Source organism: Phormidium sp. CCY1219 (genome assembly GCF_055795085.1).
Map to the genome: position 1 here is coordinate 1 of NZ_JAYFEQ010000594.1, position 55,702 is coordinate 55,702.

The window sequence follows — 55,702 nt, forward strand, 5'->3', positions numbered from 1 at the left end:
AATTCATTTTTCATTCATTGACTCTAGGAGGCGGAGCCTCGGGGAGGCGTTCCCAGGCTGAGCCTGGGAACGAGTTAAGGGGTTGGTTAAAGTGCGATTTAAGCGACTTTGAGTTGACGGATGGGAAGTTCAATTACAAACTCAGTGCCTTGTTCCGGTTCGGACAAACAATGAAGTTTTCCCCCATGTTTGTCCACAATAATTTGATGGCTGATTGCCAATCCCAGACCCGTACCTTTGCCCATTGGTTTGGTAGTAAAGAAGGGGTCGAACAGACGAGATTTAACGTCCGGAGGGATACCGCAACCGTTATCGGAAATCGAAATTGCCACGGTGTTCTTGTCAATTGTGGCGCTGCGAATGCGAATGACAGGAAGTGGAGAATGGGGATGAGAGATGGGAGAAGTGAAATCCCGTTTGTGCATTTCCAAGGCATCGATCGCATTAACCAGCAGATTCATAAACACCTGATTGAGTTTGCTGGCGTAGCATTCCACCGGCGGCAATTCGCCATAGTCTTTAATCAATTTAATTTCCGGGCGATTCGGTTTTGCTTTCAGGCGATTTTGCACAATCAGTAAAGTGCTATCAATACCTTCATGGATATCCACACTTTTCATCTGAGATTCATCGAGGCGAGAGAAATTTCGCAAGCTGCGAACGATTTCGCGGATGCGTTGGGTGCCGACTTTCATAGAAGCGAGCAAATTGGGCAAATCTTCGATGATAAAATATAAGTCGTTTTCTTCTGCATGAGCGGAAATCGTGGGAGGTGGGACGGGAATTTCATGGCGATATAACAGGAGGTGTTCGATGAGCTGTTTGATGTATTCGTCTGCATGGGTTAAGTTCCCATGAATGAAGTTAACCGGATTGTTGATTTCGTGGGCAACCCCAGCCACCATCATTCCCAAGCTGGTCATTTTTTCGCTTTGCACCAATTGGGTTTGTGCGGTTTGCAACTCGTGTAAGGTGGTTTCCAAGTGTTGGGTTTTTTGTTGTAGGGATGTAATTAAATCGGTTTTTTCGGCTTGGGTTTGTCGCATCTGCTCTTCGACTTGTTTGCGTTCGGTAATTTCATAGCGAATCGATAAATACTGATAGGGTTTTCCCCGGTCATCTAAAAAGGGCACGATGGTGGTATCGACCCAATAGTAACTGCCATTTTTGGCTTTATTTTTGATTTCCCCTTTCCAAATTTTACCGCGACTGATGGTAGCCCACATCTGCTGGAAAAAGGATTTGGGATGATAGCCAGAGTTGAGGATGCGATGGTTTTTTCCGAGTAATTCCGAGCGAGAGTATTGGGAAATTTCGCAAAATTTGTCGTTGATGTGGGTGATGTTACCTTGGCGATCGGTGACGGCGACGATAGCGGCGCGATCGAGGGCAAATTGAATGTCAGAGAGTTGTTTGAGGGAGTGGCGCAGTTCGGTTTCCATCCGCACGCGCTGGGAAACATCTTCGACAATTCCGAGGGCTAATTGAGGTTCGCCGCGATGGTTGGGAATCATGGAGGCGGTGAGTCTTCCCCAAATTGGCGTGCCATCTTTGCGAATGTAGCGAGTTTCGCTTTGGAAGGAGTTTCGCACGCCGCTGACCATTTCTTGGAAGCGCGATCGCTCGGCGTTTAAATCTTCGGGATGGGTTAATTCATCAAAGCTTAATTGCTGTAGTTCTTGTTCGTTATAGCCGAACATTTCTTGTAAGACGCGGTTGCTTTTGAGGATTTTGCGATCGCCGGGAGTGGCGATCGCCATTCCAATGGCGGCGGTTTCAAAGATGCTGCGATACAGTCGTTCGTTTTCGCAGATGACTTCGGTTTGCTGTTGCTTAAATACGGTAATATCCCGGGCGATCGCCTGAATCGAGTTTTGTTGCGCGAGGGGCGTCGCTTTCCAGGAAAGCCATTTATACGCGCCATCTTTGCATCGACAGCGGTTTTCAAAGGAAATAGAAGTGACGCGATCGGCTAATTTTTGCCATTCCGCAATACTCCACGCCCAGTCTTCCGGATGAATCAATTGGATTAACGGCGTCGCGAGCAGTTCTTCTCGCGTGTACCCTAAGATAATTTCCCAGTTCCCATCCATCCATTTCAGATAGCCATCGAACCCCACTTCCGCACTCAATGTAGGGCTAAAATTTTCTCCTGCTACATGGAGTGGGAATGGAAAATTCTCTTTGCCATTTAAACCTACATTATTTTCGGATTGAAATAAAAACATACTCCCCCATTTCCTTGAATCAGCGATAAGTTAAGTATTTGTTCTTAGGCAAATTGACCGGGCGATCGCTGCTGATGAAAGCAGCTTCTGTGTCAGTTGGTGCTCTCCTTTCCCCCAACTTGCCTTATTTGGAGCGACCCACTGTTTTAGCACCCTTATTTGTCGGCGAGAAATTTTCGCATCCTGCGATCGGATGCCTTTGTTGTGTCGAAATTTACCAACTTATCTGGTAAACTTTTTCTGGAAATAAACCTTGCTTATTTAATTTAATGTATTTCCCCAATCCTCTACTCCTCGGTTTTTTTAACTTTTTCTTAATTTTTTAGCTGTTTCTATGGAGTCGGGGGGTAGCGGTTGGACCAGAGGTCATTTCATAGCTCAGAAAAGCAGTTTTGCCAGAGATGAAAGGGTGAAGCCGGGATAAATAGTGCGGATTCTATATAAACTCTGACGGCAATAAAATAATAAGCGTTGGGTGGAGAGGATTTGCGGAGGATAAAATATAAAAATTGGGTTGGATTTGCATGATAACAGGCGAGAAATTTTCCCCAAGGGGTGGCGATGGATCCGGATAAATCTGCAACGGCGATCGCTCCTCCCCTGGAGTGGGAGGTGGCCCAGTTATGAGAGGGTCTCCTTCCAAGAGGTCGCCTGTTGAGAAATGGGAATTTCGATCGCAAATTCTGCCCCTTGTCCCGGTTCGGAAATGCATTCGATTTTGCCTTGATGTTTTTCCACAATAATTTGATAGCAAACCGACAGTCCCAACCCCGTACCTTTCCCCACCGGTTTAGTGGTAAAAAATGGGTCGAAAAGCCGTTCTTTAACTTGTGGATTCATGCCCGCCCCATTGTCCGCAATTCGGATAACCACGGTATTTTCGTCGATTGATTCCGTGCGAATGCGAATGGTCATTTGGGGTTGGTCATTGGTCATTTGTCCTGGGTCATTTGTCATTGGTGGTTGGTCATTTGGGCATGACTGGGAACCCGTGAAGGAGGACGAATGACCATTGACAAAGGACGAATGACCATTGACAAAGGACGAATGACCATTGACAAAGGACGAATGACTATTGACCGAGGAATCCAAGGCATCGATCGCATTGTTGAGCAGATTGAGAAAGACCTGATTGAGTTGACCGGGATAGCATTCCACTTTAGGTAAATGGCCAAATTCGGTAATAATTTGAATGGCGTTGCGATCGCCGGTGGCGTTGAGACGTCCTTGTAAAATCAGCAAGGTACTTTCAATGCCCTCGTGAATATCGACCCGTTTCATTTCCGCTTCATCCAGGCGGGAAAAGGTTCGCAAACTTCGCACGATTTCGCGGATGCGATCGGTGCCGACTTTCATAGATTTGAGAATTTTTGCCAGGTCTTCGCGGAGAAAATCCAACTCGATATCTTCAGATTTTTGAGCGATAGTCGGTTCGCTGTTGCCATAGAGTTGCTGATAAACTTCTAGCAAACTCAGTAAATCTTTCATGTAATCGCTGACATACCCTAAATTGCCGGAAATAAAATTAACCGGATTGTTAATTTCATGGGCGACGCCGGCCACCATTTGGCCCAAACTGGACATTTTTTCCGATTGAATGAGTTTAGTTTGGGTGCGCTGGAGTTCGGCGAGGGTAGTTTCGAGTTGCTGATTTTTTTGGCGCAATTCTAAGGAAGTGGCATGTAGGGTTTCCACGGTTTGTCGCAGGCGAGTTTCGGCATAGACGCGATCGCTGATATCTCGAGCCACGCCAATTACCCCGATAATATAACCTTGACGCGATCGAAAGACGCTTTTTGTGGTTAAATAAGTCCGGGTTTCCGGTTTGGTTTGCGCTTTGCTGGGCAAGGGTTGGATAACTTCTTCCAGAATTTGGGTTTCGCCTTCAAACATAATGCGGCGGTCATTTTTCATCAGTTGATTGGCGGTTTCTGGCGAAAACAATGCCCGGTCATCTTTGCCGATAATCTCTTCTACGGACTTGCCGATAATGCGAGCGCCTGCGGAATTCATGGTCAGATAGCAGCCTTGCAGGTCTTTTAAAAATATCGGGTCGTCAGTGCCTTCGGTAATTGCAGATAAGAGGTTATAACTTTCGAGCAGTTCTTCTTCGGCGCGTTTGCGTTCGGTAATGTCGCGCACGAATAAAATAAACATTCGGCGTTGAGAGAGGGTGAATTCGCCGATTGCCAATTCGATAGGAAAGGTGGTACCGTTTTTGCGCTGTCCGACGATTTGAGAAGCGTTTTCCCCGGAAGCGGATTGGCGACGATCGAGAGAAAGGTTCAGGTAGGTTTCCAGGTCTTGTTGCGGAAACCAAGGCATCAGAAGGGTGAGGTTTTGTCCGCTTGCGTCGCAGAGTTGATAGCCAAAAAGTTGTAATGCGGTGGTATTGAGCCAGTGAATTCTACCGCGATCGCCGATAGTGATAATGGCATCCGGGGCATTGTCTAAAATAGCGCGATGTTGTTGTTCGTTGTCTTCGAGTTGCTGAATGAGTTTGTGGGTGAGGCGAAAGAATAAAATTGCGCCGATGAATACTACCCAAATGGCAACTCCGACAAACAGAAAGGAGATTTTGAGGAAGGGGGCGCGAATTTCTGCCAGGTCGATTTTCGCCACCACGCCCCAGTTTAATCGGGGGATGGGTTCGTAGGCGGCGAGGACCGCCACGCCGCGATAGTCGAGTCCCACGAAGGTACCCGATCGCCCGGAGAGCGATCGGCGCAGAGATTTAGCGAGGGTAGCATCCCAGGAGAGGGAGGGCAGTGGGGAGGATCCATCGCGGCGATGGGAGAGCAACACCTCGATGCGATCGCCTTGTCGTTCCACCACCATTAATTCTTTGGTTTTGTCGGATCCTTCGCGATGCTGGTAGGCGTCGGTGAGGGTTTGTAAGGTGGTTTCGCGAGTGCCGTTATTGTTGTAAATTGCTTCGACAATTCGCGCTTGGGTTTTCGCTTGTTCCACCAGTCGCGATCGCTGCTGTTCTAAAGTGGTGCGATAAAGCACATAGAGGGTAACGCCGGCGATCGCCATCGCGATCGCGGTGACGTTAACCGTCAGCATCACCAGTCGCTGTCGGCGATCGATGGAATTGCTGTGATTGGCTTTTTGTTCGGTTGCTCTAGCACCCAAAATCCACATGTTGCTTTTAGCCCCTTGTGTTCGTTATGCCGGGGTCTTCCCAGGATGGTGACACTGTTGGTGGTGTATCTAGTTTAGACCCGCTGTGGCTTATCTGTGCGCGCACCCTAGTGATTTAACTGTCAATTAACAGGCAATTTTTCAGCCACATGGCAGATGAAATTTAAGATTTAATTCTTTCAGGTTAACCTATCTTTTCCCTCGGCGATCGCGGTGTCTGGGGATTCCATCTTTTAATCGTTTAGCTAATTCAAATCCTTGACGTTTTGCGGCAATTATGATAATAAATATTGCATGTATTTCTCATAGGCATTAACTCGTTCCCAGACGGTCGCCTGGGAACGCCCCACCCCTGCGCCTCCCCCTCAATACAGGTGCAAAATAATTCGCACACGAACTTATACTTTGTGTATTGTCAATCGCCGCTCACGTGAACCACCACTTCCCGCCCGTGACCCCGGGCGCGATGTTCCCAGAGATAAATGCCCTGCCAGGTGCCCAAAACTAGCTTCCCGCGATCGATGGGGATATGTTCGGAGGTATGGGTCAGGGCGCTGCGAATATGTGCGGGCATATCGTCGGGACCTTCGGTACTGTGCAGGTAGCGGCGGTTTTCCGGCACTAAATCGGCAAAGAAGTTTTCCAAGTCGCGCAGCACATCTGGATCGGCATTTTCTTGAATTAACAAACTAGCAGAGGTATGGCGGACAAAAATCGTACATAGCCCCGTCTGCACTCCGGATTGTGCCACTACATCTTGCACTTTGTTGGTGAATCTACAGAGCGATTTTCCGTTGCTGTTTAGTTTGAGGACTTGTTGGTGATGAGTCATGGCAAAGGTAAACTGTTCAATTAGCACTATCGAACGACAATCTAAACGGGAATGGGGGTTAAAAATAATCCACAACCGCCCGGGCGATCGCTTCGGTACCATCCTTGGCGATCGGATCCGAGTGACGCGGGGGGCGTAAAGGTTCGGCTAAAAAATCCCAATTCCCCTGGAAAAATTCCCGTTCGGTGATAATTCTATGGTAAGCGCTATTTTGAATTCCTTCCAGTAAAATCGGCGATTCTGCAAATCCTTCCCGGGTGAGGGAGATGATGGGCACTTGCAGGCGACAAGCTTCGGAAAAGGTACTAAATCCCGGTTTGGAGACCACTGCGCGACATAAGGGCATAAAATCCACGGGACGAATCGGTTTGAATTCGGCGGGAGGGAAGGGAGAGTGCATGAAGCGATCGCGCACTTTAATGACATTCGGTAAATTCGGGGCGTTTCCATCAAAGGTAATAAACTGCCAATCAGGAAATCGGGTGACATTCTGATAGGGAATTTGGTCTAACCCCAATCCGCCAAAGGTTAGCATCACCGTTTTTTCCCGAGGTGCGGTTATCCTCCAAATCTCTCGCAGTGTTTCCAAATCATATCGCGGGGTTCCGCCGGTTAATCCGGTATCGGTTTGCACCGGAAAAGCGCTCATCGGTTCGTTAAAAGGCAGGCGAAATAAGCGATCGCACTGACTGAAACACGCCCCAATCCAATCTGCCATCTCCGCAAATTCTCCGCCCCACGGACGATAAATAAAATCCCAGCCAAAATTGCCGATCGCCCAACAAGGAATCCCTGCCGTTTTCGCAATCGGTGCTGCTAGGGGCGGAATATCCGCTAACATCAACCCCACGCGATTCAACTGAATAAAACTCACCTCGCCGGCAATTATTCCATTTTGTCGCTGACGAATTTCTTTGAGTTTTTCTAATGTAGCTTCCCGGTTCATCTTCAAGCTATCCGATTGAATCACCCCCACATCAAATGCCCGAGGACGGAGGATAAACTCACCGAGAATGTAGCTTTCTAACAACCAGCGCGGTGCAGTTGTCACCAAAATTAGCAATATTTCTGGATTGAGTTTTTGAATTTCTGCCGCTACCGATGCAGCACGTACCGCATGACCAAATCCATGATTGGTAATGGCAATATAAATCGCAGGTCGAGACATTCTAGTTATGTTCCTCTGTGGTAATAAAGCTGGCAAATCAGGGCATGTACGGCTGAAATAGGGAAGGGATATTACGGGGGGAAGCGTTCCCAGGCGATTCCTGGGAACGAGGGCGAGGAAGCCACTGAGGCGATCGCTGCGATTTCCGATTCAATTCACCTCACCTTGCATGGCATGGAAAAGCATTTTTCGCCTCAATTTAATACTTCTGACAAAAGTCGGTAATTGCTTCCACTAGCTGCTCGATTTCCGATTCTAAGGTAAAGTAATGAACGCAAGCGCGAACGCAGTCGGGACTAAGAATTGTTCTGACCATGATGCGATATTCTTTTTCTAAAAACTTCACCAATTGCGCGTGAGTTGCCCCGGCGTCGCGCAGAGTTTTATCGAGCTTAAAAGAAACTAAACCGGCTTCTGGAGGAGCAGTTCGCAGGCAGTTTATTTGCCGGATGCCGTTGAGTTTTTGCCAAAGAAACTTGCTCAGTTCCAGGATGCGCTGGTAGCGTTCTTCGATGGTGCCCCATTGGTGATGAATGGCGATCGCCTCTCTTAATCCCGCATATAATGGATAGGCAGAAGTTGCCACTTCAAATCGTCGTCCATCGGGTTTAAACCCGGTGACTTCGGCGGCGGAATTGGTTACAATCCCGCGCCACCCAATAAAAGAGGGTTGTAAACTCGCCGCAGCGTCGGGACTCACGTACAATCCGCCCAATCCTTCCGGTCCGCACCACCATTTATGACCGGTAAAGGCATAAAAATCAACCCCGCTTTCGATGAGGTTTAATGGTAAAACGCCTACCGATTGGGCCGCATCTACCAGGACCAGGGGTTTGCGGGAATGAGTGGCTTGTTTGCCCCACTTGCGGCACAGTTTCATAATTTCCGTGAGGGGCAACACTTGACCGGTATTCCACAGAATATGACTGAGGACAATTAACCGCGTATTGGAGTGTAAATGTTGGGCGAGGAGTTCGAGGGGATTGCCTTGGTTTAAGGTTTTCATTAAGGGAAATGTGGAGACCTCTAGACGAAAACGCCGCGCAATTTCCCCCACTACAGCGACAATTCCGGGATGTTCGCAGTCGGTGATTAAAACATGGTCGCCGGCTTGCCAGTTGAGACCCCACAGGGGAATGTTGCACCCCACGGTTACGTTTTCGGTGAGGGTGATGGTTTCTGAGGGAACTGTAAGTTCGGAGGCGATCGCTTTGCGGATTTTTGGCATCTCTTCTTCAAAAATCCACGCCTGGGTTTCGCCACTAAATGGTCCGATTTCCTGAATATACTCATACGCGCGATGAATGGCTGACAATGCCACCTTTGGCATTGGTCCTTGTCCCCCATAGTTGAAATATGTTTTGTTCGCGAGTGCTTGAAATTGCTCTCGATATTGTTCTAGCACTGTTTTTTCCATCAAATTTTACCGGATAAAACCCCGTTCTTAATTTTGCCACAAAACTGGGGGGAGTTTATCCCCCGATGTTGGGTTGACACATTTTTACAATTGTGCCAGCCTGAATGCCTAGGTGGCGATCGCCTCATTCTGTGTCCTCCACCTGCACTGCACATTCCCCAAAGATAAAATTCACCGCCGCCAACAGTGACTCTAACTCGGAAATGGTATAGATTTTCCGATTTTGGCTAAATCGGTTTTCCTGGAGTTTTCCAAACTGCCAAGCTTGCCCGTTAGAAACGATACCAAATAGGGTTTTTTCTGCATTCTTATTCAGTTTTTGCATAGCCACCATTTCTGCCAAGCATTGACCCCAGCCGGCAATAAAATCATCTTTTTTCGCTTTTACCGTCACCAAAAAGGGTTTTTCAAACACCTCTTTTCCCAAAGGAGAGCGTTTCGCCAGCAGATAATCCGGCATTCCGCAGAGATTTTCATCATAGACAATGGTTTTGTGACTCCACAAGGTAAATTTTTCTCTATAATTCCGATACACTTCTTTTAAATTTGGAAAAATAATTGTTTCGCATACTGCATATTCCGATTCATAAAAAGCCAATTCGCGCCAATTAATTTCCAGGTCTTATCCAAAGGAGTTTCTGAGGTTGAATTCTGCTTTGACAACCAACTCATCGGGTTGGGAAGTGATTTGATAAGCTTGCAAAACTTCGCCAATCGTTTGATAAGCAGTAAAAGGCATAATCGGGGGTCATTGGTCGATGGTCATTGGTCATTGTTTAGAGGAGTTTTTTTGAGTTAATGAAGTAGTGGAACAATCAGTTAGCGGTTTGGGGAATGATGCAGACAAGAGATTTTATCGAGAAGGTGAGGGAGGATTGGAATGCTGCCAGTGGGTAGCGTTTCGGGGGATGTTTTCCAGGGCGATTTGTAAGTTGGCAATTTTTACTGGTTTAGTCAGATAGTCATCCATTCCCGCTTCCAGACATTTAGCGCGATCGCCTTCCATTGCGCCGGCAGTCATAGCAATAATCCAAGGGCGCTGGTGCGGTTCCCACTGCTGACAAATGCGGCGGGTGGCTTCCAACCCATCCAGGATAGGCATTTGCACATCCATCAGTACCACATCATACCCCTGACGGTGCAACGCTTCCAACACTTCCTCGCCGTGATTCGCCACATCGGCGTGATACCCCATGCGCTTGAGAATTTGCAATGCCACTTTTTGATTGATCCGGTTATCCTCAGCCACTAAAATCCGCAGGGGCAATCGTTGGGCAAGCTGGGAGTCGATTTGTTGCTGTGGCGGGGCGGTTTTGGCGGCGACGCGGGTAGGTTGTTTTGCCACCACAGGGATCAGCACCTCGTAGAGTTGCGCCGGTTTGATCGGTTTGCTAACACAGGCGGCGAAATGAAGCCGATCGCCCTCCATCGGCGATCCCATCGAAGTCAGCAGAATCAACGGTAATTTATCCGCATCGCGATAGTTTCGCAACTCTTGCGCCAGAGTGACGCCATCCATATGAGGCATTTGCATGTCCAAAATCGCCACATCGAAGGCTTCTCCCTGGCGCAGCAAGGCGATCGCCTCCGCCCCAGAACTGACATCCACCGACAGCATGCCCCATTTCTGAGTTTGCAGGCGCAAAATCTGTCGATTCGTGGCATTATCGTCCACAATCAACAGCCGCTTGTCCGCTAACTGGGGCTGCACTCCCTTATCCGACACCTTTGGTGGGCTAGGGGCACTCGCCGCCACAATAGTGAAATAAAAGGTCGAACCCACATTTACTTCGCTTTCCACCCACATTCTGCCCCCCATCAGTTCGCTGAGGCGCTTGCTAATCGCCAATCCCAGACCGGTGCCCCCATATTGACGAGTGGTGGAGGCATCCACTTGGGAAAACGAGCGAAACAGTCGATTTAATTTATCCGAGGGAATTCCAATGCCAGTATCTTTCACCGCCACAGTAATTTCATAATAGGTCGGCGATCGCTCCCCTTCGGAGGAGTCTTTTCCCTGAGCGGAATGGGGGCGATCGAACAAACTGCCCAGGGGAGAGGAGTTCCCCATTTCCTCGGCACTCACCGAAACCACCACTTCCCCAGTGTCGGTAAATTTCACCGCATTACTCAGCAAATTGACCAGAATTTGGCGCAGGCGAGTGCCATCGCTGACAATGCATTCCGGGGTAGTTTCCGCCATCAAATAGGCGACATCCAAACCTTTTTCCCCAGCTTTGGGAGCCATAAGACCCAGAGAATCCTCGATCGCCTCGCGCAGGTCAAACCGATGAAATTCCAGATTTAACTTCCCCGCTTCTATCTTGGAAAAATCCAAAATATCGTTAATAATCCTGAGCAAAGCATCGCCACTGTTGCGAATCGTTTCGACAAAATCGCGTTGCTGCGGGGTCAGTTCCGTATCCAGGAGCAAACTGGTCATACCGATGGTGGCATTCATCGGGGTGCGGATTTCGTGGCTCATATTGGCCAAAAACTCGGACTTGAGGCGGGTGGCGGATTGAGCTTCGCGCAGGGCGGAGTCGAGGAAGGCATTGTTTTTTTCCAGTTGTGCTGCCAGACGCGCGGTTTCTGCCTGAGAGTTCATTAGTTGTTTGATGTAGCCGCGAATCTGTTTGACCGCTGGATGGAAGATAAATAGCGCTTCACACAGCAAGACGAGCAAGGTGATCCCCAACAAGGACCACTCGATCGCTTGGAGTCGTTCTACCCGCGCTTTGGCTTCGCGGTCGTATTGAAAGACAATGGCATCCATCCCCTGGAGAAATTGGGCTTCAGAGGCGAGAATTTGTTCCACCAAGGGGTCGAGTTTGCCGTTGGGGGGCGCGGCGGGGTTTTCGGAAAATAAGGCGATCGCCTGCCAAGCTGCGGTTTGCATGGTGCTGTAGTGAGGGGCGATTTCGGCAAACATTTCCCGGACGCGATCGCTATTTTCACCGGGTAAACCCAACTGGGGGTCTCCATGCAGCAACCCTTGATGAGAGTTCGTCCACAGGGTGACAACTTGCTGCAATTCTTCCAGGCGCGCTTGGCGTTCCTGGGGATTGTCCGCTGTTTGCAGGGCTAATGCGGCTTTACTGAGTTTTTGGCTGAGCATCCGCTGTCTGCCGGCGATATTGATGGTGCGCGAATCGCTAGACTGGAGTTGCAGCGATCGCTGAATTAACCCTTGACCGCCAATGGAGAGAATGGCTACCGCACTGAGCGCTGCAATATAAAGAACGCTTAGGCGACGAATTGGAGATTTCGGAGTGTCTGGAGAACGCATAAGGTCTGCAGCCTGTTACCTGTTGGACGAACGAATCAAAGTCTGTTTTACTTCTATTTTGCTAGATGCTGCTTTTTAATGGCTTCGGTTTACATAAACTTTATTTAGGCATTTTTCATCGAAGTCTTGTACTTTTACTTAAAATTTAAGAAACCTACCGATTCTTTGTTCGCCGACAACCGGGGGCGGCGCTAACCCAGGGAAGAGGGGATATCGATGGCAGGTGAAGTATTCTTAGGTTTCCCCGGTTCCCCTCTTGGCAACCAAGGCGATCGCAATCCGCCGCAAAGCGCGCTTTGCGGAAGCGGAACCGGGAATCCGTCCCAGATTATTGCTATTGTAAAAACATGCTGTTAACTGACGACCTACTCTTTGATTATCAACGCTGCGATCGCCTGTCTTTTCTGAATGTCTATGGCGATTGGCGCGATCGCGATCGTCCCAGTGACTTTGTGCTGAAACTCAAACAAGACAGCCAGCACTACCGAAACAGCGTACTGGCGCACACCGATTATGAAACGCCGCGTTATCCCTCGGGAGATTGGGTGGCGGGTGCTAAAGCTACCCTGGAGTTAATGCGACAGGGCGCGGAACGGATTTACCAAGGAGTGCTCTACGCTGAAGATTCGCAGGGGGTCACCCTACTGAGTCGCCCTCATTTATTAATCAAGCAACCGGGACCTTCGGCGTTTGGCGAGTGGCATTACTCGGTGATGGAGATTCGCTTCAGCAAACGCCCGAAAGCCGAACATCAAGTTATGGTGGCGTTTCACACCTATGTTTTGGCACAGGTACAGGAAGTTTGGCCGCACCAAGGGTGGGTGGTGACGCGGGAGAAGGGCTTCTCTGCGGTGAATTTGGCAAAATATGGGCGATTGATGCGGGGGATAATGGGGCAATGTCTGGAGATGTTGGAGAAGCGCCAAGAACCGGAGGTGTTTATTGCTCGTCATCCTTGCGGGTTATGCGAGTGGTATAGCAGTTGTTATGCGATCGCGGAGTCGAACCATCACCTGTCTCTGCTACCGGGGGTGACTCCCACGCGCTATCGCCAATTGCAACAGCTTGATGTGACCACAGTGGAAGCCCTGGCTGATGCTGACCCGGAGAAACTGGCGATCGCCCTGGAAGCCGCGTGCAACAATCAGTATGCCCCGGAGGTGGTGGCTACGCAACTGATTTTACAGGCGCAAGCCACTTTGGGCGATCGGGCGATTCCCAAACCGGGACAAGTGCCGATCGCCCCTCATCTTTTGCCGGTGTCTCCGATCGAGCTTTATTTTGATATCGAAGCAGAACCAGAATTGGATGTGGATTTTCTGTTTGGCGTGTTGGCGATCGACCGCCGCAATCTGTGCAATGGCACGGAACCTCGCCAAACATTTTATCCGTTTTTTGCCGAAACTCCCGCCGAGGAAGAGCGCATCTGGAATGAGTTTTTGAGTTTAATTTGGAGTTATCCGATCGCGCCGATTTTTCATTTTTGCGATTACGAGTTTCAGACCTTGAAAAAATTGGCGAAACGCTATCGCACTCCCGCCCAACGCTGGCGACCGATTTTAAAGCGGTTTGTTGATATTCATAAGTTGGCGACGCGATCGGCGATCGCGCCGGTGGAAAATTATGCCCTCAAATCTTTGGCCCGCTGGTTGGGATTTGATTGGCGCGAATCTCTCGCCTCTGGCGCACAATGCGTCCTCTGGTACGATCGCTGGTTGGAAACCGGCGATCGGCGTTACCTAGAGGCAATTTTATCCTATAACGAAGATGACTGTCGCGCTACCTACGTGGTCAAAGATTGGCTGGTCAACTTTTCTCAAACCCACTCTCAACCCCATTGAAAAGCAAACGATTAAAATCGCGTCTATGCTTTTCTTCTATCCGCCGACTCGGACTTAGTTTTTTACCTCTATTCCGGCGGCGGACTTTCTATCAATTCTCATGCCCACACCTGGTAAAGTTATGACTATAAAAGGTAGCTCTTGGGCGCGGCAATTCTTCTGCATCGCCCTCTTTTCTACCCTCTGTATCGGATGCAATCCCACCCCTCAATCCGCACCGAAAACCAATCCGGTTTCCACTCCAACTCCCGCACCGACAACCTTCTCGAACTCCCGCATCGAGTATTTAGGACAAGTCAAATTTCCCACGGGTTTGGAATTTGAAAACACCCAAATTGGCGGACTTTCTGGCATTACCTACGATCCGGAACGAAATCTTTACTATGCCATATCCGACGATCGCGCCTTAACCGGTCCGGCGCGCTTTTATACCCTAACCATCGATTTAGATCCGTTACAAGTCACCCCCACCGCCGTGACGGTTTTACTCTCGCAAGACAATACCCCCTTTGCTTCCTATCGTCTCGACCCCGAGGGGATTGCCCTCAGCAAACGGGACAGTTTTTTTATCTCCTCCGAAGGGGATGTTAACCGGAATATCCCGCCGTTTATTAAGGAATTTAATCGCGAGGGAAAGGCGATTAATACCTTGCCAATTCCCGATAAGTTCCTCCCGGGAGAACGCCAAGGAATTCGCAATAATCTGGCTTTTGAAAGCTTGACTTTAACCCGAAGCGATCGGTTGCTCTACACGGCAACAGAAAGCGCTCTGGTACAAGATGGAGCGGAAGCGAATCCCGAGGCTGGCAGTCCCATTCGGATTTTACAATATAATCTCATTGAAGGCAAGCCAGTCGGGGAATTTTTATATATGACCGAACCGGTGCTGAATCCGCCGAAGACGCCGGAGGCATTCAGCATCAATGGGGTAGTGGAATTGTTGGCGGTAGATGAAACAAAATTGCTAAGTTTGGAACGGGGATTTACGGAAGAGATTGGCAATCGGATTTTGTTGTATGAGGTAGACTTGTCAGAGGCAACGGATATTCGCCAAATTGAGAGTCTGGGCGATCGCGATTTGAATGGGATACAATTGGCAGAAAAGAAATTGCTGTTGGATTTACAAGACTTGCCAATTGCGTTGGATAATATTGAGGGAATGACCTGGGGGCCGGATTTAGCCGATGGGCGGCGATCGCTGATTTTAATTAGCGATAATAATTTTAACCCTTTGCAAGTGACGCAGGTTTTGGCCTTTGCGATCGCGCCGCCGAAGTAAAGCGCTTTATGCTGGGTTATGCCCACCCGAGAGTTTGAGATTACAATTCCACCTCTTCATAAATTTCGGCTACGGTCATCTCTAACCCCACGGCGGCAAATTGTATGGTATCTGCAGGACCGAAAATTTCCCGAGTCCAATCGCCGCGATCGCCGCGTCGATAAATCTCCACTTTCATCTCAGTTTGCGACACCAACACATACTCTTGCAAACTGTCAAGTTGGCGATAATTGTTCCATTTTTCGTGGCGATCGACTCGTTCCGTATTCGGAGAAAGCACTTCCACAATCGAACAAGGACGAGTTTTAAAGTATTTTTCTCGGTCTTGCAGGTCGCAGGTAACCGACACATCGGGATAGTAAAATAAATCCAACGATTCGATTTTGACCTTCATATTGCCGGAAAATACCCGACAACCGCTACCGCGCAAGTGGGTTCGCAGTCGGGTTAAAAGATTCACGGAAATCAAGTCGTGGGCTTCACTCCCGCCCGACATGGCATAGACTTGACCGGCAATGTACTCATGGCGGAGATTGCTGTGCTGTTCCAGATTGAGATAGTCCTCAACGCTGAGATAGGATTGTAGGGGTTGAATGGACATGGCGGTTCTCCCAAACGGCGAGCAACGGTTCTGACTCGATTGTGCCTGGTCTGCAAGGGAATCGCCATACCCCCGAGGGAAGGCTTCTCGTTCCCTCGGATTTCTCGGAGATTGCCAAGGAGCAACCCGCAAATCCGACCCGAAAAAATTTTTTTTGAAAAAGGGGTTGACAAATCAAAAAAATCGCGTAATTATAGAGAAGGCTCAGACAAGGGACTGTAGTTCAACTGGTCAGAGCACCGCCCTGTCACGGCGGAAGTTGCGGGTTCGAATCCCGTCAGTCCCGTTAAAAGCATAATATCTATCGATGTAGAGACGCGCTCCGGCGAGTCTCTACATTATTATTTGGGGCACAATTGAACCAACCCCCACCGACCCATCGGCGGGGTGGAGTTCATTGCTTGCACCCCCACATGCAAAGTGGCTGTGGGAATGTCAAAATACGATAACCCAAAAAAAAGAGAGAGATAATAGTGACTGTTCGAGTTCGGATAGCGCCAAGTCCTACGGGAAACCTACATATCGGAACAGCCAGAACGGCTGTATTTAACTGGCTATTTGCCCGACACAACGGGGGTCAGTTCATTTTGCGAATCGAAGACACGGATCTGGAGCGATCGCGCCAGGAGTTCACCGACAACATCCTGGATGGACTCACCTGGCTCGGTTTGAATTGGGATGCAGGACCAGTCTACCAGTCCAAGCGTCTGGATCTGTACCAAAACACGGTCAAAACCTTAATCGAAAAGGGGTTAGCCTATCGCTGCTACACTACCCCAGAAGAACTAGAAGAAATGCGCGCCGCCCAAAAAGCCCGAGGGGAAGCGCCGCGCTATGACAACCGTCATCGGAATCTAACCACCGATGAAATCGCCAAATTTGAAGCCGAAGGACGACCCTCGGTGATTCGCTTCAAAATCGACGACGATCGCGAAATCACCTGGAATGACCTGGTGCGCGGTTCGGTCACCTGGCGCGGAAGCGACCTCGGAGGCGATATGGTCATCGCTCGAGGGGCTAGTGGTGTAGGCATCGGTCAGCCCCTTTACAATCTCGCCGTGGTGGTGGATGACATCGATTTGCGAATCACCCACGTTATCCGAGGCGAAGACCATATCGCCAACACTGCCAAACAAATCTTGCTCTACGAAGCATTAGAGGCAGAGATTCCGGAATTCGCCCATACTCCGTTAATCTTGGATTCTTCCGGCAAAAAACTCTCCAAACGAGAAAACGTGACCGGGATTTCGGAATTTAAAGCAATGGGGTTTACTCCAGAAGCGCTGGTTAACTACATGACCTTGCTCGGGTGGTCCGCGCCGGATAACCAAGAAATGTTTACCCTGGAAGAAGCGGCGGACAAGTTTAGCTTCGATCGGGTGAATAAAGCGGGTGCAAAATTTGATTGGGATAAGCTCGATTGGCTCAACAGTCAATATATCCACGAGATGCCTGCCGATCGCCTCACCGATCGCCTGATTCCGTTTTGGCAAGAAGCGGGATACGAATTCGACCCCCAAGGCGATCGCGCCTGGTTAGAGCAATTGAGCGCTTTAATCGGTCCGAGTTTGACCCGGTTAACCGATGCGGTGGAGATGAGCCGTCTGTTCTTTGTCCCGACAGTGGATCTGAGCGCTGAAGGAAAAGAACAACTGGAGCGCGAGGGAGCCACAGCAGTGCTGCAGGCGATCCTCGATGCCCTCCAAAGTCAGGAAACCCTGACCCCATCCGACGCTCAAGAGATTATCAAACGGGTCACCAAAGAGCAAAAGGTGAAAAAAGGTCTGGTGATGCGATCGCTGCGGGCAGGGTTAACCGGCGAAGTACATGGGCCTGACCTGATACAATCTTGGGTGTTACTCAATCAGCGGGAGCTGGATAAAGCCCGCCTGCAAAAAGTCTTATCGGTTGATGTAGAAGAGGGTAGTACCTTGACTGAAAAACCTGCACCGGAAACACCCAAAGACGAGGTGGCGGCACAAACGCCTGCCCCAGGACAACCTCCCGAAGTCCCGGCTCCATCTGGGCCTAAAGCCCCCAATGCCGATGTGGCGGCTGAACCGAGCGTCCCCGCACCCCCTGCGGCGGCGATGACCACGGAAACTCCGCCCCCGAAGGACAAGAACGAGCAATTCGAGCGGATCAAGGCACAGGTTGTGGAAATCTTGTCTTATTTACCGGATTACGTCACCAATTTTGTCAAAGAATACCAAAAACCCCTGATCACAATTGGTCTGCTGTTGGCAACCTTGGTTTCTCTGAGGGTCTTGGTGGCGGTTTTGGATGTACTCAATGGCATTCCATTGGTACAGCCAACGTTTGAAATTATTGGTTTGGCATACGCGGGTTGGTTTATTTACCGCTATTTACTCAGTGCCTCTACTCGCGAAGAGTTATCGGTCAAAATTGAGGAAATCAAACAACAAGTGGCGGGACAAAATCCCCCAAACTCGTAAGCCAGGGTAAGTTTATTTGCGGAGGGGAATTCGGCTATTCGGCTAGCAGTCCCCTCCGTTTTTATTGGGCGTTGGTTGTCTATATTTTTACACTTAAATTGCATAAACTATTGATGATTTGTAAGCAACAGCCGGCGTGGGTTTAAACCCACGCCTAATAGCGCAAGTCGGTTAAAACCGACTGAAATGCGTTTACTGTAAGGTTTCGACTCGGTTAAAAACTGACTTGAGCTATGAGGCGGGGATTAAAATACCCGCCGGATCGTGGGGTGTAAAAAAGCTAATGGAGGGTCGGCACTGCCTAGCCTAAAACTGCAAAGTATGCAATTTAGATGAAAAACAGGCGAGAGAGAAGGAAAAGGCGAGGGTAGGGCTTGACAGAATGACTAAAGTGTGTATAAGGTTCCGAATCTGAGCCAATCGCAGTTAGGTGAGTCGAAGCTGCATCCCAGTGATAGAGGGGGTTTTGGGCAGGCGATCGCGGATTGAGTTGCACCGATCGCGCGGCTTATGTTAAATTTGATTAAGATTCTTAATCCGGAGCGCGAAATCTGCATCGAACCCCCGAGAGCCAAAGGCAGGGGCGTGGCAGAAAACCACCGGGCTTGAATGTGATAAGAAAAACAGCCGTTGCGCGATCGCTGCAACTTAAACTAGCGCTGAATCAATATGTCCAAATCCATATCTAGAGGCTACTGCCAATGAAATCTACTTGGAGAATAATCTTACTTTGGGCTTTGCCCGCCTTAGTCATTGGCTTTTTTGTCTGGCAGGGAATTTTTTCTTCCTCAAGCATGAACATGGGGAACAACACCGCCAGTACCCGAATGAGCTATGGTCGATTTTTGGAATACCTCAACGCCGGACGAGTGACCCAAGTCGATCTCTACGAAGGGGGACAAACGGCGATCGTGGAAGCCGTAGATCCCGAACTGGACAACCGGGTACAGCGCTTGCGAGTGGAACTCCCGGGCAACACGCCGGAACTGATTACCCGCCTGCGAGACGCCAATATCAGCTTCGACTCGCACCCAGTTCGCAATGATGGCGCGATCTGGGGATTGTTGGGCAACTTAATCTTCCCAGTCCTCTTACTGGCGGGATTATTCTTCTTGTTCCGCAGATCCAGCAACGTTCCCGGCGGTCCGGGACAAGCGATGAACTTTGGCAAGTCGAAAGCGCGCTTTCAAATGGAAGCCAAAACCGGGGTCATGTTTGATGACGTGGCCGGCATTGAAGAAGCCAAAGAAGAACTGCAAGAAGTGGTCACCTTCCTGAAAAAACCGGAACGCTTCACCGCAGTAGGTGCCCGAATTCCGAAAGGCGTGCTGTTAATCGGCCCTCCCGGAACCGGGAAAACCTTGCTCGCCAAGGCGATCTCCGGGGAAGCCGGGGTCCCGTTCTTCAGCATCTCCGGTTCGGAATTTGTGGAAATGTTCGTGGGTGTCGGGGCCTCTCGGGTGCGCGACTTGTTCAAAAAAGCCAAAGAAAACGCCCCTTGCATCATCTTTATCGATGAAATCGACGCGGTGGGTCGTCAGCGCGGCGCGGGTATCGGCGGCGGTAACGACGAACGGGAACAAACCCTCAACCAGTTGCTCACCGAAATGGACGGGTTTGAAGGCAATACCGGCATTATCATCATCGCCGCGACTAACCGCCCCGACGTACTGGATCAGGCTCTCTTGCGTCCGGGCCGTTTCGATCGCCAAGTGGGCGTGGATGCACCGGATATCAAGGGTCGCTTGGAAATTCTCGATGTCCATGCCCGCAATAAAAAACTGGCCAATGAAATCTCCCTGGAAGCGATCGCCCGTCGCACTCCCGGTTTTACTGGCGCAGATTTAGCTAACTTGCTCAACGAAGCGGCCATTTTAACCGCCCGTCGGCGCAAGGAAGCTATCACCATGCTCGAAATTGACGATGCGATCGACCGAGTAATCGCCGGCATGGAAGGCACTCCCCTCGTCGATAGCAAGAGCAAACGCTTAATTGCCTATCACGAAATCGGCCATGCGATCGTCGGTACCTTGGTCAAAGAACACGATCCAGTACAAAAAGTAACCTTGGTTCCGCGCGGACAAGCTCAGGGTCTAACCTGGTTTACCCCAGATGAAGATCAAACCCTGGTCTCTAAATCTCAATTAATGGCCCGGATCATGGGCGCATTAGGAGGTCGCGCGGCGGAAGAAGAAATCTTTGGCGATGCAGAAGTAACCACCGGTGCGGGAGGCGACTTACAACAGGTGAGTTCTCTGGCCCGTCAAATGGTAACTCGCTTCGGCATGTCCGATTTAGGTCCGCTTTCCCTGGATACCCAGCAAGGAGAAGTGTTCTTGGGTCGCGACTTGATGACGCGATCGGAATACTCTGAAGAAATCGCCTCTTTAATCGATGCTCAAGTCCGCACGATTGTCGATCGCTGTCACGAACAAGCTAAACGGATGATTCGCGAAAATCGCATGGCGATCGACCGTTTGGTAGATATCTTAATCGAACGGGAAAGCATTAACGGGGACGAGTTCCGGCAAATTGTTGCCGAGTACACGGAAGTTCCGGAAAAAGAACAGTTCGTGCCCATCCTCTAATCTCCACCGGACTTTGATTGGCAGGTTTCTACCTGCCATCACCCTCCCTTCGCCCGCCTCTGCGGGCTAATTTTTTGCCCGCTTTCTCCCAAACCCACATCTCAAACGCGCGGCGCAAAAACCCTCCTAAAGACGCGATTTATCGCGTCTCTACAAGAAGTGGGCAAATTGCATCACCCGGTGGCGGGGGTCACGTACCTTCAAGGGTCTGTGCGCGCTCATTTTTTGCCCAATTCACTGGGGGGCGGGGTAGTTTCTTCGGTGGGCACTAACCCTTGCACCACTAACACGCAACAGTGCGCGTTATGGATGACATGATTGCTCACGCTTCCCAATAACATTTCCCGCATTCCTTTGCGCCCTCGGCGTCCGACTACAATTAAATCTGCTCCCCAACTCACGGCTTCTTGGCAGATTAATGACCCCGGATCCCCAACTTTGCGATCGTACTCGGTGGCAATTCCTCGGGCGGCGGCTTTGTCGGCGCAGGTTCGCAAGTATTCTTGCGCTTGTTCGTTTTGCGCGTCAATTCTTTGTCGCTGCACTTCGGGAATGGTTCTGCCGGTGGAGGGCACTAACCCCATTCCGGTTCCCACTACTGGAGGCACGTTGGCGGTGGCTTCGATTTCTACGGTGTGGAACACCATCATTTGGGCACTCTCTTTTTGCGCCAGATCCACGGCTCGATCGAGGACGAGATCGGCTAGGGGCGATCGGTCGATCGCAACTAAAATTTTATGATAAGTCATGGGTTCTATTCCTCTATCTTTTCTCCGGCGCGATCGCAAACCCGACTTGACTACAGTTCGTTGTTACGATCGGCACTACTTTTAGCCTATCAATCTTGTTCGCTTCCTGACATCTACACAAAGAGCGATCGCCTCGCCTAAATCCCGCCCAATTTTCCCCCCCCCGGGCTACCCCCAAACTACCCGCTTTTCAATTCCGCCGTTAACCCTCTCCCAATCCTCATGTGTGGACGATTTAGCTTCTATCAATCTCCCGAAACTGTCGCCGAATTATTCCAATTGGCGCATGTTCCTCAATTCCCCCCGCGATACAATATTGCGCCCACTCAATCCGCCCCCACCATCCGCCACCCACGTGACTCGTCACAGCGCCAGTTTCATCTGTTGCGCTGGGGTCTGATTCCCCCTTGGGCAAAGGATGCAAAAATGGGCGCAAAATTGATTAACGCCCGGGCGGAAACCGTTACGGAAAAACCTTCGTTTCGCTCGGCGTTTCAACACCGCCGCTGCTTGGTTCTCGCTGATGGGTTTTATGAATGGCAGCCCCAACCCCACGGCAAACAACCGTTTTATTTTCAACTGAAAAATGACCGGGCGTTTGCTTTTGCTGGTTTGTGGGAACGCTGGATTTCTCCCACTGGGGAGGCGATCGCTTCTTGTACCATTTTGACCACCCAGGCAAACCAACTCTTGCACCCCATCCACCCCCGAATGCCTGTGATTCTTCCCCAAAACGCTTACGATCGCTGGTTGACCCATTCTACCCCGGTCTCTCAATTACTCCCGCTTCTGCGCCCCTATCCCACCGATGAACTCCTCGGTTATCCGGTGACTCCGCTGGTGAATAATCCAAAAATCGATAGTGCCGAATGCATCCAATCCCTACAGCAGTGAATTGGCAAAAAAAACCGCAATATGTTACCCTAAATTCCCAGAGAAATAAGCCCTAAAAAAACATCGCGCCTTTATCGATAACTCTCACCCGAATCGCGCAATGACTGCTTTCGATTACCCACCCCTAACGGCAATCTACGAGCAAATTCACTACCCCGATTTTTCCCAATTACTTGAAGGAATCGAGGAATGGAATCAGGCGGCTACAATCGTTACTGCGGATTCTCTTCCCCACCACCCGGGGAAAATTATCGTCACCACTCGCCACGCCCTAGGGTTAAGTTGGTTGTTTTCTCAGTTGAAAGAGCGGACAATTTTTCCGGAGTTAATTGCCCCGGAAACCTTTTATTTCACCCTGGCAAAAGCGGTGTTAAATTATCAATATCATCGACTGAGCGAGGCGCAAAAATGTCAGTTCAAAGGAAAAGAAAAAGCGGCGATCGCGGCTATTTTAGGGGACAATTTGGCGGAAGTGGCGCTTCCCAATAGCGGGATAAATGTTAATTGCGCTGCGGGAGATGACGCGACGCCGCAAGGATTGCTGCAATCGGCGATCGCGGCGGCGAACCACATGTGGCTCAATTCGGCGGTGGAACTGTTTGTTTACGGTACCCTAATGCGGGGAGAATGCAATCATTTCTTAATGGAAAAGGCACAGTTTCTCGCAACGGATGCGATCGCCAATGCAGAGTTATTCCATCTCGGTCCTTATCCTATGTTCGTCTCGGGCAATGGGGTGGTTTATGGAGAACGCTATCGGGTTGCGATCGCGGCAATTCCGACCCTAGACCGTCTGGAAGAACATCCGGACTATTATCGACGCCGCTGGGCGACTTTAACTAGCGGGAAGCGGGCGTTGGTTTATGAAGGATTTCCGCAATATGTGGAAGGCTATCCGCGTATAGTTGGAGGCAATTGGAAAGGGCGATCGTGAATTCTAATTTCTATAATTTGACAGGTAAACGAATAGGAGGAATTTGTCTATGACTGGGCAATTGCGCCACTATCGACTGTTTGCTTATGGCTCTAATTTGTACCCCCAGCGCTTGCGATCGCGACTGCGCCATTGGAACGGGCGCTTTCAACTGGCAGCATTACCCAATCACGAACTGCGGTTTAACAAGCGATCGCTCAAGTATGTGGCGGCGGCAAATGTCGTGCCTCATCCCACCCGCCAAGTGCGGGGAATTTTGATAGAGGTGAATGATGCTGATTTGCAGGCGATGGATAAGTGCGAGGGCTATCCAGTATATTACGATCGCATCTGGACTGGATTTCGTCTGGCGGATGGCTCTCACGTGGAGGGCTATGTTTACCGCGCAACCCCGGAATGGGTGGAAGAAGGAAAACGTCCGATCCGTGAGTATCTCGACTACGTGACGCGCGGCGCAAGTGCTTGCGGTTTGCCGCCAGATTATATCCGGGCGATCTCCCAGTTGGGCAGTACGCACTTCGCCTGAATTTTGTATAAAGCCCAAAAAGGAACTCAGCGCCGTCTGTAAAATCTATGACGGCGCGGTTTCGTCGGCGTACCCACTTTATCTCACTTAATGTAATTCGGATTGACTCGTGGGATGTTACGGTTAAATGGGGTGGGGAGAGACTACCCTGCCAGAGAATGCAAACCAGTATCACTGGCAAAGCAGAAGCCACCCGCAACCGATTCCCATGCAGGGTGGAAGGAATTAAAACTCGCGCAGAACCGAGCAATCCATCATACTCTGAAATTGGCAATCTTTGATGATAATGTGACGCTTTGCATCTAGGGCGATCGCGCCTTCTTTGCGTAACTTACCCAGGATCCGGGTCACGGTAACGCGACTGGTACCGATCGCGCTGGCAATTTCCTGATGAGTCAAGCGAACCATCAAGCGAGTTCCTTCATTGACGGATTGACCCATTTCCTGTTTCAATAACATTAACAACTGCACGATCCGATCTTCTACCCGTCGCTGTCCGGCGATCGCTAACATGGCTTCCACCTGACGCAGACGCCTCATCAGTTGGGGAAACATTTCCTCGGCTAAATGGGGGGTAGTTTCTACTTCGCGCAACGAAAACCACATCAGGTGGACGTGGGATAGCGCCTTTGCCTGATACGTCTGCATGCAACTAAACGAGGGACTAAAACACATCGATGGCCCGACCCAGCCGAGAAGCCCATCTTCTCCGGTGGGATAAAGGGTACTCAATTGCACCAACCCCTGGGCCACTTGCCAAATCCCCGGCCCTAACATGGGAATCTTTTCCCCTTTGGCATAAAAATGCAACGCCTTCTCTTGATAAATCTGCCACTTATCCATCTCCTGGATTTCCTGCATCTGTGCGGTGGGTGCTTTTTGCTTTGATGATTGCATGAGAACGTCCCTTTAATGAGAATAATTTGCAGTAAAGAGTCCGTGGCTTCCCCCATGTGGTAAGGGTTTTTTTACTCTTCGCCGAGAAAAGCCGTTTTAATCTTTCAGTTCATCTTACTCCAGATGCAAATAATTGTCATCTAGCTTGCGAAAATCTTTACAAAACTTTACAAATATCAGGCGAGAGAAGAGGGAACGGCTGAAATGCCCGTGGGATATCGCCGCCAAAAGCACTACCTGTAGGGTAGGCAGCGAGTTGCCCACCCTACCCGTGGGGTATGTTGCGGTTGTCCTGAATCTATCTACTTATAACCTATTGACAATTCATTATAAATAACAGATAGATGTTTGAATCGAGTTTATCAAATTGCAGATAAGGAGTTGAAAATGCTAGAGAGATATCGCCGAGTTTGAAGTAAGACTGTTGCGAGAGTGGATTGTAGGGAGTGAATGCCCGAAAATCTAGAGGCTGGCTACTGCGATCGCGTTTTTCTATTTTAAGTGAGATAACGCAAAGTATCTAAGCGGAGGTATTAGGGAGATAAATAAAATCCCAGAAAACAGCATTAAGGCGGATTCTGGTAAATATAAAAAACGTCAACCGTCACCATAAGAAGCCATGACGGCGCGGGTTCGTCGGTGCGGCAGCAATACTCACTTAGCGAGAGATAGATGGTCTCATGGGATGTTACGGTGACGTTGGGTGGGGAGAGACTACCTTGCCAGAGAATACAAGCCAGTGCCACTGGCAAAGCAGAAGCCACCCGAAATCGGTTCCCACGCGGGGTGGAAGGGATTAAAACTCGCGCAGAACCGAACACTCCATCATACTCTGAAATTGGCAATCTTTGATGATAATGTGACGCTTTGCATCCACGGCGATCGCGCCTTCTTTGCGTAACTTGCCCAGCATCCGGGTCACGGTAACGCGACTGGTACCGATCGCGCTGGCAATTTCCTGATGAGTCAAACGAACCATCAAGCGAGTTCCTTCATGGATGGATTCGCCGATTTCCTGTTTCAACAGCATTAACAACTGCACCAACCGATCTTCTACTCGTCGCTGTCCGGCGATCGCTAACATAGCTTCCACCTGACGCAGACGCCGCATCAGTTGGGGGAACATGTCCCGGGCTAAATGGGGGGTAGTTTCCACTTCGCGGACCGAAAACCACATCAAGTGGACGTCGGATAGCGCCTTTGCCTGATAAGTCTGCATACAGCTAAACGACAGACTAAAACACATAGATGGCCCGACCCAGCCCAAAAGTCCCTCTTCTCCGCTGGGATAAAGCGTACTTAGTTGCACCAATCCTTGGGCTACTTGCCAAATCCCTTGGGCTAAGATGGGAATGTTTTCCCCTTTAGCATAAAAATGCAACGCCTTCTCTTCATTAAGCTGATGGAGATTGGCTTCGAGAACTGTGTTGAACGTTGGGGGCATACTTTTACCTACCAGTCAAGAACACTGGTTACAAACTTTACCTTTACTTTAAACACTTAAGGTAAAGACGAGGTAATCATTTGATTACGTCTATCCTAAGATTTGCTTTAATTTTGCCGATCCGGAGGGTTTCCGCTTAAATTGTTTGTTGTTAATTGTTAATTTTGAATGACAAATAAAGAACCGAGACTGCGAGATTCTCAATTCTTGATGCCAAAGGTTTGTTTTGGCGGAAGTATTTTCCGTGGGAGAACGAAAACCCTTATTCTTCCACCACCGGGATAGGATGGAGCAATTCGGCGCGAAAAGCGGTGCGGGTTTCCGCTTTCATGTATTTCTGATGCAAAGGCTGCCAATTCAACCAAAACTCGTATCGCGTTTCCCCCAGTTTTTCCGCCAGGGTAGGCAGTTGCTTGGCGAGGTTCGACTGGAAGACATCGGTGAGAGTTTCGGCTAACACGACACTATCTTGCATATTCCCCAAGATATCTTGAATCGATTTCATATCATCCACATATTCTGCAAATGCCGAACCATAGAACTCAGTAAACAAGTTCATTTGATAGCGAACCCGCTTCACTTGCTTGCGGAGGTCGTGCAACACTTCTCCTTGCTTGGCGAATTTTTTTTCCACAGCTTCAGGGCTGAGATTTTCGATTTCCATTTTGCCGTCTTTCCAATTAACGCCAATCGTCCACCCGGGGTGAAGAAAAAGGGTGCTGACTTCGGGCAAGAGTAAATCGGGTAGAACCTCTTGGATGGGAAACTGAGCCATTGCTTCATAGCGAGGATTTTCCAGCCACGCGCTCAACTTTTCTTTAAACGATAGATATCGGTTTTCTTTTAAAGTTGAGCTAACCACGCGGAAGGCATGACGACGTTCTTCGGCTAAGAGTTCTAAAGCCTTTTTGAGGGTTGCCTTTTCTTTTTTGGGTAAAGCGGGTTGGTAGCGAGTTTCGATCGCCTCGAGCAGCACATCGAGGTCGCGCAGCATTCCGAGACTGCGAGAGATTTTGCCAATTTGTTTTTCCCGGGCGGCTTTGGGCAGATGTAAAGCTGGTGCAAACCCTTTCACTGCCGATCGCAGACGTCGCATTCCGACTCGCATTTGATGGAGTGCTTCTGGATCGCGGTCTTCGAGAACATCTTGTTCGTATTTAATGGTTTTCTCGAAATGCTTTTGAACGGCAATTGTCGCCCAATATCCTAGGGTGTTAGTTGGCATGGCTTTTTCAAGTTTCATCGAGAAGGCACCCTCCTAGCACTGAGTGGAACGATAAAATGCTGCCCCTGCGCTTACAGCATTTGGATGAACGATAGCTTATTGTACCACAACCCCCTTTTGAGGAAACTGTACCTCTCGCGGCAACCGTTAGAGAAAGAAAAGAAAAATTATTGCTTCACAAATTCGGCATGTTCTCGCCAGGGTGGGGTGGTGATATCCAGGGGTTTGCACACCCATAAATCGTATTGAATCGAGGTTTGGCCGGTTTGGCGATGTTTGAGAAAAGGCTTGCCCGTCCAAATTTGGCAGCTACAGAGCTGTTTGGGTTCTTGGATAATAAATCCGCCGTCAGTGGGTTGGATTTCGAAGAATTCGATATGCCAATGGGCTGGTTCTACTGCGACATATTCGCAACTGCTACGGTTAAGAGTGTCCAGGTCCGGGGTGTAGGGTTTGATGGCGGTGGGGAGGTAATCGATATCGAGCAGATAGGAGTTAAAACCGAGTTGGCGCGCTTGTTCGACCACCTGATGCCAATCGTGAATGGGGGTTAACTCGCCATCGCGCGGGGTACGATCGGCGAAGCAGTAACCGCCCAACAACCAGAGGAGTTGGGAGAGGATATTTTCGAGCCGATCGCGATCGCGATCGAGCAAATCCACATCTTCTGGGAGCAGGATTCGCCCGGGAACCACCCACCAATATTCCCAAGAGGTTTCTGCGTCAAAGGGAATCAAGCGTTTGACCACGCCGGGAATGCGATCGCGCAGTTGAACTTGTTTGATTTGCTCCGGCGAGGCGTGCTGGAGGCTGGGAATGGGGAAGCTGAGGTGTTTATAAAGGGGGTGCCTCGGCGCGATCGCCTCTTCGGGGGAAATAAACGAATTGATATCTAAATTTAGGGGGTCGGTGTAAAACATGATTCATTTCCTTTACTCTCGACAAGGTATAATTCCTACCTTTAAGCATAAATCTCCAGGTCTGCATCCGCCTAGTTTTGACATCTTTAATTAAGCTTTTCTTTGGGATCGCGCCGTAGCGATCGCGCCGAGGCGAAGGTATCGTTTTTATTTTAGTTTGCATTTGTCATCCGATTAGCTGGGCAATGCCTGGTTTGCAACTTTGCACTTTTGTAAGCAAATTTTTTATAAACTAAATTCATACTGTGAGAATTGTTCCAGAAATCACCTCCAAGGAAAAATGCAAATTAGATGTAAAAGCGGGGGAGCCAGGGAGGCGATCGCGCAGATTGGGGGAGGCGTGCCCCTGGGGGGGGGAGAAAAGCCAGCCGGCGAGTGCATCCACCATCAAAAAACCGCCAAAAACATTGAGCCTGCCTACCACTGCGGGTTCGATGCCAACAAAGCGGTTGCTGCCTTGGCATCCAGGGGCTTAGAGAAAAAATACCCTTGACCGTACTCGCATTTGAGCGCCCGCAGGCCCGCCAATTGTTCCGGGGTTTCCACCCCTTCTGCCACCACATCCATTCCCAGATTGTGAGCCAAATCCACGCAAGTGCGGACGATTTCGAGACTTTCCGACTCCATACTCATGCGCGAGACAAACGACTTATCGATTTTCAGGGTATCGATGGGCAAGCGCTGCAAGCGACTTAAAGACGAGTAACCGGTGCCAAAATCGTCGATGCATAACTGAATCTGTTGCTCTTTGAGCTGCAAGAGCAAAGCCGTTGCGGATTCAGCCGCCGCCATAATTGCCGTTTCGGTGATTTCGAGCTTCAAAGTCTCCCCCGGAATACCGCTTTGTTGGAGAATACCATCGATATGCTCGAGCAATCCCGGATGAGCGAATTGAACCCCGGCGAGATTGACGCTCATGGTTAACAGCGTGGAAGCGGAAGACAAAGGAGCGTCTTCCCAGGGGAGTGGGGAATTGGCGATCGCCCCCGAGGGCAATTGGGCGTGCCACTGACGCAGTTGGCGGGCGGCTTCTTCCAGTACCCAGGCACCCATCGGCACGATCAAGCCAGTACCTTCGGCGATGGGAATAAATTCTCCTGGACAGACCAAACCTCGGGTGGGGTGTCGCCAGCGAATCAGGGCTTCAAAACCGGAGATTTGCCCGGTGCTGAGCTTGACGATGGGCTGATAATACAGTTGCAATTCTTCCCGTTTCAGGGCGCGACGCAAATCGGTTTCCAGTTGCAACATCGCCAATGCGCCGGCATGCATGTCCGGTTCGAATAACGCGGTGCGACCGCCGCCCATTGCTTTGGCGTGGTACATGGCGGTATCGGCGGCGCGCAGGTAGTCTTCGGGTTGGTTGAGGGTATTGGTTGCGGAGTAATCCCACAGGCGATCGCCATGCTCATCCGGTGGAGAAGGGGAAGCGCTGGCGTTGCTGCTGCCTACTGCTACGCCGATACTGGCGGTGGAGAACATTTCATGGCCGTTGATTTCAAACGGCAAAGTCAGTTCTTTATGAATTTTATCCGCCACTGCGGTGGCATCGGCGATCTGGTGAATATTGTCGATCAGGATGGCAAATTCATCGGTACCCACCCGCGCCAGGGTATCTTTTGGTCCGAGACAGGTGCCGAGGCGTCGGGCGGTGGCGCTGAGCAGGCGATCGGCCACCAAATGGCCGAAACTGTATTTCACGATCCCGAAGCGATCGAGGTCCAGGAACAGGACTGCAAATAAATAGTTGGCTCGTCGTTTGGCATGGCGCAGCGATCGCCCCAAACAGTTGAGAAACCAGGCTTTATTCGGCAGTCCGGTGAGGGGATCGTAGAATGCATTGTACAGCAGTTGCTCTTCGGCTTGCTTGCGTTCGGTGATATCATGTAACACGGATAAATGCAAGCCGGGGATAAAGTTAGCGGTGGCGGAATATTCCACATCTCGCATTGTCCCGTCAGAGCGCAGGATTTTGAGTTCTCCGGTGGCGCGACTTTGGGCGTAAAAGTTGGATAAGGCTTGTTCTAGGTCGCAGGGAGACTCGATAAACTCTACAATCGAGCGACCGATGAGTTCCTGGTTGGATAAGCCCAACAAGGTGCAGGCGGCGGGATTGACGGAGACGAACTGGCGATCGTCGTTAAAGATGGCCATCGCGTCGAGGGCGCTCTCGAATAGGGCGCGCAGTTGTCGTTCGCTAGCGCGCAGGGCCACTTCTGCCACCGAGCGCGATCGCCGTCCTGCGGCTTCGCGCAGTTCTCGCTCGATCGCCGGCACTAAGCGCGCCAATTGGTTTTTCATAATATAATCGTGGGCGCCGGCTTTCATGGCGGCGATCGCGGCATCTTCGCCAATTTGTCCGGAGACGATGATAAACGGACAGTCCAGCCCGCGTTCCAATGCGATTTCTAAGGCGTGTGGGGCGCTGAATTGCGGCAAGGCATAATCGGCCAAAATTAAGTCCCAATGTTGGCGATCGAGCGCGGCTTTCATCTCCGAGGCGGTTTCCACTCGTTCGCAGGTTAGCTCATACCCGCCGCGTTTGAGTTCGCGCAGTAGCAACATTGCATCATCCACGTTGTCTTCTACGAGCACGACGCTCAAGCGTAGGCTCATCTTCCTTATCCCTCCATCCCAGAATGTTTTGATGTGGCCAGGTACGGTTAAACCCCCGATCGGGGCTGGGATTTTCCACATCCCTTAGCCAGTGTGAATTGTATTGCCTCAATTTGAGCCTGCTGAAGAATGGGGATTTCTAAATCCTGGCGCGGTACTTGTGTTTGAGAGTTGAACTGCATAGCTTGCGCAAAGGGCGATCGCTGCTGGGTAACTCAATTTTAAGGCATTCCATCGGAAAAAATACCTTGCAGATGGTAATTCCTCAGAGGGGCGTTTCCCCGCAAGGGGCGTTTAACGGGTGAAAATAGGGGTCTGAAAAAGGGAGGGGAGAAGTCACTCGCGCCCAATGCAAGCTCAGTCCCGATGACAATGACTCCTTTAAAACAGACCCTTGCCAGCAGGATGCGGTATGACATCGTTTCCCATCTAGTGTCCGGGGAATGGTTCGATTGCGCCAATGGGGTGTTACCCCTCAATGGGTTGCGGACGTTATTCTGGATTTTCTGAGTTTTCCCACCCCACCTGCACCGGTGGGATTTCGTTCCAAACCAACCAATATCGCCCTAACTGATGAACCGCTTGGACGAATTGCCCGAAATCCACTGGTTTGCAGACGTAGCTATTGGCTCCCAGTCGATAGCTGTCGATCAGGTCTTGGTCTTCGTTGGAGGTGGTGAGAACCACCACGGGGAGTAGGGCGGTGCGCGGATCGGAGCGCATCCGGCGCAAGACTTCCAAACCATCTAATCTCGGCAGTTTCAAGTCGAGTAATATCAAGTGGGGGGCGATCGCCGGATCTCTGCCTGCATAAGTCCCGACGCCAAACAGATAATCCAACGCTTCCACCCCATCATTCACCACCACGACTTCGTGAGCTTGATCGATCTTGTTCAAGGCCATCTGAGTGAGTACCTGTTCGTCAGGATTGTCTTCCACTAGCAGGATAACTTTGCGAGTCATGGCTTTCTCCTGTAAAGGATATGGGGCGGGTTGGGCGTTAGATGCAACTCCCCAACATGTTACGATTTTATTGTAGATGTATAGTGGAGAAAACCTGCTTTTTTTCAGGTAAACTTAACAATATCAAAATCGGGGGTGAAAGGTTAAAACAAATGGAAGCGTTGCGTCAAGGAGCCAGAGGATCGTTAGGAAAAAGCTACCCCCACAATCCTCCCTTAAATCCTCGAACCCTCAATCGGTACAAATGCGCCGGATATTAAGTTTTACTTCAGGGTTTTTTAGCGCTGCTTACCTGGGGCGGCTGTAGGGTAAAATAGAAGGTAGAACCGCCACCGACCTGGGAGTTCGCCCAGACTTCACCGCCGTGGCGATGCACGATTCGCGCCACAGTGGCTAACCCAATGCCGGTTCCTTCAAAGTCAGAGCTTTTATGCAGGCGTTGAAAGGGGGTAAAGAGTTTATCGGTGTAGGTCATATCGAACCCCGCCCCATTGTCGCCCACGAAATAAATCGGCAGGGTTGCGCTCTCGAATTCCTGGTTTTGCAAGAGTCGCTCTAATATGAAATCGGGCAGGGATGAAGGGTCTGTCACGCCAAAGGTAATCCGCGCGTTGGGAGTTTTGCTGGTAAATTTCCAGGCATTGCCTAGTAAGTTGTCTAGCAGCACTTGCAGCAAGTGAGGGTCTCCTTCGGCGACAATTTCCGAGGGAATCTCAACCCCTACGCAGCGATCGCCGTCACTCTGTTGCTTCTCGGCGAGGATGCTGCGGGCAATCTCTGCCAGATTTACCCGCTTTCTTTGCATCTGGGTGCGACTCACCCGGGACAAACTCAGCAAAGCGTCAATTAATTGACCCATTTTTTGGGTGCCGGCGCAAACCCGATGCAAATAATCTTTCCCCAATTCATCTAGGGCGGAATCGTAATCTTCTAATAATGCTTGGGAAAAGCCATTGATAATTCGCAGGGGTGCGCGCAAATCGTGGGAAACGGAATAGCAAAAGGCTTCGAGTTCTTGATTGGCAGCTTGCAGTGCGGCGGTGCGCTCTTGCACTCGCTGCTCTAGCATGGCATTGAGTTGGCACATTTCGGCTTCAATGTGCTTGCGCCAGGTGACGTCTTCGATGGTGACTAATGCATAAGGAGATTTGCCGGAAGCATCGCGCAGCAAACAGGCTCTTAAAATCGCCCAGAGTGTTTCGCCATTTTTTTTCACATACCGTTTTTGAATGGTGTAGGAGGGAATTTCTCCGGCAAAAATTAGCCGCGAAAGCTGTCTTTGGGTTTCTACATCGTCGGGGTGGGTAATCTGGGAAACGGTGGTGGCATTGAGTTCGGATTCGCAATAGCCAAGCATGTGACAGAGCATGGAATTGACTTTTAAGAATTCTCCGCTTTCGCCAATTAGTGCCATCCCCAGTCGCGCTTCTTCAAAAATTTTGCGAAATCGGGCTTCGCTTTGGCGCAGTTCGTTTTCTGCCCGGATGCGATCGCTGATTTCATGTTCAAAAATTGCCAGTCTCGCTACATTGCCGAGGCGATCGAAAATTGGATAGAGATAGGAGTCGAAATATCGACCGTAGCGACTATCTTCAAATCGGGTAGGTTGGCCGGTTTCCACCACTCGTTCTACATGCAGGCGGCGCGATGCTGCCACTGAGGGGGGGAGAGAATCGTAAACGCATTTTCCCATCAGTTCGTCTACGGATTTGCCCAGTCTTTTGGCGGCGGTTTGGTTGGCAGCTAATACGATTCCGCTCGGATAGATGAGCAATAAGGATTCGGTGGTGGCATTGAGCAGTGCCCAGGCGGTTTCTTTGCTTTGTCGCAGGGCTTCTTCGCTGCGTTTGAGGGGGGTAATATCGCGAAAAATGGCCAGGGTGCCGACGATGTTTCCTCCACCGTCGGCGATCGCATCTACTTGCAACCAGGTGGGAATAATTGCCCCGCCGCGCGTGCGGATGTCCACTTCTCCATGCCAGGATTGACCGCTTTTTAGGGTTTCGATCGCGGTGGTTGCTTTGTCTGAATCGGCGATCGCCACTTGGAACCCACCTGCCGCATTCAGTTCTTCTAGGGTATATTCAAATAAGTGGCGAAAGGCGGGGTTTTGGTAAATATAAGTGTGGGTAGCATCGGCGATCGCGATCGCGTCGCTGGCACTTTCTACGGCTTTGGCAATCCGCAATATTGTTTCTTCGCTGCGCTTGCGATCGCTGATGTCGCGCACGATGGCTTGGATTCTCCCGTCTTCTACTTTTTTAGCACTCACTTCGATGGGCAAGCAGGTGCCATCGCCTCGCATCCGGTGTCCTTCTACCAGAACCGGAATCCCTCGTTTCAGTTCCGCTAAAGGCAGGGATTCGGTGACTAAATCGGCGGCAGAGATGAGCTGGCTAATCTTTTTTTGTAACAGCTCTTCGCGACTCATTTCTAATAGTTCGCACCCTCGAGAATTGATTTCTGTGAGATGCCCGCGCTCGTCAAAGACTAAAATCCCGTCTGAGGCTTGTTCTAGCAACATTTGGTAGTGTCTTTCGCTGCGCTTTTTGGCTTCGATGGCTTGCTGGCGCGGGGTCATGTTTTCCAGCATGGCTAATGCATAAATCGGCTGCCCTTTTCGATTCCAAATCGCGCAAATGGTGAGTTTTATCCAAAGGGTTTGTTTGCTTTGGTTGACGTAGGGTTTTTCGATTTGAAAGTACGGAATTTCTCGGGTAAATAGCTGTTGCAGCGGTTGCCAATCTGCGGCGATATCATCGGGATGGCTGAGTGCGGACATCGGTTTTCCGAGCAAGTCTGCTTCGCGAGCATCGAGCATTTGGCAGAACATGGGATTGACTTTGATGAGTTGATAGTTTAAGTCGGCGATCGCCATGCCCAGCGGGCCTTGCTCGAATATGGTTCGGAAGCGCTCTTCACTGTCTTGCAGCGCTTTTTCGGCTTGCTTGCGATCGGTAATATCCCGACAAGTGTAGATCAGGGTACCATTGTTAATCGCTACCCGCTTGACGTTGATTAATAAGTTGTGTGCTTTGCCTTGTTTATCGGTGATTTTCCATTCTAAATTGGAAAGTTGTTTGAACTCGATCGAGCAAATATTACCTGACTGCATCACCCATTCAAAAAACCCCTTACCAAAAAAATCATTGATGTGTTTTGTCCTTTCTAGGTGATAGCCGCGCCCCTGAAATATATTCTCTACGTTGGGGCAAATATAGGTAAGTTCCCCCCGGGAATCGCTGATGAAAACGCCATCGGAAATATTGCTCAGGGTAATCCGATGAAGTTCTTCCGACTCGCGCAAGGCTCTCTCGGCGCGGATGCGATCGCTAATGTCTCTCACTATTGAGATTAAGTTTCCTTCGTCACTTTTGACCGTGCGAGCTTCAAAATAATAACAGCGATCGTTCAGATCGATTTGGTACTCAAAGCACTGGGGGGCTTCGGTTTTCACCGCGCGATCGATACTCTGCATTACTTGCCCTGCCAATTTTGCCGGCAAAACCTCCGTCACCTTTTTCCCTAAAAACTCCCTCGGAGGCACTAAGGTTTCAAAATTAGGGGCGGGAATATAGTCGAGATAAGTGCCATTTTGGTCATGGGAAAATATCGCATCGGGAATCGCTTTTAAAATGGCTTGGTTTACCGCTTCACTGTGGCGCAGGGATGCTTCGGTTTGCTTGAGCTGGGTCACTTCCACCACCATCATCCCAATCCCGCGCACTCGATTTATCCGATCCTGAATGGGGAAAAAAGATGCCACCCAATGTCGGATATTTCCCGGCGAATTGAGCATTTCGCTGCTAAATTCCGTTTGGCATACTGGCGTTCCCTTTTCGATGATGTCCCGTAATAGCGGTTCGATGCGCGGGGCAATTTGGGGTAAAATTTCTCTGTAGGTTTTGCCCACATGGGTGGTGACGGAAAACCCCTGTATGTCAGCTAGGGTTTCGTTAATTTGCACGAAACGCAAGCTTGTGTCTAAAATGGCTAAGCCGGCAGGGGCAGAGGTAAAAAAGGCATTCAGATGTTCTTGCAGGGAGGTAAATTGCCGTTTGAGTCTTTTTTGTGCGGTGATGTCTTTGGCAACGGCATAGATATATCCATCCTGATTGCGCGATATTTTCCAGGATAGCCAACGATAAAGCCCATTTTTATGGGAAAACCGATTCTCTATCTGGTACGTTTTCCCCGCTTGGCAGTTTCGATCGAGAATCCGGGTGGTGTGGATATCCTCGGGATGGATAAAGTCACTCCAAGGTCGCGATCGCATCTCTTGTGCTGTCCATCCAAGATGCTGTTCCCAGTTTTGACTGACTTTCTCGCAATATCCCGACGGTCCTCTGATGCAAAACAATTCCGAGGACAAGTTCATCAAGCGCTGCATTTCTTCTCCAGAGATTTCCTCTGTAGAAGGGTTGGATGTTGTTAATTCGTTCATGGGAGTCGCGATCGCCTGTTTCTGGTTCCATCGGTCCTCTCTCCCCCAATCCTAAAACCCCATCTGTTTGATTTGCGCTTCATTCCGGAGTTTTTTTATCATTCCGTCACAACCTTTGTCGTGAATCGGGTTCAATGAGGTTTTGCCTACTTTTTTGTCCGTGGAGCAGATGCTGCCACCCTCGGGGGAAATGAACCGCCAACCAACCCATACTATCCCTTTTCCCCGAAACATTTTTGTAAAGCCGGACACACTTTTACCGCGATCGCTGTGGTTAAAATACTATAAAGGATAATTATTATCTCAATGGCTCGACAATTTCCATCTCGTGCAGGCTAAAATAAATAGCCGACTGTTGCTACAGCAGGCTACCATCGTGATTTAACTAACTTCCGCCATGTTTCTCTGGTTCTCGCCAAACGCTTTCCCGTTTCATGCTTGAAAATTTATAACGCGATCGGCAGGCAGTTTAAGTCCTGAAGGAGGATTGGAATGCGCGATCGCCTCCTCGATCGTTCCCTGTGAATATTTTAACTTGGGAATCTCTTGAGTCTTGACAGGTGCAACCGAATCTTTACCATGAGAATAGTCAATCCCCCGATACTTGTACTGAATGCTTTTTTGGGGAATTTCCATATGTCTCGGATAAGCGATTTGCCAATTCACACCCCGATAATTCCCGGTGAGTTCCCCCTCAACCCCATCCCATACAGGGACAATGGTTTCGTAACTTCTACCGCGATAAAATAATTGGTTTTTATGGGTCATTGGTCGTTTGTTACGGGTCATTTGTCGTTTGTCATTGGTCAATGGTCATTGATGATTAGAAATTCGGGAGGTTGTCTTCCGGGGTTTCTTTGGATAAATTGACTTCCGATGCTAAGCGAGTGAGCATGGAATCCTGACGATGTTTCTGCTGCTGACGATTCCGCCGAATCAGCATCCGCGCTTGTTGGTGCATACTCATATCCGTTCCTCCAGTTCAGAATTTGCCTAAAATTTCTGTAAAATTCGTTACTAAATGCATGATAACCGGAGAAGATGCATTTGTGGGTTAAGGATGGGTAAGGATTGAGTTAAACTTGCCCAGGTGTTGGCTGGCGTAAAAATTCGAGATAAACAAACTGCAATGTTGCGGTTGCAGATAGATTGACGGGCGAGGGGATGCCGGGGAGGAAAGGTGGTTTTTTGGGGATTTCGGGCATTGTATAAAATTACCGAAAGCCGATCGCGAGGGGTACGGCAATGCCGTACCCCTATGTTTGAGCAATAATAAACAGACCAGAGGGCATGAGATAGGTGTAGCCCCGATTGTATCCCAGGGCGATCGCTCAACTCAACGCTGTTTCATTAACAGCGGGCGGACCACGGAATAACCGATGGCAAATGCACCGACCACAATCAGAATCACGGCGATCGCCAACCACAAGCCATTGGTATCGGACGATCGCATCTTCCTCGAACCGGTACGCGGACGAGTTTCTCGCTGTTCGGTAAACAACGGTTGCGAACCGCCTGCATTGCGATCGAGTTCGTCGATCGCAAACGGGGAACCCGAGGCCCCCGGTCCTGGACCGCGATCGCTGGCGCGGGGGGGCGCTGGTTTGGCTCCTTGGGGTTCTGCTGGCAGGTTGGCATGAGCGGAAGCTACCTGCGGACCGGCGGATTTCATCGGTTCCCAGGAGTCTACCACCTTCTGCAAATGAATTGCCGAATGCACCACATTTTCAATTTCTTGGCGCATTTGTTGATTTTGCTTAACTAACTGCTGATTTTGAGTATTGAGCGAGTCAAGCATTTCCTGGGCCGCTTGTAATTCGGCAACCACTTCTCGATACAGAGAAATCGGCACCGACGGAGAATAGGATTGACTGGAACTCGGGGGGGTTGGTGGGGTTGGCGGCGCGTTGCCGGGAGTTGTAGTATTTCGCATAGTGGCTTAGTGGTAAATCATCGAAGGACTCAATGCGATCGCAAGTGTTTTCCTGCTCGCGACGATCTTCTCTATGCCTCAGATTACAGCAAGCTCAACCCCGATTCGTCAAGAAATCCCCACAAATTTCTCCGGCAAATGCTACTGCCAACTGACAAATTGTCGGTTGTTTATTCTTGATTGTCTATCAGTTGCCGTGGCTAGTTTGCCCCCGGGTCTGGTAAATCCGTGAAATTTTGACCCCCACTGAAGCCAAAAACGAGAAACTCCCGGCGTCGCAGCAAACAGCTTCCCTGTGAAAATCCCTCTCGACTACTTCACAGATTACTTTTTTGTCGCGGGAGTTTATAAAAAAAATATAAAGAAACGCCAGGGGTTCGGATTTTTTCAGAGAAAATAGAGTTCTACTTCCTCTCAGTTGACCCCGAATTCTCTCCCTTTCCGGAAGATAGTCCGCTGACCATTTCCTCAGATTTAACGTTCACTTTACATCAGATGTTGCATACCACTACCCTAGAAAAATTCACCACCAACCATCTGTCGGAACTAGAAATTGTACTGACTTGCAGCAGTCCTCAGCCCGAGTCAGAAAAAACAGAAAAGCTGAAACGTATGTTAGAAAAGTCGGTGTATTGGCCGGCTCTATTAAACTTAGCCAATCGCCATCGGGTCACGCCCCTGGTGTATGCCGGTTTCAACCCGCTAAAGGAGCGAATTCCGCCGAAAATTTTCCAGCAGTTGCACCTAGATTTTCGCCTAAACAGCCGACGCAGTTTATTGTTGAGTGGGGAACTGATAAACCTGCTGAAGTTGTTTGAAAAAGAAGGAATTGTTGGAGTTCCTTTCAAAGGAGCGGTTTTGGGAGCTTCAGCTTATGGGAATTGTTCCTTGCGTCAGTTTACCGATATCGACCTGTTAATTCGCGAAAAAGATATCGAGAAAGCGAAAGCGGTGTTGTTGGCCCAGGGATATGGGATGAAAATCGAGCGGATCGAACTGACTGCGGAACAGGAGGAGAAATTTTTGCGATCGCGGGATATTTATCATTTCGTTCGCGAAGCCGCTTATCCGTTCGTTCATCGGCGAAAAAAATTGGTGGTGGAACTTCATTGGGGAATTATGCCGAAATATTTTAGTTTTCCCCTGGAAACCGAAGCCTTTTGGAATACACTGCAAACTGTGACGATTTCCGGTCAAGAGGTGCCCTGTCTTTCCCCAGAAACCACCCTTTTTGTTCTGGTGGGACATGGGACGAAAGACTGTTGGGGGCAATTGGCTAGAATTGCCGACATTGCATACTTGATTCACAGCCACCCCGAGCTTGATTGGGACCGAATTCAAGAACAAGCGCGGTGTCAGAGAGTGCAGAGAATGCTCGGATTGGGGTTAAAGCTGGCGTCGGAATTATTAGGAATTGATTTACCCGAAAATATTCAAGAGAAACTGAACCGCGACCCCAGCTTGAAATCCCTCGTCCCTTGGGTTTATCAACAATTGTTCGACCCGCAATTCAGTTCCGAACCCGATGGCACCCAGACCCGATTTCACCTGCAAGTTAGAGAACATTTTGCCGATCGCCTGAATTATTTTGTCCAACTTGCAACCACCCCAACCACATCAGACTGGTTGTTGTTACCGTTAGCTGAGTTTCCCCGATTTCCCTATTATTTTCTGCGCCCCTACCGACTGGTGCGCGAACAAATTATGAAAGTTATGCCAAAACAGAGCCATTAATCTAGCCAAATCGCTGTTCGATGAAACCCGGGAGAATTGCGATCGCTTTAAATTGTTGAAAGCGGGGTTTTATGGGAAAAACCAGATATGCTCTCGGGGCGGGTTTCCGGTGACAAGCAACCGCGCGGCGATCGCGTCCATTTGACCCCGCTGTGATTTTTCTCCATTTCATTTTTTTTGCTTTATAAGCGCAATAATTAAAGCAACGCCCGCTTGATTCAAAGCAGGGGGGTAAATGCTCTCAGATATCCTTTTATCATCTGGGTTTTAGCAGAGTTTATCCGGATAGAGTTTCCTGCCGTAAAATTGCTGCATTTGAAACACAAAAACTCAAAATAGTAAGTGACAAAAATCCCATTGTAGGCTGAAGGATACATCCACTCGAAAAAAACGGCTAAATCCCTTGACAAGGGGAAAAAATAAGGTTAATTTAGGGTTAAGTTTGGTGAAAGACCTTGGATATATCTGGCTAAAATCCACCCAAACCGTTACCGAGGCATTGTAGTTTTCCCTGCTTTGCCGTAATCTACTGTTGTAGAACACAGGTAAAATTGAGGTCGGGTTTTGTCAGAATAGTAAAGTCGTAAGGGTTAAGTGGCTCGATTGGCCCACAGTTTAAAGCAAAACTCAATTTTGACTCATGCAGTAAATGGCTGGAAAATAAGCAATCGATGTCACCCATACTTTGCCGATAGATAAGGTCGAGCGATCGCCAAACGGATATCGTTTCTAGATATAGCCAAACGACAATGAACGTAGCGCAAAAATACAGAGTCAACAGTCCTAAAGTGGTTCACGAAACCATTGATGGAGAAGTGGTAGTGGTCAACTTAGACAAAGGGGACTACTATAGTTTTCTGGCAACCGGAGCCGAAATTTGGGAAAGTCTGATCCAAGGAACACCCAGCAATTTAGTGGTAGCAGAAATCCTAAATCGCTACGAGGGAGAACCGGGTCAAATCGAAAATTCAATTCAGGAATTTTTAGACAAACTGCAGCAGGAAGAACTGATTGTTCCCGCATCGAGTGACTCATTGACCTCGGAATCTTCATCCAGTCCTGCTGCGGAGAATGCTTCTCCCCCGCAAAAGCAGCCTTTTGAAATTCCTACCCTGCAAAAATACACGGATATGGAAGAATTGCTAGCGCTAGATCCCATCCATGAAGTGGATGAAATGGGATGGCCGAACGTCAAGCAATAAACGAAAGTGGACCACAAGCAAATCGGGGTTGAGAGAGATGCTCAGCCCCAAAAAATTCAAAAGGATAGAGCAAAAAAAACGATGGCGATCGAGCATGATTTAGGGCAGGAAACCACCTCTTTGAACAGTGACGAACAAGCGCCCCTAGATTTTTTTAATGCGGTGTACGCGCGTTACAAAACCGCAGAAACGGCATCGGAAGGGCCTGTGGAACGGTTTTATAACCTAGGGGGGCATAAAATTCGCTTGTGTTTTGCCGGCCAGGCGTTAATTCCTTATTTGACCCCGGCATTAGGGCATTTAGAAATCGAACCGATTGTTAATCCAGAACTGACCGTTTGTTTGTGGGATAGCGAATCCACCCAAACGGTTATGCCACCACCCCCGTGGTCGAAAGATTGCTATCATCCCAAACGGGGAGAAATTATCGGGTATAATACCGATCGCATTCATACCAGTTTTCAATGGGGGTCTTACGCTTTAAGTGTGTTAGATCGCGATCGCAACTTAGGGATTTACTGGGTGTCCACCGCCAAACAAATTCCCTATTGGGAAACCGGTTCTCCCCTGCGAACCATTTTTAATGTGTGGTTGAGTCAGCGAGAAGTGCAACTGGTGCATGCCGGTGCAGTAGGACTTCCCGAAGGCGGGGTTTTGCTCACCGGAAAAGGCGGTTCTGGAAAATCCACCTCAGCATTAGCCTGCTTGAATTCTAACCTTTTTTACGCCAGTGACGATTATTGTTTGATTTCCCCCACACCAACTCCCACGGTATTTAGTCTTTATAACACGGGCAAAAAAAATGCCGATGATGTAGAACGGTTGCCCTTTTTAACTTCTGCCATTCGCAATCGCGATCGCCTCGCAACCGAAAAAGCGCTTTACTTTATTCATCAAGCATTTCCCGAAAAAATCCTCACCACTTTCCCAATCAAAGCCATTCTCATTCCCCGAATTGTCGGTAGCAAAGACACTCGATTGCAAGCCACCTCATCCACCACCGCCTTAACCGCACTGGCTCCGAGTACGATGATTCAATTACCCGGTACCGGAAAAGAAGCCTGCCAAATGATGAAAAAAGTCGCCGATCGCGTGCCCTGTTACGAACTTCAATTAGGCAGTGAAATCGAGCAAATTCCACAAGTCATTTTCCAACTTATCAGCCAATAAATACAGTAAAAAGCGATGGAAAACTTACCGCTGGTCAGTGTTATTATCCCCGTTCACAATGGAGAAAACTATCTAGCTGACGCCATTGAAAGCGTTTTGGGTCAGAATTATCAGCCTCTAGAAATTCTAGTTATTGATGATGGTTCTACCGATAAAACCGCTGAAATTGCCAAGGAATATGGGGAGAAAATTCGCTACATTTATCAATTAAATGCCGGTCCGGCTGCAGCTCGCAACGCTGGCATAAAACTAGCAAACGGCGACATACTGGGGTTTTTAGATGCGGACGATTTATGGTCTGAAAATTGTTTGCACGCATTAGTCACCCCCTTGCGAGAATTTCCCGAGATTTTAATTGCCCAAGGGTTAATTCAAGAACTCGAACTCTCCGAGTCTCAGTTTCAAGAAACTTCTGTCTCCTATCAATACATTAATTTGGGAAGCGCTCTATATCGCCGAGTCGTTTTCGACAAACTTACCGGATTTGATGCCACCATGCGCTATGGCGAAGATGTGGATTTCTTCTTGCGAGCTTGGGAAAATAATATTCCCAAAACAGTCATCAAAACCGTCACGTTATTTTATCGCAAGCACGAGCAAAATATGACGGCGGGGAAAAAATTAGTAGACTTGGGGTTTTTGAGAGTGTATAAAAAGCACATCGAGCGCAAACGCCAACGCCAAGAATCTGCCCTCAGCTTACCCACTAATTTACCGCCGCTATCGGAATATCTCGGCGTTCATCCCAGTCATCCTCGATTTCAGTCATTTAATTAATTATTAACCTGAGGCAATCAATTGGGCGGAAAAAGCAAAAAACTGGGAATGAAGGATAACTCGATGCTGCAAACCACCGATTAACTGACAAAGAATGCAGGGAGTTTAACATGAGCGACAGTCAACCCTTAGTGAGTGCGATTATTCCGGTTTACAACTGCGATCGCTACTTAAAAGAAACGATTCTCAGCGTTTTGCAGCAAACTCATCCCCCCTTTGAAATCCTGGTCATTGATGATGGTTCCACCGACAACAGTGCTGCAGTAGCACAGGAATTTTCCGACTCCATTCAATACTATTCTCAACCCAATCAGGGTGCGGGAACTGCTCGCAACTATGGCACTCAACTCGCCAAAGGCAACTATTTTGCTTTTTTAGATGCAGATGATTTGTGGGAGAAAGACAAATTAACTCGTCAACTGCAAATCTTTGCCAATCGCCCGGAAGTGGACATGGTATTCGGACAGATGAAAAACTTTCACAGTCCCGAACTTCCCGAAAGTGTCAAACAGCAGTTTTACTGTCCTCCGGAATTAATTCCGGGATATCATCCTGGAACCTTGTTGATTAAACGCGAGGCGTTTGAGCGTGTCGGATCGTTCGATACCCAGTGGAAATTAGGGGAATTTATCGACTGGTATTTAAAAGCAATGGAAGCGGGGTTAAACAGCGCCATGTTACCTGAATTGGTACTCAGGCGCAGGATTCATCAAACGAATACTGGGAGTCGCGATCGCGACTTCCGAAAAGACTACGTTCGCATTGTCAAAGCATCCCTGGATCGCCGTCGAGGGAAAAAGCAACTATGAAATTTAACTTGAAGCAGCGGTTAAAAGCGGGTGTAAAAGGATTTCTCAATCCTTCCCCCCAGTCAGCAAAAGTTCTCAACGTACCGCCGGAACCCCGGGTTATTATCAGCGATCGCCTATTAGAAAATAAAAACGTCCTGATTACCGGCACCGGGCGTAATATTGGCAGAAGTATTGCCCTGGAAATGGCGAAACAGGGAGCCAATATCTTTGGAATTGAGCGTTCTGCCAACAAAACAGAACAATTAGAGTCGGAATTAAAATCCTATCCAATTCACTTTCAAAGCTTTACGTTTGATATCTCTAGGCATGAGGAAATGGTCCAGTTTTGTCGCGAATTAGAGTCCAGTGAAATTGATATAGATGTACTGGTGAATAATGTGGGACTGAAAATCGAGAACATCGGACTACAAAAGTTCAATTTGGACGATTGGCACGCTACTTTTAATACTAATGTATTGGAACCGATGTTTTTAACTCAGGCGATCGCCAACAGAATGCGCGATCGGCAACGGAAGGGGTCGATTATATTTATCACTTCTATACACCAGTGGGAAATTTCCCGCTGGGTGAGCTACAGTGCCTCTAAAGCCGCATTAAGAGCGATCGTCAAAGAACTCGCCCTAGACCTTGCGCCCCATGACATCCGGGTGAATGGAATTGCGCCGGGATGGATCGCAGAAAACGAGGACGGCACCCCGCTGCCGCACCCTTATACCGTCCTGGATCGGCATTCTATTCCCCCGCGTTACATTGGCAGAGCGGCAGTATATTTAGCGGCGGATTATTTCTCACAATTTACGACCGGCACGATTCTCAAAATCGATGCCGGATTATCTTTATACAATCATCGCGTTCGCGAACATCCACCCCACTGACGAGGTAATTGCCCAAACCCTAAAAAATAGGATGATTGTGATGCTAAAATCTCGACTCAAACAAATGTGGAAAAACCGAATCCAATATCGGTTTAAATCCCCACTGCAAAGCAACTGCCCCGAATTCGCGCGTTTATTCCCCCAAGGCGCGAAACTGCAGCGCGTTGCTAGGGGATTTGAGTTTACAGAAGGGCCGGTTTGGTTTGGCGAACGGCAGGTGCTTTTATTTAGCGATATTCCCGCCAATATTATTTACCAACTCAGCGCCACGGGTGAGGTCACTGTATTTAGAAAACCCAGTCACCACGCCAACGGCTTAACCCGCGACAGACAAGGACAATTGATTGCCTGCGAACATGGAACTCGCCGCGTTACCCGCACGGAAATGGATGGAAAAATTACCCCATTAGCTGTCAGTTTTAACGGCAAAAAATTAAACAGTCCGAATGATGTTGTGGTCAAAAGTGATGGGGCGATTTACTTTACCGATCCGCCCTATGGAATCGAGCCACAACAGCAAGAACAACCGATGCAAGGGGTTTATCTCATTTCCGGCGATCGCACCGAAACCGAAATTCTCCTCGTCGCCGATGATTTCGAGAAACCCAATGGTTTAGCGTTTTCGCCCGATGAGAAAACACTCTACGTGGATGATTCCCAACGCCGTCACATTCGCGTGTTTGATGTTTTAGAAAATGGTAAGCTAGGGAACAGTCGAATTTTTGCCGATATGAATGTCAAAGAACCCGGTTTGCCCGATGGGATGAAATGCGATCGCCAAGGCAATCTTTACTGTACCGGTGCCGCTGGAGTGTGGATTTTTAACCCGCAAGGCACTCATTTAGGAACGATTCTCACCCCAGAACAACCGAGCAACTGTGCTTGGGGAGATGACGATGGGCAAACCCTTTATATCACCGCTCAAACTTCCCTCTATAAAATCCGCGTCAATTCCCCAGGAATTCCAGTTTTCCCCTCACTCCCAGCATAAGATGGGAACGATTACACATCAAGGTTCCGCCTCATCTGGAAGTCGGTATGCAACCGGATGGGCAGAATTTCTTCTCCATTAAAATATCGAGGACACTGAATATGAACCAACAAAATCCGATGATTTGGGGTCAGCCCACATTCGAGCAAAAACGACTGCTCCAAGCTGCTGTGGAAACCAGCGAAAAAGCGATTGCTTACTGGGAAGAATGGAGCGCCTCAGTCAATATTGAAACCCTAGATTCGGAATCATATCGCTTGCTGCCATTATTGTATCGAAATTTGTCCCAATACCATATCGGCGATCGCCCCTTGGCGAAGCTGAAAGGCGTGTATCGACGAACCTGGTGTGAAAACCAGGTGATTTTCAAAAAATTAACTGAAATATTACAAGAATTTGAAGCGGCAAGCATTCCCAGTCTCTTAATCAAAGATGCTGCTTTATGTTTGCTTTATTACTCCGATATTGGAGAGCGAACGATTCATAACTTTGAGATACTTGTCTGCGGGGAAGATGCGATAACCGCAATGAAAATCCTGTCGCGCATGGGGTGGAAACCTAAAAAACCCATCCCCGATCGCCTTTCTCCATCGGATTGTGTCTGGGAATTTACCACCCAATCCAATTTATCTTTAATGTTGCGCTGGCATTTATTTTGGGATGCCTTTGGCGAACCACTGGAAGAAACCTTTTGGCAAGGGGCCAGAAAAACTGCAGTGGGTGACACCTTCACCCATGTTTTGCACCCCACGGATCGATTATTTTATATTAGCGTAGCCGGCGGTTCCAGAACTCCCGTGGTGCCCTTAGTGCGGCTAGCCGATGCTTGCAGAATCCTGCAAGTGGATGGGGATGAAATTGATGGGGATGAATTGCGCGATCGCGTCAAAACCTTTCGCTTTATCCTCCCTTGGCAAAACTTTATCAAAGCCTTTGAAGATACCTTTCACGTACCGTTTGTCAATCCCACCGTTTCCACCAGCCAAACCTTAAGCGCTTCGCAATTTGAACGGCAAGAGTGGCGCTGCTTGCACTCCACTTCTCATTCCCCAATCAAGCGAGTGCTGAACAAGTATTTTACGTATCAAAGAAGGTTTGGAGCGCCGGAATACCGCGTCAATTGGGTAAAATTTTTCCGCACCTTAAAGACTTAGATTGCAGTGACAATCTTGCAGGGGAAAACTCCCGTGGGGGGAAAGTCTTTTATCGGATAGCCATCCGTAGAGAAGGTTATGGTAAACTAGAATGGGGAGACAGTGGGGAAATAATTCCCCTCGGTTTTGTTTCTCCTTCCTCGCTTGCACCCTGTCCAAATTCTAGATTGATTCCAAACAATGACCCATTCTTCTACGCCATCCGAGTTGTCTTTCCAGAGCAATACTCCCGAGGAAACCGCCCAGGTGAAATATGGGGAACGAGAGATTGAGGAAGGTAAATTAATTACCTTCCCCAATCCCCGTGTGGGAAGACGCTACGATATTCACATCACCTTGCCGGAATTTACCTGTAAATGTCCCTTTTCTGGCTATCCAGATTTTGCGACAATTTACCTAACTTACGTGCCTAACGAGCGGGTGGTGGAACTGAAGGCGATTAAGCTGTACATTAATAGTTACCGCGATCGCTACATTTCCCATGAAGAAGCCGTGAATCAAATTCTCGATGATTTTGTGGCTGCTTGCAACCCGTTAGATGCAACCATTAAAGCGGATTTCAACCCACGCGGAAACGTTCACACCGTCATCGAAGTTCGCCATCAAAAGTCCGAATAATCATAATACAATTTCCTGTTTTCTCGTTCCCAGCTCATGCTGGGAACGAACCATCCGAGTTCCGCCTCCTGCAAGAAACTACAATTTTTCCCAAAAAACATTAGTTTTGATTGGCGAAACGAGAAGAAGCGATCGCAGGTTCTCCCGGAGTGGAACCGCTTTCTAAATTATCCAACATTTCGAGAACTTCGCGCTCGAATGCCACTTGGGCGCGATTGGTTTTTCCGCCTACATAAAATTCCCCCTCTTTTTCCAGCGCCCAAACTTGGGAATGAGACACATAACTCATCACCACGCCCATCATTAACAATCCAAACCCGAGATAAACAATCGGGATGCCCGGATCTGCTTTAATTTGCAACCCAGTGCTGCCAATTAAATCCTTAACTTTTAGGGTAACGCCATTCACCTCAGTTGCCATTCCGGTGCGAAGCGAGGTAATCAGTTTACCATCAGAACCATAAATTAATACAGTGCCCTGTAAATCTTTGGCCACCACAGAAACCCCTTCGCTCAAATCCGGTTTAGTGGGAATCCAAGTGCCCCAAAATCGCCCGTTTCCATTGGTATTTAACTTCGCCATTGGAAGCTGAAAAATGGGGCTATTATTAAGCTGCACTTGTACTGCAGCAACGCCCCAATCGGTTTGATACATGGTCACGCCTTTGTAGCGCAGGGGTTTATTCACGTGAATGGTGGTGCGATCGCGCTGGTTTCCCTCTTCATCCAATACCGAAAGGTCAGAATAAAACTGGTCAATCGTCCCATCGGGCAGATAATCAATCCAAAATCGATTGACTTTCACCGCCCAATCTTGCGGCACTTGCGCCGCCGCCAAAGGTCCGGCATCGATAATATTTTGCACGCGAAATACTTGCCCACTCGGAACCATTTCCTGCGCCATAAATCCGGTGAGCGCGCCCCAAATTGCCCCAGCTAAAATAATTAACATGCTGGCGTGAACCAAAATCGGACCGATTTTCCCGATTAATCCTTTGCGCGCGTAGAGGGCGTCGCCTTCGCGAAACACCCGATAGCGGCGTTTTTTTAACAGGTTTTCCAATCCCTCTATCGTCCCGATTTTGACTTGGGCGCTGAGGGCTAATTTTTCAAATTGGCGCGGTTTCTGGTAGAATTTCCAGCGACGGGCTGCAGTTAAGGCGGGGAATTGATGGGTAAAGGTGCAGGCGGTTAAGCTAGACCCGAAGAGTACCAGGAGGGATAAAAACCACCAGGTGCGATAAACGCTATCGAGTCCCATGAACAGAATCACTTTCCAGGTTAAAAAGCCAAATAAGGCGGGGTTTTCTGGATAGTTGGATTGGTAATAGGCGAGGGATTGACCTTGTTCGATGACGGTTCCGGAGATGCTGAAGAATGCGATCGCGAGTAACAGGGCGATCGCCAAGCGCAAATCCCCCAAAAACCGCAATACCTGCTGGCGGAAAAACCGCTTCAAACTCGACCAGCCGTTCGCTACAGTAGAAACAGAAGAATTGTCACTTGTCATTAGTCTTTTCTAGTTTAGTTGTGATGCTTTACTCGGTCAGTAGAACCTTGTTGCTTTCGCGAAAAGAAGAATAAGAAATCCTGTCAAATTGCGCGCCGCCACGCTTTTCTATTACGCCACGGGAACGAGGCGAAATAACAGAGAAAATACGCCAAATCCGACTAACAGCGCCCCACTGACGGGGGTAATCCAAGCGGACCATCGGCGCATTTCCAGCAGTTTTTTCAAGGTAGCGGTGAAGGTGCCGGCTAAAATCAAAGGCGCGACATAACCGGCGGTGTAGGAAAGAAGCAGCGCGCCACCGAGGAGGGTATTTTGCGTCGCCGCCACCCAGGCGAGCAAGGTTGCTAAAACTGGAGTGCTACAGGGAGATGCTACTAACCCAAATGTCAGTCCCAAAAGATAGGACCGCACCCCATCAGGCACGGTTTTGGGGATAAAATCCATGCCATCAACGGAAGGAAGTTTTAGGGGCAATGCTTCCAGGAGATTGAGACCCATGAGAATGGCGATAATGCTGACAATAATCGGCAATCCGATGCCCACTTGTCCGTACACCTGGCCCAGGAAAGCGGCGAGAATGCCCAATCCGGCGAGGGTGGTGGCTAACCCCAGGGAAAACCAGGTGGACTGAGTGGCCGCTTGCAGGCGACTTTTTGCCTCATAGCCGCCGATATAGCCGATGGTAATCGGAAGCATGGACAACATGCAAGGGGTCAAACTGGTGAGCAAACCGGCGAGAAAAATAATCCCGACGCTAACCCAGGTGAGGTGACTTAGCTGGGTGGAGACGAGGGTATCGGCAAATTGTTGCAGTCGGTACAGTTGGGTTTGCACAGTATCTATCATGCTTTGGTTTTGCAGAACGCCCGATCTGAAGCAATTGTAACCTAAATGGGGATCCGGTGCTGGGATGGGCGATGGCGATGCAGGGGCGATCGCTTCGCAAGGAGGATGCAGGCGCGGTTAATTCTCGGAGAAATCAAGACCTGCGATCGCCTTTCCATTCGATAAAATAACACCATTACCCTTGTAAATACTCCGGCGAGGTTGCCCATGTCTGTCATACCTCAATCCCCTGTTTCCGAATTAAAAATTACCTGGCCCAAACTCCCAGATGACTTTGTACTCCCGGACGATCCTGTGGAAAATTCAGAACATCCTTTATTAGCGAACGCCTTGCGTCAATCCCTGCCTTCAGGATTAATAGAATCGGCTTTAATTACCAGCAATTTTGCCCTCTGTGCTGCAATTAATGACCGCTTTATTTGTAAAGCTCCCGATTGGATGTACGTTTGTCCCCTAGAACCTTGGCCCCATTCCGCTCCCCGTCGCAGCTATACCCCTCACACGGAAGGACCGGTTCCGTTAATCGTGATGGAATTTCTCTCCGACACCTATGGGGAAGAATATTCTATGGAGTTTCAACAGCGCATCGGCAAATGGTATTTTTACGAACAGGTAATTAAAGTGCCGATTTATGCTATTTTTCAGCCGCAAACCGCTCATTTAGAAGTTTACGCTTTAGAGTCGCAGGGCTATCAAGTTCAAACCACGAATGCAGCGGGTCGATATTGGATTCCCGGACTCGAATTAGAGTTGGGCGTCTGGGAGGGGACCCGCGATAACCGCACCGGCAATTGGTTGCGCTGGTGGAATGCTCAGGGAGAACTGCTCCTGTGGCCCGAAGAACTTGCGGAGGATGAGCGCCAGCGTGCGGACACTGAGCGCCAGCGTGCGGACACTGAGCGCCAGCGTGCGGACACTGAGCGCCAGCGTGCGGAACAACTGGCGCAACGGTTGCGGGAGTTGGGCGTGGATCCGGATAGTTGATGCTGGATTCGATTACCTCAAGGAAATGAGAGGTGCTTTATTCTCCCATTCATCCCGAATCTGCCTGTGAAAAGTCGGCTTTAAATTAGCCCGTTGATGCTAAGGATGGGGAGAATTGTTTTGCCCGAGGCGATCGCATAATTTGTCAGGCAAAGTCCTGCGATCGCCTCGATTTTTATTATTTGTGTCTCACAACACCAATACAATACAATATATAGACCCTCCTACCCTCGGCGGCGTCTTCTCGAAGCGGATCCGCGCCGATCGTGCAAGGAGACCACCTCAGCTTGACTGCTTTCGCGGGCGACGCGAATCAACATGCCGGCGCACATCAAACTGGCAATCATCGAACTGCCTCCATAGCTAAAAAACGGTAAGGGCAAGCCGGTGGTAGGTAGCGCCCCAGTTGCCACGCCAATATTGAGCAAAGACTGTCCGATGGTGACCACCATTGCCCCGATCGCCACTAACTGAAACACCATTTCTCGCGCTTTATACGCCACCAACAGGGCCACGGTGGCATAACTGCCCAGCAGCAGCATGAACATCATACTGCCGACAAATCCAAATTCTTCGGCAAACACGGCAAAGATAAAATCCGTATATTGAATCGGCAAGTAGAGCAGTTTTTGTTGCGACAGCCCAAAACCGGTGCCCAGGGTGCCACCGGATCCCACAGCGAGCAAACTTTGAATGAGCTGATATCCATCGCCGAAGCGATCGGACCAGGGATTTAAAAACGACATCACCCGCCGTCGCTGATATTCTTTCACGGTAATACTAATCAGGGCTAACATCACCCCACCCAAGGCGGTGCTCCCCAAATAATAAAATGGCAATCCCGCCCCTAGGGCAATCAACCATAAACTCATGCCACACAGGGCCGTGGTACTCAGGTTCGGTTGCAGCAAAATGCCGAACAGTACCGCCGCAAAAATCAATACCCAGGTGATGCGAACCCCCCACCGCAGACGGTTCCATTGCCCGAAAATCCTAGCCGCCTGTAAAATCAAAAAAGGTTTGATCAGTTCGGAGGGTTGAATCGGAATCGGTCCGACTTTCAGCCAGCGCGTCGCCCCGTTGACGGTGGTACCCACCCCGGGGACAATCGTCAGCAAAATCAACCCGAGGAAAATAATTACTCCCCAATCGGCAAATCGTTGAATGTAGCGCAGGGGGAAGTACACCAGAATATTGAAGCCAACTAAACCCAAGACAACCCAGATGAGTTGTCGTTTGAAGTAATAGAGTCCATCGCCAAAGTCGGCATTGGCGCTGGGGTAGGAGGCGGAGAAGAGTACCGCCAATCCCACAAACAGCCACAGGAATGTCAACCACCGCAACAAACGAGCTTCGATGGCCCACTCTTTGACGGCGGGGTCATAAATTGGAATCAGTAGGCGTTGCATATCAGGGGCGATCGCTGCAAAAGTTTAGTTCAGTATATTTTAATTTTCTCCGTTCCAACATGGTCTGAGAATGGGTGAATTGAAAATGAATAATTTTAAATTGATAATTGGTAATTTGCCCACACAAGCCGCCGCCTTTCCCCCTGAAAACGCAAAAAGAGGTCTTGGAGACCCCTTTTCCTCTGTATGGATAGCTGTAAAAGCTTTTTTCGTAGCCTGGGTAAAAATTACATTAAGCCGGTATTCATTCCGGGCTTGCCGGTGGCGAGTTGCACTTTGAGAATTTTGCCACCCATTTTCATAATCCGTTGCTGTTCTTTGAACCAGTTGTCGTAGGGCACCAGCTTGGTGAAATAGGTGTTTTGCAGTTCGCGCTGGGTGCGGATCCGCGTCTGACTGGGAACGCAGGCAGTCACCTTAAACATTCTCATGGGATTGTCTCTCCTGATTGGATTCGGAAAAATTTCTTATGTGAACGCGACTATTTTAATTCAAGGCAGGGAGTCGAGAGTCAATACTAGATCGCTAAAACTCAATTCATATGCCTGAACGAGCCTTTGACGAGCTAGCACTCACTCTGGACTTCCCTGACCTCAAAACAAGGGGAATTGGTTGTCTGAGTCCTTCTCAAGTTGCGCTCAACTCAGAAGTTAGAGGCGATCGCCTCCGACTCTCCAACCTCATCACTCAATAGTTAGCTCAAGCCAGAGCAGATGTAGTCGAAGTAAACGCCCATTTCTTTACCGGCGTCGGGACCGACTAAACCGGCGGTGACTTCTTTCATGGCTTGGATGGCTTGCACGGTTGCGCCGATGGGCACACCCAGGGAGTTGTAGGTTTCCTTCAACCCATTGAGCACGCGCTCGTCGAGAATGGAAGGATCGCCTGCCAGCATGGCGTAGGTGGAATAGCGCAGGTAGTAGTCGAGGTCGCGAATGCAAGCCGCATAGCGACGGGTGGTGTACATGTTGCCACCCGGACGGGTGACGTCAGAGTACAGCAGAGACTTGGCAACGGCTTCCTTCACGATGGTGGCGGCGTTGGCGCTGATGGTGGTTGCCGCGCGAACCCGCAGTTCGCCGGTTTGGAAGTAGCCCTTGAGCTTGTCAAGAGCGGCGTTGTCTAGGTACTTACCTTGAACGTCAGAGGAGTTAATAACGGCAGTGATTGCGTCTTGCATCTTTATGTTTCCTTAAACTGCGTAATCTGGGATGGTTTGCCTTGAACGAAGTAGTAGTGCCGAATCGCCCTACTGCATCGCACCGATAACGTAGTCGAAGTAGGAGCTAGCTTCTGCTGCGTCTTCCGCAGACAGCAGAGAACCCGCCACATTCTTCATGGCGCGGATTCCTTCCGCAACCGCTTCGATGGGGGTGCCCAGGGATTTGTACATCTCGCGCACGCCCACGATGCCGATTTCTTCGATCGGGGTCACGTCGCCCGCAACGATACCGTAGCTAATCAGGCGCAGATAGTAGTCCAAGTCGCGCAAGCAGGTGGCGGTCATTTCTTCGCCGTAGGCGTTTCCACCCGGAGACACCACGTCAGGACGCTTTTGGAACAGTTGGTCGCCCGCTTGCTTCACGATCCGCTCGCGAGATTCGCTCATAATTTGAGCGATGCGGACGCGACGTTCGCCAGTGGTGACGAAAGCTTTGATCCGATCCAGTTCGCCTGGGCTCAGGTAACGAGCCTCAGCATCGGCATTCACGATGGACTTCGTGACGATACTCATTAACGACTTCCTCCAACTTCTTTAGAGAGTGTATCCAGATTTGTAAGCTATGAAATCAGCTTTTTGCAACTCGGTGGCCGGGTCTGTGTCTTTAAGCTTTTTTACTTAAGCACTCAGGATCGGAAACCGGAGTCCCTTTCTCCTGAGCTGGCCCAGATGTCCCCTCAGTATTGTAAGGGAACTTGTGACACAAAAAAACACTGACTTCGGCAGGTTTTGCAAATACGGATATTTTGCAGCATGACGTTTACTTTCGCGACAGTTGCGTAACATTTTGTAATAAAAATCCTCATATTTTCCCCTCAATCCCCCTAAATTGAGTATTTTTACTCATGTTTTCCGGGGAAAATTGGCAACCTAGCTGAAATATTGCTGTTTGGCGATAAGCAATTTGCTACGCTTTCAGAGGATCCACCAGCGGCTCGCAACCCTTCCCACCCCCCCGATCGCGATCGCCCTCCCTCCGGCGATGATAAAATCCCCCCAAACCGATCTAGGGATTCTTTGAGAATTTCAGGACAATCACACCAACCTCACGGGTTGGGTGGCAAACTCGAAAGCCACCCTACAGGTCTATAACCGGATCCAGGCGATCGCTCCTGACCCAATCCGGAAACGCGATCGCCATTCCACTCGATTCATATCGCCCATGCAAGCCAATTCCTGACTCAGCCAACCGGGCAGGCACCGAATCGGTGAACAAGACTCTACCTCATCAATACAATATAAGAACCGCTATATTTCAGTGGGATGTGGCTTAATCCCCCAATAGCTCCACGGGGCGAAAGCGTCTCCATCCACACCTTCGCCCCGCAAGATTTCGGCTTATCGGGTCGATCCCCCACCAGGCGCTTGTCCGGCGATTTCCACTTCCAACCCATACCGATCGCTGTTGCCGCGTTTGACCCTAATTAGGAGAACTTTTTCCACTCCCTTGTTATTTTGCCGAATCTCGTTTCGGTTGACATGAATGTAGGTGGTCACCACTTGACGCCAAGCTGTCCATCCATCGGGGTTTTGGGCCGCGAGTCCCTTCGCGGACTTGCGGCATTCCGTCGGTTAACGGGATTGCCCAATTTCTGCCTATTTTGAAGGCTCCGCAAACTCTGCCAGTGAATAAGAGTTTTCTCATATGAGAGGAAGAAATCCCGAGTATTTGTGCTGCTTGAGTAGATCCAACTATTCTCATCGAAAAAAACTGTTGCTATTAAACTATAGTTTAAATCTAGCAGGGGTTGGCAAATTTGTCTAGTCCCGAAACACAATTCTTTACATTAGCAGCGCTCCCAACCTCCCAAAAGTAGAATTACTCATTCCAGAGGGGTCTTGGCAAAATTAGATATAGCAGGTCTCTTTCTTGATGCGATCCGCAACCGAATAGTCCCAACCGCGCAGGCACCGAAGCGATGAAAAAATGTTAAACTAAGCAATTCCGTCACCAGAACTACTCGTCTTCAGAACCGGACTTGAGATTTTCACCTCATCCGGCTC

48 protein-coding genes and 1 tRNA gene are annotated in these 55,702 nt (G+C 49.4%); 20 read left to right on the forward strand and 29 right to left on the reverse strand.

From position 1 onward, the window contains the following. Positions 1 to 98: 98 nt before the first annotated feature. The 7 genes from AC0QH1_RS16690 to AC0QH1_RS16720 form a co-directional block, all read right to left on the reverse strand. Entirely contained in the window at positions 99 to 2,228 is a 2,130-nt protein-coding gene (locus AC0QH1_RS16690) for a PAS domain S-box protein (protein WP_324632350.1), read from the reverse strand. A 621-nt stretch (positions 2,229 to 2,849) separates the two neighbouring features. Beyond that, positions 2,850 to 5,375: a PAS domain S-box protein gene (locus AC0QH1_RS16695; RefSeq protein ID WP_324632351.1), complete on the reverse strand. Its 2,526-nt coding sequence runs from the start codon at positions 5,373 to 5,375 to the stop codon at positions 2,850 to 2,852. Between the two features lie 415 nt (positions 5,376 to 5,790). Next, complete coding sequence (locus tag AC0QH1_RS16700) at positions 5,791 to 6,207, reverse strand: secondary thiamine-phosphate synthase enzyme YjbQ (protein WP_324632404.1); 417 nt, start codon at positions 6,205 to 6,207, stop codon at positions 5,791 to 5,793. Between the two features lie 58 nt (positions 6,208 to 6,265). Next, the gene (locus tag AC0QH1_RS16705) at positions 6,266 to 7,375 is read right to left on the reverse strand and encodes a glycosyl transferase (RefSeq protein WP_324632352.1); all 1,110 of its coding nucleotides are present in this window, start codon (positions 7,373 to 7,375) and stop codon (positions 6,266 to 6,268) included. A 199-nt stretch (positions 7,376 to 7,574) separates the two neighbouring features. Next, positions 7,575 to 8,792 carry an aminotransferase class V-fold PLP-dependent enzyme gene (locus AC0QH1_RS16710; protein ID WP_324632353.1) on the reverse strand — a complete coding sequence of 406 codons (1,218 nt, stop codon included), beginning with the start codon at positions 8,790 to 8,792 and terminating at the stop codon, positions 7,575 to 7,577. Positions 8,793 to 8,916: 124 nt separating this feature from the next. Beyond that, on the reverse strand, positions 8,917 to 9,390 hold the full coding sequence (locus AC0QH1_RS16715; RefSeq protein WP_324632354.1) for a hypothetical protein: 474 nt from the start codon (positions 9,388 to 9,390) through the stop codon (positions 8,917 to 8,919). 255 nt (positions 9,391 to 9,645) lie between these two features. Next, entirely contained in the window at positions 9,646 to 12,081 is a 2,436-nt protein-coding gene (locus AC0QH1_RS16720) for a response regulator (RefSeq protein ID WP_324632355.1), read from the reverse strand. Between the two features lie 347 nt (positions 12,082 to 12,428). On the opposite strand from AC0QH1_RS16720, the gene AC0QH1_RS16725 reads away from it, so the two are divergent. Both AC0QH1_RS16725 and AC0QH1_RS16730 read left to right on the forward strand, forming a co-directional pair. After that, positions 12,429 to 13,922: a TM0106 family RecB-like putative nuclease gene (locus AC0QH1_RS16725; protein ID WP_324632356.1), complete on the forward strand. Its 1,494-nt coding sequence runs from the start codon at positions 12,429 to 12,431 to the stop codon at positions 13,920 to 13,922. A 121-nt stretch (positions 13,923 to 14,043) separates the two neighbouring features. After that, on the forward strand, positions 14,044 to 15,201 hold the full coding sequence (locus tag AC0QH1_RS16730; protein WP_324632357.1) for an esterase-like activity of phytase family protein: 1,158 nt from the start codon (positions 14,044 to 14,046) through the stop codon (positions 15,199 to 15,201). A 40-nt stretch (positions 15,202 to 15,241) separates the two neighbouring features. Here the strand turns inward: AC0QH1_RS16730 and AC0QH1_RS16735 are convergent, their stop codons facing one another. Continuing rightward, entirely contained in the window at positions 15,242 to 15,802 is a 561-nt protein-coding gene (locus AC0QH1_RS16735) for a Uma2 family endonuclease (protein ID WP_324632358.1), read from the reverse strand. Positions 15,803 to 16,014: 212 nt separating this feature from the next. On the opposite strand from AC0QH1_RS16735, the gene AC0QH1_RS16740 reads away from it, so the two are divergent. The 3 genes from AC0QH1_RS16740 to ftsH2 all read left to right on the forward strand — a co-directional run bounded on the left by AC0QH1_RS16740 (position 16,015) and on the right by ftsH2 (position 20,846). Continuing rightward, positions 16,015 to 16,088: transfer RNA gene (locus AC0QH1_RS16740), tRNA-Asp, on the forward strand. 187 nt (positions 16,089 to 16,275) lie between these two features. Continuing rightward, positions 16,276 to 18,258, forward strand: a complete 1,983-nt coding sequence (gene gltX, locus AC0QH1_RS16745; protein WP_324632359.1) for a glutamate--tRNA ligase — start codon at positions 16,276 to 16,278, stop codon at positions 18,256 to 18,258. Between the two features lie 701 nt (positions 18,259 to 18,959). Next, entirely contained in the window at positions 18,960 to 20,846 is a 1,887-nt protein-coding gene (gene ftsH2, locus AC0QH1_RS16750) for an ATP-dependent zinc metalloprotease FtsH2 (protein ID WP_324632360.1), read from the forward strand. 218 nt (positions 20,847 to 21,064) lie between these two features. On the opposite strand, the gene AC0QH1_RS16755 is transcribed toward ftsH2, so the two are convergent. Further along, positions 21,065 to 21,595 carry a universal stress protein gene (locus tag AC0QH1_RS16755; RefSeq protein ID WP_324632361.1) on the reverse strand — a complete coding sequence of 177 codons (531 nt, stop codon included), beginning with the start codon at positions 21,593 to 21,595 and terminating at the stop codon, positions 21,065 to 21,067. On the opposite strand from AC0QH1_RS16755, the gene AC0QH1_RS16760 reads away from it, so the two are divergent. The 4 genes from AC0QH1_RS16760 to AC0QH1_RS16775 all read left to right on the forward strand — a co-directional run bounded on the left by AC0QH1_RS16760 (position 21,584) and on the right by AC0QH1_RS16775 (position 23,949). After that, on the forward strand, positions 21,584 to 21,736 hold the full coding sequence (locus AC0QH1_RS16760; RefSeq protein ID WP_324632362.1) for a hypothetical protein: 153 nt from the start codon (positions 21,584 to 21,586) through the stop codon (positions 21,734 to 21,736). The two genes, AC0QH1_RS16755 and AC0QH1_RS16760, sit on opposite strands and share 12 nt — an antisense overlap. An 81-nt stretch (positions 21,737 to 21,817) precedes the next feature. Next, entirely contained in the window at positions 21,818 to 22,489 is a 672-nt protein-coding gene (locus tag AC0QH1_RS16765; RefSeq protein WP_324632363.1) for an SOS response-associated peptidase, read from the forward strand. Positions 22,490 to 22,589: 100 nt separating this feature from the next. Then, positions 22,590 to 23,423, forward strand: coding sequence for a gamma-glutamylcyclotransferase family protein (locus tag AC0QH1_RS16770; RefSeq protein WP_324632364.1), 834 nt, complete (start codon positions 22,590 to 22,592; stop codon positions 23,421 to 23,423). 49 nt (positions 23,424 to 23,472) lie between these two features. Further along, positions 23,473 to 23,949, forward strand: coding sequence for a gamma-glutamylcyclotransferase family protein (locus tag AC0QH1_RS16775; protein ID WP_324632366.1), 477 nt, complete (start codon positions 23,473 to 23,475; stop codon positions 23,947 to 23,949). A 225-nt stretch (positions 23,950 to 24,174) separates the two neighbouring features. Here the strand turns inward: AC0QH1_RS16775 and AC0QH1_RS16780 are convergent, their stop codons facing one another. The 10 genes from AC0QH1_RS16780 to AC0QH1_RS16825 form a co-directional block, all read right to left on the reverse strand. Next, positions 24,175 to 24,846, reverse strand: coding sequence for a Crp/Fnr family transcriptional regulator (locus AC0QH1_RS16780; protein ID WP_324632369.1), 672 nt, complete (start codon positions 24,844 to 24,846; stop codon positions 24,175 to 24,177). A 796-nt stretch (positions 24,847 to 25,642) separates the two neighbouring features. Continuing rightward, positions 25,643 to 26,290, reverse strand: a complete 648-nt coding sequence (locus tag AC0QH1_RS16785) for a Crp/Fnr family transcriptional regulator (RefSeq protein ID WP_324632370.1) — start codon at positions 26,288 to 26,290, stop codon at positions 25,643 to 25,645. A 262-nt stretch (positions 26,291 to 26,552) separates the two neighbouring features. After that, a complete protein-coding gene (locus AC0QH1_RS16790) occupies positions 26,553 to 27,533 on the reverse strand; it encodes a CHAD domain-containing protein (RefSeq protein WP_324632371.1) in 981 nt (326 codons plus the stop codon). Between the two features lie 149 nt (positions 27,534 to 27,682). Further along, positions 27,683 to 28,435, reverse strand: a complete 753-nt coding sequence (locus AC0QH1_RS16795; RefSeq protein WP_324632372.1) for a hypothetical protein — start codon at positions 28,433 to 28,435, stop codon at positions 27,683 to 27,685. A gap of 417 nt (positions 28,436 to 28,852) precedes the next feature. Next, positions 28,853 to 31,051: a putative bifunctional diguanylate cyclase/phosphodiesterase gene (locus AC0QH1_RS16800; protein ID WP_324632373.1), complete on the reverse strand. Its 2,199-nt coding sequence runs from the start codon at positions 31,049 to 31,051 to the stop codon at positions 28,853 to 28,855. A 492-nt stretch (positions 31,052 to 31,543) separates the two neighbouring features. Continuing rightward, complete coding sequence (locus AC0QH1_RS16805) at positions 31,544 to 32,014, reverse strand: response regulator (protein ID WP_324632374.1); 471 nt, start codon at positions 32,012 to 32,014, stop codon at positions 31,544 to 31,546. Positions 32,015 to 32,282: 268 nt separating this feature from the next. Then, the gene (locus AC0QH1_RS16810) at positions 32,283 to 36,458 is read right to left on the reverse strand and encodes a PAS domain-containing sensor histidine kinase (protein WP_324632375.1); all 4,176 of its coding nucleotides are present in this window, start codon (positions 36,456 to 36,458) and stop codon (positions 32,283 to 32,285) included. Positions 36,459 to 36,890: 432 nt separating this feature from the next. Further along, entirely contained in the window at positions 36,891 to 37,226 is a 336-nt protein-coding gene (locus AC0QH1_RS16815) for a DUF4278 domain-containing protein (RefSeq protein ID WP_324632376.1), read from the reverse strand. Between the two features lie 55 nt (positions 37,227 to 37,281). Further along, entirely contained in the window at positions 37,282 to 37,425 is a 144-nt protein-coding gene (locus tag AC0QH1_RS16820) for a hypothetical protein (RefSeq protein WP_324632377.1), read from the reverse strand. A 369-nt stretch (positions 37,426 to 37,794) separates the two neighbouring features. Then, positions 37,795 to 38,391, reverse strand: a complete 597-nt coding sequence (locus tag AC0QH1_RS16825) for a hypothetical protein (RefSeq protein ID WP_324632378.1) — start codon at positions 38,389 to 38,391, stop codon at positions 37,795 to 37,797. A 495-nt stretch (positions 38,392 to 38,886) separates the two neighbouring features. Between AC0QH1_RS16825 and AC0QH1_RS16830 the strand changes: the two genes are divergently transcribed. Then, on the forward strand, positions 38,887 to 40,125 hold the full coding sequence (locus tag AC0QH1_RS16830) for a nucleotidyltransferase domain-containing protein (protein ID WP_324632379.1): 1,239 nt from the start codon (positions 38,887 to 38,889) through the stop codon (positions 40,123 to 40,125). A gap of 1 nt (position 40,126) precedes the next feature. On the opposite strand, the gene AC0QH1_RS16835 is transcribed toward AC0QH1_RS16830, so the two are convergent. Continuing rightward, positions 40,127 to 40,297 (reverse strand): hypothetical protein, encoded by a 171-nt coding sequence (locus tag AC0QH1_RS16835; protein ID WP_324632380.1) that lies wholly within the window; start codon positions 40,295 to 40,297, stop codon positions 40,127 to 40,129. Positions 40,298 to 40,874: 577 nt separating this feature from the next. On the opposite strand from AC0QH1_RS16835, the gene AC0QH1_RS16840 reads away from it, so the two are divergent. The 8 genes from AC0QH1_RS16840 (at position 40,875) to queF (ending at position 47,724) form a co-directional block, all read left to right on the forward strand. After that, entirely contained in the window at positions 40,875 to 41,327 is a 453-nt protein-coding gene (locus AC0QH1_RS16840; protein ID WP_324632381.1) for a PqqD family protein, read from the forward strand. Positions 41,328 to 41,408: 81 nt separating this feature from the next. Further along, complete coding sequence (locus AC0QH1_RS16845; RefSeq protein WP_324632384.1) at positions 41,409 to 42,497, forward strand: phosphoenolpyruvate carboxykinase (ATP); 1,089 nt, start codon at positions 41,409 to 41,411, stop codon at positions 42,495 to 42,497. Between the two features lie 15 nt (positions 42,498 to 42,512). Continuing rightward, positions 42,513 to 43,274 (forward strand): glycosyltransferase family 2 protein, encoded by a 762-nt coding sequence (locus AC0QH1_RS16850; protein ID WP_324632385.1) that lies wholly within the window; start codon positions 42,513 to 42,515, stop codon positions 43,272 to 43,274. A gap of 110 nt (positions 43,275 to 43,384) precedes the next feature. Next, entirely contained in the window at positions 43,385 to 44,083 is a 699-nt protein-coding gene (locus tag AC0QH1_RS16855) for a glycosyltransferase family 2 protein (protein WP_324632386.1), read from the forward strand. Further along, positions 44,080 to 44,961 carry an SDR family NAD(P)-dependent oxidoreductase gene (locus tag AC0QH1_RS16860; protein ID WP_324632387.1) on the forward strand — a complete coding sequence of 294 codons (882 nt, stop codon included), beginning with the start codon at positions 44,080 to 44,082 and terminating at the stop codon, positions 44,959 to 44,961. Before AC0QH1_RS16855 ends, AC0QH1_RS16860 begins: the two co-directional genes overlap by 4 nt. Positions 44,962 to 45,001: 40 nt before the next feature. Then, positions 45,002 to 45,952 (forward strand): SMP-30/gluconolactonase/LRE family protein, encoded by a 951-nt coding sequence (locus AC0QH1_RS16865; RefSeq protein ID WP_324632388.1) that lies wholly within the window; start codon positions 45,002 to 45,004, stop codon positions 45,950 to 45,952. Positions 45,953 to 46,053: 101 nt separating this feature from the next. Next, positions 46,054 to 47,106: a nucleotidyltransferase family protein gene (locus AC0QH1_RS16870; protein ID WP_324632389.1), complete on the forward strand. Its 1,053-nt coding sequence runs from the start codon at positions 46,054 to 46,056 to the stop codon at positions 47,104 to 47,106. A gap of 180 nt (positions 47,107 to 47,286) precedes the next feature. Further along, a complete protein-coding gene (queF, locus tag AC0QH1_RS16875) occupies positions 47,287 to 47,724 on the forward strand; it encodes a preQ(1) synthase (RefSeq protein WP_324632390.1) in 438 nt (145 codons plus the stop codon). A gap of 100 nt (positions 47,725 to 47,824) precedes the next feature. Here queF and AC0QH1_RS16880 read toward each other — a convergent pair whose 3' ends face one another. From AC0QH1_RS16880 to AC0QH1_RS16890, 3 genes are all read right to left on the reverse strand, one after another. Continuing rightward, positions 47,825 to 49,234, reverse strand: a complete 1,410-nt coding sequence (locus AC0QH1_RS16880; protein WP_324632391.1) for a cytochrome c biogenesis protein — start codon at positions 49,232 to 49,234, stop codon at positions 47,825 to 47,827. A 111-nt stretch (positions 49,235 to 49,345) separates the two neighbouring features. Beyond that, positions 49,346 to 50,083 (reverse strand): cytochrome c biogenesis protein CcdA, encoded by a 738-nt coding sequence (locus AC0QH1_RS16885; protein ID WP_324632392.1) that lies wholly within the window; start codon positions 50,081 to 50,083, stop codon positions 49,346 to 49,348. A 41-nt stretch (positions 50,084 to 50,124) separates the two neighbouring features. Beyond that, a complete protein-coding gene (locus tag AC0QH1_RS16890) occupies positions 50,125 to 50,301 on the reverse strand; it encodes a hypothetical protein (RefSeq protein WP_324632393.1) in 177 nt (58 codons plus the stop codon). On the opposite strand from AC0QH1_RS16890, the gene AC0QH1_RS16895 reads away from it, so the two are divergent. Then, complete coding sequence (locus AC0QH1_RS16895) at positions 50,291 to 51,067, forward strand: Uma2 family endonuclease (RefSeq protein WP_324632394.1); 777 nt, start codon at positions 50,291 to 50,293, stop codon at positions 51,065 to 51,067. The genes AC0QH1_RS16890 and AC0QH1_RS16895 overlap by 11 nt on opposite strands. A 224-nt stretch (positions 51,068 to 51,291) precedes the next feature. Here the strand turns inward: AC0QH1_RS16895 and AC0QH1_RS16900 are convergent, their stop codons facing one another. Together AC0QH1_RS16900 and AC0QH1_RS16905 are read right to left on the reverse strand one after the other, a co-directional pair. Further along, complete coding sequence (locus tag AC0QH1_RS16900) at positions 51,292 to 52,476, reverse strand: FtsW/RodA/SpoVE family cell cycle protein (protein WP_324632395.1); 1,185 nt, start codon at positions 52,474 to 52,476, stop codon at positions 51,292 to 51,294. Positions 52,477 to 52,703: 227 nt separating this feature from the next. Next, on the reverse strand, positions 52,704 to 52,907 hold the full coding sequence (locus tag AC0QH1_RS16905; protein WP_324632396.1) for a phycobilisome linker polypeptide: 204 nt from the start codon (positions 52,905 to 52,907) through the stop codon (positions 52,704 to 52,706). Positions 52,908 to 53,017: 110 nt separating this feature from the next. Here AC0QH1_RS16905 and AC0QH1_RS16910 point away from each other — a divergent pair, with 110 nt between their 5' ends. Next, complete coding sequence (locus tag AC0QH1_RS16910; RefSeq protein ID WP_324632397.1) at positions 53,018 to 53,170, forward strand: hypothetical protein; 153 nt, start codon at positions 53,018 to 53,020, stop codon at positions 53,168 to 53,170. On the opposite strand, the gene apcB is transcribed toward AC0QH1_RS16910, so the two are convergent. The 4 genes from apcB to AC0QH1_RS16930 form a co-directional block, all read right to left on the reverse strand. Then, positions 53,171 to 53,656: an allophycocyanin subunit beta gene (apcB, locus tag AC0QH1_RS16915; protein WP_324632399.1), complete on the reverse strand. Its 486-nt coding sequence runs from the start codon at positions 53,654 to 53,656 to the stop codon at positions 53,171 to 53,173. It abuts the gene before it with no gap. 69 nt (positions 53,657 to 53,725) lie between these two features. Then, positions 53,726 to 54,211 (reverse strand): allophycocyanin subunit alpha, encoded by a 486-nt coding sequence (gene apcA / locus AC0QH1_RS16920; RefSeq protein ID WP_324632400.1) that lies wholly within the window; start codon positions 54,209 to 54,211, stop codon positions 53,726 to 53,728. 565 nt (positions 54,212 to 54,776) lie between these two features. Then, positions 54,777 to 54,914: a hypothetical protein gene (locus tag AC0QH1_RS16925; protein WP_324632401.1), complete on the reverse strand. Its 138-nt coding sequence runs from the start codon at positions 54,912 to 54,914 to the stop codon at positions 54,777 to 54,779. Positions 54,915 to 55,036: 122 nt separating this feature from the next. Further along, positions 55,037 to 55,198 (reverse strand): hypothetical protein, encoded by a 162-nt coding sequence (locus AC0QH1_RS16930; protein ID WP_324632403.1) that lies wholly within the window; start codon positions 55,196 to 55,198, stop codon positions 55,037 to 55,039. Positions 55,199 to 55,702 lie beyond the last annotated feature (504 nt).

What these genes read in the sequence shown, in the direction of transcription:
- AC0QH1_RS16690 (WP_324632350.1), bottom strand. Translation starts at nt 2,228, where the DNA reads ATGTTTTTATTTCAATCCGAAAATAATGTAGGTTTAAATGGCAAAGAG.
- AC0QH1_RS16695 (WP_324632351.1), bottom strand. Translation starts at nt 5,375, where the DNA reads ATGTGGATTTTGGGTGCTAGAGCAACCGAACAAAAAGCCAATCACAGC.
- AC0QH1_RS16700 (WP_324632404.1), bottom strand. Translation starts at nt 6,207, where the DNA reads ATGACTCATCACCAACAAGTCCTCAAACTAAACAGCAACGGAAAATCG.
- AC0QH1_RS16705 (WP_324632352.1), bottom strand. Translation starts at nt 7,375, where the DNA reads ATGTCTCGACCTGCGATTTATATTGCCATTACCAATCATGGATTTGGT.
- AC0QH1_RS16710 (WP_324632353.1), bottom strand. Translation starts at nt 8,792, where the DNA reads ATGGAAAAAACAGTGCTAGAACAATATCGAGAGCAATTTCAAGCACTC.
- AC0QH1_RS16720 (WP_324632355.1), bottom strand. Translation starts at nt 12,081, where the DNA reads ATGCGTTCTCCAGACACTCCGAAATCTCCAATTCGTCGCCTAAGCGTT.
- AC0QH1_RS16725 (WP_324632356.1), top strand. Translation starts at nt 12,429, where the DNA reads ATGCTGTTAACTGACGACCTACTCTTTGATTATCAACGCTGCGATCGC.
- AC0QH1_RS16730 (WP_324632357.1), top strand. Translation starts at nt 14,044, where the DNA reads ATGACTATAAAAGGTAGCTCTTGGGCGCGGCAATTCTTCTGCATCGCC.
- AC0QH1_RS16735 (WP_324632358.1), bottom strand. Translation starts at nt 15,802, where the DNA reads ATGTCCATTCAACCCCTACAATCCTATCTCAGCGTTGAGGACTATCTC.
- ftsH2 (WP_324632360.1), top strand. Translation starts at nt 18,960, where the DNA reads ATGAAATCTACTTGGAGAATAATCTTACTTTGGGCTTTGCCCGCCTTA.
- AC0QH1_RS16760 (WP_324632362.1), top strand. Translation starts at nt 21,584, where the DNA reads ATGATAAGTCATGGGTTCTATTCCTCTATCTTTTCTCCGGCGCGATCG.
- AC0QH1_RS16755 (WP_324632361.1), bottom strand. Translation starts at nt 21,595, where the DNA reads ATGACTTATCATAAAATTTTAGTTGCGATCGACCGATCGCCCCTAGCC.
- AC0QH1_RS16765 (WP_324632363.1), top strand. Translation starts at nt 21,818, where the DNA reads ATGTGTGGACGATTTAGCTTCTATCAATCTCCCGAAACTGTCGCCGAA.
- AC0QH1_RS16770 (WP_324632364.1), top strand. Translation starts at nt 22,590, where the DNA reads ATGACTGCTTTCGATTACCCACCCCTAACGGCAATCTACGAGCAAATT.
- AC0QH1_RS16775 (WP_324632366.1), top strand. Translation starts at nt 23,473, where the DNA reads ATGACTGGGCAATTGCGCCACTATCGACTGTTTGCTTATGGCTCTAAT.
- AC0QH1_RS16780 (WP_324632369.1), bottom strand. Translation starts at nt 24,846, where the DNA reads ATGCAATCATCAAAGCAAAAAGCACCCACCGCACAGATGCAGGAAATC.
- AC0QH1_RS16785 (WP_324632370.1), bottom strand. Translation starts at nt 26,290, where the DNA reads ATGCCCCCAACGTTCAACACAGTTCTCGAAGCCAATCTCCATCAGCTT.
- AC0QH1_RS16790 (WP_324632371.1), bottom strand. Translation starts at nt 27,533, where the DNA reads ATGAAACTTGAAAAAGCCATGCCAACTAACACCCTAGGATATTGGGCG.
- AC0QH1_RS16795 (WP_324632372.1), bottom strand. Translation starts at nt 28,435, where the DNA reads ATGTTTTACACCGACCCCCTAAATTTAGATATCAATTCGTTTATTTCC.
- AC0QH1_RS16800 (WP_324632373.1), bottom strand. Translation starts at nt 31,051, where the DNA reads ATGAGCCTACGCTTGAGCGTCGTGCTCGTAGAAGACAACGTGGATGAT.
- AC0QH1_RS16805 (WP_324632374.1), bottom strand. Translation starts at nt 32,014, where the DNA reads ATGACTCGCAAAGTTATCCTGCTAGTGGAAGACAATCCTGACGAACAG.
- AC0QH1_RS16810 (WP_324632375.1), bottom strand. Translation starts at nt 36,458, where the DNA reads ATGAACGAATTAACAACATCCAACCCTTCTACAGAGGAAATCTCTGGA.
- AC0QH1_RS16815 (WP_324632376.1), bottom strand. Translation starts at nt 37,226, where the DNA reads ATGACCCATAAAAACCAATTATTTTATCGCGGTAGAAGTTACGAAACC.
- AC0QH1_RS16820 (WP_324632377.1), bottom strand. Translation starts at nt 37,425, where the DNA reads ATGAGTATGCACCAACAAGCGCGGATGCTGATTCGGCGGAATCGTCAG.
- AC0QH1_RS16825 (WP_324632378.1), bottom strand. Translation starts at nt 38,391, where the DNA reads ATGCGAAATACTACAACTCCCGGCAACGCGCCGCCAACCCCACCAACC.
- AC0QH1_RS16830 (WP_324632379.1), top strand. Translation starts at nt 38,887, where the DNA reads ATGTTGCATACCACTACCCTAGAAAAATTCACCACCAACCATCTGTCG.
- AC0QH1_RS16835 (WP_324632380.1), bottom strand. Translation starts at nt 40,297, where the DNA reads ATGAAATGGAGAAAAATCACAGCGGGGTCAAATGGACGCGATCGCCGC.
- AC0QH1_RS16840 (WP_324632381.1), top strand. Translation starts at nt 40,875, where the DNA reads ATGAACGTAGCGCAAAAATACAGAGTCAACAGTCCTAAAGTGGTTCAC.
- AC0QH1_RS16845 (WP_324632384.1), top strand. Translation starts at nt 41,409, where the DNA reads ATGGCGATCGAGCATGATTTAGGGCAGGAAACCACCTCTTTGAACAGT.
- AC0QH1_RS16850 (WP_324632385.1), top strand. Translation starts at nt 42,513, where the DNA reads ATGGAAAACTTACCGCTGGTCAGTGTTATTATCCCCGTTCACAATGGA.
- AC0QH1_RS16855 (WP_324632386.1), top strand. Translation starts at nt 43,385, where the DNA reads ATGAGCGACAGTCAACCCTTAGTGAGTGCGATTATTCCGGTTTACAAC.
- AC0QH1_RS16860 (WP_324632387.1), top strand. Translation starts at nt 44,080, where the DNA reads ATGAAATTTAACTTGAAGCAGCGGTTAAAAGCGGGTGTAAAAGGATTT.
- AC0QH1_RS16865 (WP_324632388.1), top strand. Translation starts at nt 45,002, where the DNA reads ATGCTAAAATCTCGACTCAAACAAATGTGGAAAAACCGAATCCAATAT.
- AC0QH1_RS16870 (WP_324632389.1), top strand. Translation starts at nt 46,054, where the DNA reads ATGAACCAACAAAATCCGATGATTTGGGGTCAGCCCACATTCGAGCAA.
- queF (WP_324632390.1), top strand. Translation starts at nt 47,287, where the DNA reads ATGACCCATTCTTCTACGCCATCCGAGTTGTCTTTCCAGAGCAATACT.
- AC0QH1_RS16880 (WP_324632391.1), bottom strand. Translation starts at nt 49,234, where the DNA reads ATGACAAGTGACAATTCTTCTGTTTCTACTGTAGCGAACGGCTGGTCG.
- AC0QH1_RS16885 (WP_324632392.1), bottom strand. Translation starts at nt 50,083, where the DNA reads ATGATAGATACTGTGCAAACCCAACTGTACCGACTGCAACAATTTGCC.
- AC0QH1_RS16895 (WP_324632394.1), top strand. Translation starts at nt 50,291, where the DNA reads ATGTCTGTCATACCTCAATCCCCTGTTTCCGAATTAAAAATTACCTGG.
- AC0QH1_RS16890 (WP_324632393.1), bottom strand. Translation starts at nt 50,301, where the DNA reads ATGACAGACATGGGCAACCTCGCCGGAGTATTTACAAGGGTAATGGTG.
- AC0QH1_RS16900 (WP_324632395.1), bottom strand. Translation starts at nt 52,476, where the DNA reads ATGCAACGCCTACTGATTCCAATTTATGACCCCGCCGTCAAAGAGTGG.
- AC0QH1_RS16905 (WP_324632396.1), bottom strand. Translation starts at nt 52,907, where the DNA reads ATGAGAATGTTTAAGGTGACTGCCTGCGTTCCCAGTCAGACGCGGATC.
- AC0QH1_RS16910 (WP_324632397.1), top strand. Translation starts at nt 53,018, where the DNA reads ATGCCTGAACGAGCCTTTGACGAGCTAGCACTCACTCTGGACTTCCCT.
- apcB (WP_324632399.1), bottom strand. Translation starts at nt 53,656, where the DNA reads ATGCAAGACGCAATCACTGCCGTTATTAACTCCTCTGACGTTCAAGGT.
- apcA (WP_324632400.1), bottom strand. Translation starts at nt 54,211, where the DNA reads ATGAGTATCGTCACGAAGTCCATCGTGAATGCCGATGCTGAGGCTCGT.